The sequence below is a fragment of the Sulfitobacter sp. M13 genome, assembly GCF_053474885.1.
Window position 1 is genome coordinate 57,672 of record NZ_JBRKBN010000004.1, and the last position, 56,937, is coordinate 114,608.

Annotated in this window: 54 protein-coding genes and 2 pseudogenes (2 of these 56 running past the window's edge); 40 read left to right on the top strand and 16 right to left on the bottom strand. The window is 56.5% G+C overall.

Translation table 11 applies throughout. The annotated features are described in order from the left end of the window. The 3 genes from ACVBAU_RS17445 to ACVBAU_RS17455 all read left to right on the top strand — a co-directional run. A protein-coding gene (locus ACVBAU_RS17445; RefSeq protein WP_448329576.1) for an arsenate reductase (azurin) large subunit crosses the window boundary here: on the top strand, nt 1-24 show its final stretch. 2,430 nt of this gene lie to the left of the window's left edge; the window shows 24 of its 2,454 coding nt (coding positions 2,431-2,454); its start codon lies off the left edge, out of view; its stop codon occupies nt 22-24. Nucleotides 25-89: 65 nt separating this feature from the next. Continuing rightward, nucleotides 90-677, top strand: coding sequence for a nitroreductase family protein (locus ACVBAU_RS17450; protein WP_448329579.1), 588 nt, complete (start codon nt 90-92; stop codon nt 675-677). Beyond that, nucleotides 674-946: a hypothetical protein gene (locus tag ACVBAU_RS17455; protein ID WP_448329580.1), complete on the top strand. Its 273-nt coding sequence runs from the start codon at nt 674-676 to the stop codon at nt 944-946. The genes ACVBAU_RS17450 and ACVBAU_RS17455 overlap by 4 nt, the downstream gene beginning before the upstream one ends. On the opposite strand, the gene ACVBAU_RS17460 is transcribed toward ACVBAU_RS17455, so the two are convergent. Next, nucleotides 904-2,241 (bottom strand): MFS transporter, encoded by a 1,338-nt coding sequence (locus ACVBAU_RS17460; protein ID WP_448329582.1) that lies wholly within the window; start codon nt 2,239-2,241, stop codon nt 904-906. The two genes, ACVBAU_RS17455 and ACVBAU_RS17460, sit on opposite strands and share 43 nt — an antisense overlap. A 10-nt stretch (nt 2,242-2,251) precedes the next feature. Beyond that, entirely contained in the window at nt 2,252-2,524 is a 273-nt protein-coding gene (locus ACVBAU_RS17465; protein ID WP_448329584.1) for a metal-sensing transcriptional repressor, read from the bottom strand. 63 nt (nt 2,525-2,587) lie between these two features. Between ACVBAU_RS17465 and ACVBAU_RS17470 the strand changes: the two genes are divergently transcribed. The 13 genes from ACVBAU_RS17470 (at nt 2,588) to ACVBAU_RS17530 (ending at nt 16,758) form a co-directional block, all read left to right on the top strand. Further along, nucleotides 2,588-2,947, top strand: coding sequence for a hypothetical protein (locus ACVBAU_RS17470; RefSeq protein WP_448329586.1), 360 nt, complete (start codon nt 2,588-2,590; stop codon nt 2,945-2,947). Nucleotides 2,948-3,067: 120 nt separating this feature from the next. Further along, entirely contained in the window at nt 3,068-3,736 is a 669-nt protein-coding gene (locus ACVBAU_RS17475; protein WP_448329607.1) for a HupE/UreJ family protein, read from the top strand. Between the two features lie 20 nt (nt 3,737-3,756). Next, a complete protein-coding gene (locus tag ACVBAU_RS17480; RefSeq protein WP_448329588.1) occupies nt 3,757-4,392 on the top strand; it encodes a transmembrane anchor protein in 636 nt (211 codons plus the stop codon). 460 nt (nt 4,393-4,852) lie between these two features. Further along, entirely contained in the window at nt 4,853-5,659 is an 807-nt protein-coding gene (locus tag ACVBAU_RS17485; RefSeq protein WP_448329590.1) for a ParB/RepB/Spo0J family partition protein, read from the top strand. Continuing rightward, the gene (locus ACVBAU_RS17490; RefSeq protein WP_448329592.1) at nt 5,634-6,974 is read left to right on the top strand and encodes a hypothetical protein; all 1,341 of its coding nucleotides are present in this window, start codon (nt 5,634-5,636) and stop codon (nt 6,972-6,974) included. The genes ACVBAU_RS17485 and ACVBAU_RS17490 overlap by 26 nt, the downstream gene beginning before the upstream one ends. Nucleotides 6,975-7,100: 126 nt before the next feature. Beyond that, the gene (locus ACVBAU_RS17495) at nt 7,101-7,508 is read left to right on the top strand and encodes a DUF3768 domain-containing protein (RefSeq protein WP_448329593.1); all 408 of its coding nucleotides are present in this window, start codon (nt 7,101-7,103) and stop codon (nt 7,506-7,508) included. Between the two features lie 119 nt (nt 7,509-7,627). Beyond that, the gene (locus ACVBAU_RS17500) at nt 7,628-7,945 is read left to right on the top strand and encodes a hypothetical protein (protein ID WP_448329595.1); all 318 of its coding nucleotides are present in this window, start codon (nt 7,628-7,630) and stop codon (nt 7,943-7,945) included. Between the two features lie 87 nt (nt 7,946-8,032). Then, nucleotides 8,033-8,611: a hypothetical protein gene (locus ACVBAU_RS17505; protein WP_448329596.1), complete on the top strand. Its 579-nt coding sequence runs from the start codon at nt 8,033-8,035 to the stop codon at nt 8,609-8,611. A gap of 54 nt (nt 8,612-8,665) precedes the next feature. After that, complete coding sequence (locus tag ACVBAU_RS17510; RefSeq protein ID WP_448329598.1) at nt 8,666-10,405, top strand: hypothetical protein; 1,740 nt, start codon at nt 8,666-8,668, stop codon at nt 10,403-10,405. A gap of 193 nt (nt 10,406-10,598) precedes the next feature. Then, complete coding sequence (locus tag ACVBAU_RS17515) at nt 10,599-13,199, top strand: strawberry notch-like NTP hydrolase domain-containing protein (RefSeq protein WP_448329600.1); 2,601 nt, start codon at nt 10,599-10,601, stop codon at nt 13,197-13,199. 123 nt (nt 13,200-13,322) lie between these two features. Continuing rightward, complete coding sequence (locus tag ACVBAU_RS17520) at nt 13,323-14,849, top strand: tyrosine-type recombinase/integrase (RefSeq protein ID WP_448329601.1); 1,527 nt, start codon at nt 13,323-13,325, stop codon at nt 14,847-14,849. Beyond that, nucleotides 14,846-15,757, top strand: a complete 912-nt coding sequence (locus ACVBAU_RS17525; protein ID WP_448329397.1) for a tyrosine-type recombinase/integrase — start codon at nt 14,846-14,848, stop codon at nt 15,755-15,757. The genes ACVBAU_RS17520 and ACVBAU_RS17525 overlap by 4 nt, the downstream gene beginning before the upstream one ends. Then, nucleotides 15,754-16,758, top strand: a complete 1,005-nt coding sequence (locus tag ACVBAU_RS17530) for a tyrosine-type recombinase/integrase (RefSeq protein WP_087205770.1) — start codon at nt 15,754-15,756, stop codon at nt 16,756-16,758. The genes ACVBAU_RS17525 and ACVBAU_RS17530 overlap by 4 nt, the downstream gene beginning before the upstream one ends. Nucleotides 16,759-16,798: 40 nt before the next feature. Here the strand turns inward: ACVBAU_RS17530 and ACVBAU_RS17535 are convergent. Further along, nucleotides 16,799-19,242, bottom strand: a pseudogene (locus ACVBAU_RS17535) (TOTE conflict system archaeo-eukaryotic primase domain-containing protein). 246 nt (nt 19,243-19,488) lie between these two features. Between ACVBAU_RS17535 and ACVBAU_RS17540 the strand changes: the two are divergent. From ACVBAU_RS17540 to ACVBAU_RS17550, 3 genes and pseudogenes are all read left to right on the top strand, one after another. Further along, a pseudogene (locus ACVBAU_RS17540) lies at nt 19,489-21,288 on the top strand (strawberry notch C-terminal domain-containing protein); the annotation flags it as partial. Further along, the gene (locus ACVBAU_RS17545) at nt 21,285-22,343 is read left to right on the top strand and encodes a DUF7146 domain-containing protein (RefSeq protein WP_448329400.1); all 1,059 of its coding nucleotides are present in this window, start codon (nt 21,285-21,287) and stop codon (nt 22,341-22,343) included. The pseudogene ACVBAU_RS17540 and the gene ACVBAU_RS17545, both read left to right, overlap by 4 nt. 316 nt (nt 22,344-22,659) lie before the next feature. Beyond that, nucleotides 22,660-23,574 (top strand): DUF2493 domain-containing protein, encoded by a 915-nt coding sequence (locus tag ACVBAU_RS17550; protein ID WP_448329402.1) that lies wholly within the window; start codon nt 22,660-22,662, stop codon nt 23,572-23,574. Here ACVBAU_RS17550 and ACVBAU_RS17555 read toward each other — a convergent pair. After that, complete coding sequence (locus tag ACVBAU_RS17555; protein ID WP_448329403.1) at nt 23,571-23,759, bottom strand: hypothetical protein; 189 nt, start codon at nt 23,757-23,759, stop codon at nt 23,571-23,573. The genes ACVBAU_RS17550 and ACVBAU_RS17555 overlap by 4 nt on opposite strands. A gap of 122 nt (nt 23,760-23,881) precedes the next feature. Between ACVBAU_RS17555 and ACVBAU_RS17560 the strand changes: the two genes are divergently transcribed. From ACVBAU_RS17560 to ACVBAU_RS17580, 5 genes are all read left to right on the top strand, one after another. Next, nucleotides 23,882-24,391: a DotD/TraH family lipoprotein gene (locus ACVBAU_RS17560; RefSeq protein ID WP_448329405.1), complete on the top strand. Its 510-nt coding sequence runs from the start codon at nt 23,882-23,884 to the stop codon at nt 24,389-24,391. Beyond that, nucleotides 24,388-25,284, top strand: coding sequence for a type IV secretory system conjugative DNA transfer family protein (locus tag ACVBAU_RS17565; RefSeq protein ID WP_448329407.1), 897 nt, complete (start codon nt 24,388-24,390; stop codon nt 25,282-25,284). Before ACVBAU_RS17560 ends, ACVBAU_RS17565 begins: the two co-directional genes overlap by 4 nt. Further along, nucleotides 25,245-26,516 (top strand): type IV pilus twitching motility protein PilT, encoded by a 1,272-nt coding sequence (locus ACVBAU_RS17570; protein WP_448329409.1) that lies wholly within the window; start codon nt 25,245-25,247, stop codon nt 26,514-26,516. Before ACVBAU_RS17565 ends, ACVBAU_RS17570 begins: the two co-directional genes overlap by 40 nt. Before the next feature lie 94 nt (nt 26,517-26,610). Further along, nucleotides 26,611-27,297 (top strand): hypothetical protein, encoded by a 687-nt coding sequence (locus ACVBAU_RS17575; protein WP_448329411.1) that lies wholly within the window; start codon nt 26,611-26,613, stop codon nt 27,295-27,297. A 354-nt stretch (nt 27,298-27,651) separates the two neighbouring features. Next, nucleotides 27,652-28,029 carry a hypothetical protein gene (locus tag ACVBAU_RS17580; RefSeq protein WP_448329412.1) on the top strand — a complete coding sequence of 126 codons (378 nt, stop codon included), beginning with the start codon at nt 27,652-27,654 and terminating at the stop codon, nt 28,027-28,029. On the opposite strand, the gene ACVBAU_RS17585 is transcribed toward ACVBAU_RS17580, so the two are convergent. Genes ACVBAU_RS17585 through ACVBAU_RS17635 form a run of 11 tightly spaced genes read right to left on the bottom strand, consistent with a single transcriptional unit; the run spans nt 28,030 to nt 39,184 of the window. Beyond that, nucleotides 28,030-30,321, bottom strand: coding sequence for a DotA/TraY family protein (locus tag ACVBAU_RS17585; RefSeq protein WP_448329414.1), 2,292 nt, complete (start codon nt 30,319-30,321; stop codon nt 28,030-28,032). Then, nucleotides 30,318-30,848, bottom strand: a complete 531-nt coding sequence (locus ACVBAU_RS17590; RefSeq protein WP_448329416.1) for a hypothetical protein — start codon at nt 30,846-30,848, stop codon at nt 30,318-30,320. Before ACVBAU_RS17590 ends, ACVBAU_RS17585 begins: the two co-directional genes overlap by 4 nt. 17 nt (nt 30,849-30,865) lie before the next feature. Then, on the bottom strand, nt 30,866-32,008 hold the full coding sequence (locus ACVBAU_RS17595) for a hypothetical protein (RefSeq protein ID WP_448329418.1): 1,143 nt from the start codon (nt 32,006-32,008) through the stop codon (nt 30,866-30,868). After that, a complete protein-coding gene (locus ACVBAU_RS17600; protein ID WP_448329419.1) occupies nt 31,998-32,267 on the bottom strand; it encodes a hypothetical protein in 270 nt (89 codons plus the stop codon). Before ACVBAU_RS17600 ends, ACVBAU_RS17595 begins: the two co-directional genes overlap by 11 nt. Beyond that, nucleotides 32,257-32,862, bottom strand: a complete 606-nt coding sequence (locus tag ACVBAU_RS17605) for a hypothetical protein (RefSeq protein ID WP_448329421.1) — start codon at nt 32,860-32,862, stop codon at nt 32,257-32,259. Before ACVBAU_RS17605 ends, ACVBAU_RS17600 begins: the two co-directional genes overlap by 11 nt. After that, a complete protein-coding gene (locus ACVBAU_RS17610) occupies nt 32,859-33,593 on the bottom strand; it encodes a hypothetical protein (RefSeq protein WP_448329422.1) in 735 nt (244 codons plus the stop codon). The genes ACVBAU_RS17605 and ACVBAU_RS17610 overlap by 4 nt, the downstream gene beginning before the upstream one ends. Then, complete coding sequence (locus tag ACVBAU_RS17615; protein WP_448329424.1) at nt 33,590-34,489, bottom strand: hypothetical protein; 900 nt, start codon at nt 34,487-34,489, stop codon at nt 33,590-33,592. Before ACVBAU_RS17615 ends, ACVBAU_RS17610 begins: the two co-directional genes overlap by 4 nt. After that, entirely contained in the window at nt 34,486-37,506 is a 3,021-nt protein-coding gene (locus ACVBAU_RS17620) for an ATP-binding protein (protein ID WP_448329426.1), read from the bottom strand. The genes ACVBAU_RS17615 and ACVBAU_RS17620 overlap by 4 nt, the downstream gene beginning before the upstream one ends. Nucleotides 37,507-37,521: 15 nt before the next feature. Next, nucleotides 37,522-37,947, bottom strand: coding sequence for a hypothetical protein (locus tag ACVBAU_RS17625; protein WP_448329428.1), 426 nt, complete (start codon nt 37,945-37,947; stop codon nt 37,522-37,524). 16 nt (nt 37,948-37,963) lie between these two features. Continuing rightward, nucleotides 37,964-38,512, bottom strand: a complete 549-nt coding sequence (locus tag ACVBAU_RS17630) for a hypothetical protein (protein ID WP_448329430.1) — start codon at nt 38,510-38,512, stop codon at nt 37,964-37,966. 15 nt (nt 38,513-38,527) lie between these two features. Next, nucleotides 38,528-39,184 (bottom strand): hypothetical protein, encoded by a 657-nt coding sequence (locus tag ACVBAU_RS17635; protein ID WP_448329431.1) that lies wholly within the window; start codon nt 39,182-39,184, stop codon nt 38,528-38,530. A 155-nt stretch (nt 39,185-39,339) separates the two neighbouring features. On the opposite strand from ACVBAU_RS17635, the gene ACVBAU_RS17640 reads away from it, so the two are divergent. From ACVBAU_RS17640 to ACVBAU_RS17690, 11 genes are all read left to right on the top strand, one after another. Beyond that, entirely contained in the window at nt 39,340-39,906 is a 567-nt protein-coding gene (locus tag ACVBAU_RS17640; RefSeq protein WP_448329433.1) for a hypothetical protein, read from the top strand. Beyond that, nucleotides 39,903-40,538 carry a hypothetical protein gene (locus ACVBAU_RS17645; RefSeq protein WP_448329435.1) on the top strand — a complete coding sequence of 212 codons (636 nt, stop codon included), beginning with the start codon at nt 39,903-39,905 and terminating at the stop codon, nt 40,536-40,538. Before ACVBAU_RS17640 ends, ACVBAU_RS17645 begins: the two co-directional genes overlap by 4 nt. A 12-nt stretch (nt 40,539-40,550) precedes the next feature. After that, complete coding sequence (locus ACVBAU_RS17650; RefSeq protein ID WP_448329437.1) at nt 40,551-41,198, top strand: type IVB secretion system apparatus protein IcmL/DotI; 648 nt, start codon at nt 40,551-40,553, stop codon at nt 41,196-41,198. 62 nt (nt 41,199-41,260) lie between these two features. Further along, complete coding sequence (locus ACVBAU_RS17655; protein WP_448329438.1) at nt 41,261-42,409, top strand: DotH/IcmK family type IV secretion protein; 1,149 nt, start codon at nt 41,261-41,263, stop codon at nt 42,407-42,409. 122 nt (nt 42,410-42,531) lie between these two features. Then, nucleotides 42,532-43,701, top strand: a complete 1,170-nt coding sequence (locus ACVBAU_RS17660) for a DotG/IcmE/VirB10 family protein (RefSeq protein ID WP_448329440.1) — start codon at nt 42,532-42,534, stop codon at nt 43,699-43,701. 18 nt (nt 43,702-43,719) lie between these two features. Next, nucleotides 43,720-44,043, top strand: a complete 324-nt coding sequence (gene icmT / locus ACVBAU_RS17665) for an IcmT/TraK family protein (RefSeq protein WP_448329442.1) — start codon at nt 43,720-43,722, stop codon at nt 44,041-44,043. 364 nt (nt 44,044-44,407) lie between these two features. Next, nucleotides 44,408-45,763, top strand: a complete 1,356-nt coding sequence (locus ACVBAU_RS17670; RefSeq protein ID WP_448329444.1) for a ParA family protein — start codon at nt 44,408-44,410, stop codon at nt 45,761-45,763. After that, nucleotides 45,760-46,809 (top strand): replication protein, encoded by a 1,050-nt coding sequence (locus ACVBAU_RS17675; protein ID WP_448329445.1) that lies wholly within the window; start codon nt 45,760-45,762, stop codon nt 46,807-46,809. The genes ACVBAU_RS17670 and ACVBAU_RS17675 overlap by 4 nt, the downstream gene beginning before the upstream one ends. Before the next feature lie 240 nt (nt 46,810-47,049). Further along, nucleotides 47,050-48,363 carry a plasmid replication protein RepC gene (gene repC, locus ACVBAU_RS17680; protein WP_448329447.1) on the top strand — a complete coding sequence of 438 codons (1,314 nt, stop codon included), beginning with the start codon at nt 47,050-47,052 and terminating at the stop codon, nt 48,361-48,363. A gap of 61 nt (nt 48,364-48,424) precedes the next feature. Then, nucleotides 48,425-48,715 carry a type II toxin-antitoxin system RelE/ParE family toxin gene (locus ACVBAU_RS17685; protein WP_448329448.1) on the top strand — a complete coding sequence of 97 codons (291 nt, stop codon included), beginning with the start codon at nt 48,425-48,427 and terminating at the stop codon, nt 48,713-48,715. Then, entirely contained in the window at nt 48,705-49,007 is a 303-nt protein-coding gene (locus ACVBAU_RS17690; RefSeq protein WP_448329450.1) for a HigA family addiction module antitoxin, read from the top strand. The genes ACVBAU_RS17685 and ACVBAU_RS17690 overlap by 11 nt, the downstream gene beginning before the upstream one ends. A gap of 16 nt (nt 49,008-49,023) precedes the next feature. Here ACVBAU_RS17690 and ACVBAU_RS17695 read toward each other — a convergent pair whose 3' ends face one another. Then, nucleotides 49,024-50,139 (bottom strand): tyrosine-type recombinase/integrase, encoded by a 1,116-nt coding sequence (locus ACVBAU_RS17695; protein ID WP_448329451.1) that lies wholly within the window; start codon nt 50,137-50,139, stop codon nt 49,024-49,026. Between the two features lie 156 nt (nt 50,140-50,295). Here ACVBAU_RS17695 and ACVBAU_RS17700 point away from each other — a divergent pair, with 156 nt between their 5' ends. The 5 genes from ACVBAU_RS17700 to ACVBAU_RS17720 all read left to right on the top strand — a co-directional run. Continuing rightward, entirely contained in the window at nt 50,296-51,234 is a 939-nt protein-coding gene (locus ACVBAU_RS17700) for a DUF1403 family protein (protein ID WP_448329453.1), read from the top strand. Nucleotides 51,235-51,236: 2 nt separating this feature from the next. Further along, nucleotides 51,237-51,821, top strand: a complete 585-nt coding sequence (gene scpB / locus ACVBAU_RS17705; protein ID WP_448329455.1) for an SMC-Scp complex subunit ScpB — start codon at nt 51,237-51,239, stop codon at nt 51,819-51,821. Nucleotides 51,822-51,985: 164 nt separating this feature from the next. Further along, complete coding sequence (locus ACVBAU_RS17710) at nt 51,986-53,272, top strand: ATP-binding protein (RefSeq protein WP_448329457.1); 1,287 nt, start codon at nt 51,986-51,988, stop codon at nt 53,270-53,272. A 164-nt stretch (nt 53,273-53,436) separates the two neighbouring features. Continuing rightward, nucleotides 53,437-55,956, top strand: a complete 2,520-nt coding sequence (locus ACVBAU_RS17715; protein ID WP_448329459.1) for a TerB N-terminal domain-containing protein — start codon at nt 53,437-53,439, stop codon at nt 55,954-55,956. Continuing rightward, nucleotides 55,949-56,937: the 5' portion of an ATP-binding protein gene (locus tag ACVBAU_RS17720; protein ID WP_448329460.1), read on the top strand. Its footprint extends 319 nt past the window's final position; the window shows 989 of its 1,308 coding nt (coding positions 1-989); it begins with the start codon at nt 55,949-55,951; its stop codon lies off the right edge, out of view. Before ACVBAU_RS17715 ends, ACVBAU_RS17720 begins: the two co-directional genes overlap by 8 nt.

Here is a 56,937-nt window from a genome sequence, read left to right on the forward strand (position 1 = left end):
AAGTCTAAGGAATACACTGCCTGAGTTGTTTAATAAGCCGAAAGAGATGGGCGGCAATCTTGCCGCCCTTTTCCTGTTGAGGGACCAATATGACGCTAGATGACATATTTCGCCGCCGATCCGTGTCCCCACGACGGCTTATCGAGCCTGGCCCGAGTCTTGAGCAAGTGAGGACAATGATTGACGCGGCTTGCGCAGCACCGGATCACCGCCGGTTGCGGCCATGGCGTTTCATTCTGATCAGAAATGATCAACGGACGTTGCTCGCAAACTTATTCGAAGCTGCTGCCTGCGAAACGCACAATACACTCAGCGAGGAGCAAACTGAGAGAGCCCGTGAAAAAGCCTTTAATGGAGCCTGTCTGATCGCCGTGGTTGGTGCGATCCGCGACAATGTTCCGGACACGCCGCCCCATGAGCAGTGGGTGTCAGTAGGGGCAGCGGTGCAGAACATCTTGCTGACCGCGACATCGTTTGGGTTTGGGTCGATGATTGTTAGCGGGGATAAGGTAAAGACCCGCGCACTTCAGAAAGGCCTTGGGCTCAGCGTCATAGAACAGCTTTTGGGATTTGTCGCGGTTGGCACTGTGTCACAACTTCTGCCAGTGCCAGAAAGGCCAATAGTGGAAAATGTCCTGTCGGTTTGGCCACCAGAAGAAACGGGTATGTTGACATGAAGAAAACCGGGGCAAAATCTGCAGTAGACTCATGTAGTGTGGACGAACGCACAGGGACACGAGAATTGATTTCCTTGGCCTTCGCGGTTGAACAGAGCCTAGCGCTTGCCAGTCCGGTGAACATTTCAGAACTCGTCGGATTGGAAGATGCCATTGGGCGGGTGCTGGCGGAGGACTTGGTGGCACCTTTTCCCCTTCCACCATTCGATAACTCTGCCATGGACGGTTATTGGCCCACTTCCGGTTCTCGCATCCTTGGCCAGTGCTGATGATAGTCGTCTATGACAATTGGATGGCTGTGGGTTCTGCCATCCTGCACATGCGGATGATCACTTGGAAGATCATCATGTGAATGCTGCACTGACCCGCTATCCTCTTGCGGCCACAAAGCAACCCCACTGACCAATCCAACACCCGCGAGCAATGCCAGAGCTGCAAATGCTGTCGTTGGCCCGGCTACGGTGATCAGCCACCCTGCCAGCGGATATGTGACAAGCCAGCAGGCATGTGACAGCGCAAACTGTGCGGCATAGACGGCGGGTCTGTCTTCAGCGTGTGCGGATCGTTTTAGCAGTCGCCCCGATGGGGTCAGCACGGCGGAATATCCGACCCCGATGATCAACCAACCTGCGAGAAGCGGGAGCCACTGTGTATTGTAAATGAGCGACATCAGAGACAGACACAAAAGAGCAACGACCAATACCACAGCTCCGCCGATCATCACGGGGCGATCAGGGCGATTATCCAGAAGACGGGGCAGCAGCAGAGCTGCAAGCATTGATCCGCCACCGAAAGCACCAAGGGCGATGGCCACCTGCGTGTCGCCAAAGCCAAGATCGGCGCGGACCAGAACCACAGTGTTCACCAACACCATCGCTCCCGCTGCCGCTGCGGCGAGGTTGAGCGACAAGAGCCCCCGCAGGCGCGGAGTGGCGAGGTATATACGCATCCCCCGTGTGGTGCGGTCATAGATACCCCTTGGCGCTGTAGGTTGCGGACTGGGCAGCAGGACCGAGACCACAAGCAAGGCCGACCCGAGAAAACCGATCACGGTGCCGACAAACAATGCGTGATAGCTGAGGAAGGTCAGCAAAATCGCGGCCAACATCGGGCTGATGATGTTTTCTAGGTCATAGGCCAGCCGCGAAAGTGACAAGGCGCGAGTGTATCGGTCTTCCTCTGGCAAGATGTCGGGGATTGTCGCCTGAAACGTCGGCGTAAACGCGGCAGAGGCGGATTGTAGCACGAAAATCAGAATGTAGGCCTGCCAGACCTCGGTCACAAAGGGCAGGCAAAGCGCCACTGCGGCCCGGATCAGATCGAGGCTGACCAGCATGGTCCTTCGTGGCCAGCGGTTGGCGAAAGCTCCGGCGATGGGGGCAATACCGACATAGGCCACCATCTTGATCGTGAAGATCGTGCCCAGAACAAGACCGGCGCGTTCGCCGGACAGTTCATACGCCAAAAGCCCCAGTGCAATGGTGGCCAGCCCCGTGCCAAGCAGTGCCACGATTTGCGCGAGGAACAAATGACGATAGGTGCGGTCAGTCAGGACGGAGAGCATGCGTTGTTCCTCACAGATATTTGGTGATCGCCTTGAACTCAGCGGCGACTGGGGAGTCGCTGGAGCCGGTCAGGGCGCTATCGAGGCAATGGTCGATATGGTCTTGAATCAACGTGCGTTTGGCCTGCTGGATCGCCTTCTCTACGGCATGCAATTGCTGCGCGATATCGGTGCAGGGCTGTGCGTCTTCAATCATCTTGATGACACTCAACAGATGCCCGTTGGCACGTTTCAGCCGCTTGACGATTTCGGGGTGGGTTGCATGAGCAGCATGTTTTGTCATATGAAAGATCTAATCCCCTAGGGGGGATGAAGCAAGTGGGCCAAGACCCTCAGAAACGAGCAGATGAGACGGCAGATAAAAAGCTATCTTGGAGTTATACTGACCATCGCTTTGGCGGTGGGCATGATCGCGTCGTTCAACTCCCGCATGGTTTCTCACGACATAACCAACCTTCCTCTGATTGTTGCAGACCAACATACTGAGATCGAGGAACATGGCCATGCGCACGACGAAGTAGTCAGTGTGATGGATGCTTATCATGGCCACGCCCATGATGTAGCAGACCACGATCATAACATCGCATTCCTGCAGCCTCGCACGCCATTGGGTATGGTGTTGCCGACGCGAACAAACTGGGCATTAGCCCATTATGCGATGCCGGATCGTAGGGCGTTCGATCTGGACCGACCTCCGCGCGTGTGATGCTGCGCCCTTCGGGCGCTGTCATCCCACACTTTCACAAAGCGGAAAATCATAATGGTACACAACCGATCCTACGGGTCGGGGGTCTGGTCGCATCCAATGCGGCAACCCCTGATCCTCATGGCAATGGTCCTGTTGGCGCTCGTCGCCTTTGCGACCACGGCCTATGCCCACGCCGTCACCGCAGGTGACAAGGGCTATATCCAGGAGATCAGCGGCATGAAGCTGATCCCCTTCATGTATCTGGGGGCCAAACACATGGTCACCGGCTACGACCATCTGCTGTTCCTGTTTGGCGTCGTCTTCTTCCTTTACAAGATGAAGCACGTCGGCATCTACGTCAGCTTGTTCGCCATCGGTCACTCCACGACGATGCTGGCCGGGGTCTACTTTGGCTGGAACTTCAGTTCCTATCTCATCGATGCCATCATCGGACTGTCGGTGGTCTACAAAGCGCTCGACAATCTTGGGGCCTATCAGCGCTGGTTTGGGGTCCAACCCGACACCAAGGCAGCGACCCTGATCTTTGGCTTCTTCCACGGATTGGGATTGGCGACCAAGCTGCTTGAATATGACATCGCACCGAATGGTTTGATCCCCAACCTGCTGGCTTTCAACGTCGGCGTCGAGATTGGTCAATTGATCGCTTTGGCGATGATCCTGATCGTCATGGGCTATTGGCGCAAGACAACCAGCTTCTGGAAACATGCCTACACCGCAAACGTCGTGATGATGTCTGCCGGGTTCATTCTGATTGGATATCAGATGACCGGCTACTTCGTCGCTTGAACATTTTGGAGAATAAAAAAATGCACAACGGAAACAAACCAAACCCCGACGAGCTGCCAACCTCAGCGCAGCTTATCAAATCTACGATCCTGGCTGCCGTCGCGGCGGTCGCGATCCTCGTCACGGTCGTCCTGCCCTCGGAATACGGGATTGATCCTACTGGCATAGGTCAGGCTGTTGGCCTGGCAGAGATGGGCGATATCAAAGTACAGCTTGCCGAAGAGGCCGAAGCCGACCGCCTGCTGGAGCTTCAGAACACCGGTGCCGTCGAAGAACAGTCAAGCCTTGGCGGCGGGTTCTTCAGCTTCTTTGTCGGGGCTGCCCATGCTCAGACTGCTGAACCAGAATGGACAGATCAATACAGCGTCACGCTGACCCCCGGCGAAGGGATCGAGGTCAAGCTGGTCATGGAAGAAGGCGCGGAGACCGAATTCCTCTGGGTTGCTGAAAATGGCGTGGTCAATTTTGACCTGCACGGGGATGGCGGTGGTAATAACATCAGCTATGCAAAAGGCCGTGCGGTTGAGGAAGAAGAGGGTGTCCTGACAGCAGCCTTCACTGGCAATCATGGCTGGTTCTGGCGGAATCGCGATGGGCAGGACGTTACCGTCACGCTCTATGTCAGGGGCGACTACAGCGAGATGAAGCTGCCATAAAATATGTCGATGGCCCCTGCGTAAGATCGTGGGGGCCACGGCCTTCTGTCGTTCCAGAGCAACTGCAAACTAGCGGTGAGCACAGAGGATCTGACAGTCTTAGCAAAGCATTGCATATCGCAAGATTGATTGTATTTTGCTTAAATTTAACATAAGTATCATTATCAGTATTTTATCAGGTGGTAAAATTTTACCAACACATTTGCTTCTTAGCCACCTCGCTATCATAGAACTGCTGCCGGATTCACGTCGCGTTATTCGTGATAAAAGCTCCCTGCCCCATCTAGAGCTCCTGCGAATTAGGTTTTGGGCCGCAAGCAAAGTACGAGACGCCGCACTCTGATGGATTGTTCCGCGCCGTGCCTGATGCTGCAGAGAGGAAGAGGAAGGTCAGCCCGGGTTGCCGGGCTTTGAAGGGAGAGAGAGGCTCTCCCGGTCCGGCTCCTAAAGGAGCTCTCCGATGACCAACCCTAAATCCAAGTCCAGGGCGGCTGGCGCTACCAGCTTGCCAGAGCTGGAACCGCAAATGATCCCGCTCAACAAGCTTGTGATCAGCCCAAAGAACGTCCGCAAGACACCAGCGACCGAAGACCAGGACGCCGAACTCTACGCCAGTATAAAAGAGACTGGCCTCAAACAGAACCTTCTCGTGCACAAAGTTGGCACGAAGTTTCATGTGCATGCCGGCGGCCGACGTTTGGCAGCCCTGAACAAGCTGGCTGAAGACAAAATCATCAAACCCAGCCATCCGATCGCATGCTCTGTGGAAGATCCAGATCAGGCCGAAGACACATCCGCTGCAGAAAACATGATCCGCGCCGCGATGCATGCCGCTGACCAATTCGAGGCTTTTGCGGCATTGCGCAAAAAGGGTCGCACCGAGGACGAGATTGCAAAACGGTTCGGGATTACCAACGATCTTGTGCGTCGGCGTCTCAAGCTCGCCTCGGTATCACCCGACCTGATGCGAATCTTTCGGGAAGGTGAGATGTCACTCGATTGCGTCATGGCGTTCACATTGACCGATGATCACGCGCGCCAAGTTGAAACGTGGGAGGTGGTCAAGCAGCACTACAATCCGTCCCCCCCATTCGATCCGGAACCAGCTAACCCAGAAATCCTATTCCGGCTCCTCCAAACTGGCTCTGTTCGTCGGTATCGACGCATACAAGCAAGCGGGCGGTTCCGTCATCGAGGACCTCTTCTCCGAGCGCGACGCGATGCATCTGGAGGATCCCGACTTGCTGGAGAAATTGGCGATGGATAAGCTACAGAGTCTGGCCGAGGAAGAGACCAAGACCTGGAAATGGGCGGAGGCCAGTCTGGACGTCGACTATGATAGCTTTCGTCCCTACGGTCGGGTGTATCCCCAACCGCTCGACCCCGATCCAAAACTCGTTGCCGAGAAAGCCAAACTGGAAGAACGTCACGCCGTCCTGGAAGCGGACTATGATGAACAGACGTGGACAGAGGAACGTCAGGAAGAAGAAGATCAGATCTGGGAACGCATCCGCGAAATCGACGAGATCGAGGAGGCCAACGTTGCCTACAGCGACGATGACTATAAAATCGCCGGATGTATCGTAAGCATCTCCCATAATGGCGAGCCGCGGCTGGAAACCGGGTTGGTGAAACCCGAGGACATTCCCAAACCGGCTGAGACTGATGTTGCAGATAACGCGAGAGGCGGATCATTTTCTAAAGGTAACAACACCCCTTCAGGACCTGCCATCGAGCTTCCTGCCTCAATGTCTCGACCTGACGTTCCCTTGAACGCAACGGATGCCGCGCGCAAGGAACAGGGCATCCCACGTTCACTGGCCGATGACCTACGGGCGACGCGGCATCAGATCCTGCGAGCGCACTTGGCGGCCGATTACACCACAGCCTATGACACCATGCTCTATGCGATGGTCACCTCGGTTTTTGGCAACTACCGCCGTGTGTCTCCTCTTGATCTGTCACTGCGTCCTGCGACGACAACGGCTTCACGGGAGACCCTGAAAGACACTGTTGCTGAACGCATGCTCGAAGCGCTCAATGACGGTCTCAACATTGCGTGGATGGAGGCTAAGGCACCTGAGGATTTAGCCCAAATGTCAGCGCTTCCCGAGCGTGATAAACAGGCGTTGTTTGCGTGGTGTGCGGCTTATGCGCTGAACCAACAGCTCTCCAACGATACTGGCGCAAGCGCCGTGATCGAGGCGATTGGATCACGTCTCAATGTCGATGTGGCCGCCTGCTGGCGCCCAACGGCCGATACCTATTGGGGTCGGGTGAAGAAAGACCATGCGCTTGATATGGCAAAGGCGTTGATTGATGATCGTTGGGCTGACGACAAGTCGGGTCTGCGCAAAGCCGAGATCGCAAAATCCATGGAGCAAGCCTTCTGCGACACGCCGCAAGAAGCCGCCGGGCTGACAGCACAGGCGGCTGCCAAGACATCTCGTTGGTTACCAGACGGGATGGCTGTTGGCGATGAGGCAGCTAATCAGGCGAAAACAGACCTGGTAGAAGTTGACGCAGTCTCCCCGGCTGACGACGCGGACGCCCTGCCCGCGTTCATGAGCGGCGCCGCTTAACTCCATAATTCATACGGTGCAGCATTTGGATCGTTCCCATCCCACCAAGGGATCGGGGGCGGTCCTATCCCGCTGTCGGGCAAACCAGTGCCGAATGGGTCGGCCATCCCGACATGGAGAAAGATCATGAACCAGGCAACACAATCTACCGCACCGCAAGATGAACAGGACGTCAACAATCCCGCGATAGCCGCGATCATTGCGAAACAAAACGATGCGTTCCGCACATCCTTGACCGCATCGCTCAAAGCACCCGGTGTCCCATCCGGCAAGCTCGTCATGACCGCAGGCATCGCCGCCCGAAGCGATGAATTCCGCGCAGCGCTGATCGAGGCGTTGATCGACTTTGATGCCTTCGACTCCGACAGCGATCCCTACGGATTGCACGAGATGGGCGTGCTCGAGATCGAAGGTGAACGGGTCTGGTTCAAATTCGATCTGTACGACGAAAACTACGAATACGGTGCGGAGACACCGACTGATCCCGAGCGAACCCGCCGTGTCCTGACGCTGCTGTTTCCGTCCGAATACTAAACTGCCAAAACGCTCATTGATATCTGGACCGTTCTCGTGATCGAGGACGGTCCTATCCGTCTGACGGGTTTCACAAGGGGCCGGATGATCCGGTCCCGCCCGTCACGGAGACCAGTCAAATGGCTAAACCCTGCGATTATAAAGTCACGCTCTACCCCGCCCATAAAGATGGCGGTTTCGTCGTCACCAAATACGACATTTTCGGTGGCACCTATCCCAGCAAAGAGTTTACCGCAGCCGGGATGGACGATCTCGTCGATCAGGTCACGCATTTCGCAATGGAACATGGCGAGGGCTGTAACGCGTCCGTGCGCTGCCTCGCGCCGCGCAAACCGCCCGGCTTCAAAAAAGCGACCGAAAACCTTTATTTTAACCTGTTGAGCAAAGAAGAGTTTGAGGCGGCCGAGGCCAAGAAGGCGGAGAGCGCCGCCGCCTGAACGATCCAAAACAACACTTTGACATCAAGGCTCGCCTGTTACGGCGGGCCTTTTTCGTTTGTGACATCACACATCAGGAGAAACACGATGCATACGCCAGTCCACGAAGAAACCTACCGGGACCACACCATCAAGATCATCCACGACCCCGATCCCGAAAGCCCACGCGAATATGACAATCTCGGCACGATGAATTGCTGGCACAGCAGCTACAATCTTGGCGATGAACACGACTATGGCGATCCCCGCGAACTGCTGATCGACCTCTCCGACCTTGATAGTGATACTGACCTGCCGATGAACGCCCTATTCGAGCGTGCCGAGAACCGCGCCGTCATCCTGCCGCTCTATCTCTATGATCACAGCGGCATCACCATCAACACGACCGGGTTTCACTGTCCGTGGGATTCCGGCCAGGTCGGCTACATCTACGTGACGCTGGATGATATCCGCAAAGACTACTGCGTCACTCGCGTTTCAAAGAACATGCGCGCCAAGGTCGCAGATTATCTGCGGCAAGAGGTCCAAACCTACGACCATTATCTGACCGGCAATTGCTATGGCTTCGTCGTTGAAAAGGATGAAGACGAAGTTGCGTCCTGCTGGGGGTTTCTGGGCGATTATGACGGCTATTGCCTCGCTGAAGCGAAATCTTCGGTGACCTGACACCGCCGCGCGTCTTGCTTGGCGGCGCGTCTGCCGGAAAGAGGCAGAGGCTGATTGGGGAAGGGCAAGCCTTCCCCCTCTGAGAGAGAGTTTCCGGGAGGGCGTCACCCCTCTTCAAGGAGCTTTCCGATGACCATCCCAACTTCATTTCACGCCTGCGTTGCTGATGACGCGATCTCGAAAGTATCACGTCTGTTCAACGCCACCCTCGACGATATCTTTGCTGAGCTCTTCCAAAACGCACGCCGCGCCGGAGCGACACAGATTTCGGTCAGCCAGATCGATTATCCCGACATCGGTCTAGTTATCTGCCTGATCGACGACGGCCCCGGTCTCAACGATCCCAGAGACCTTTTCACACTGGGACAGAGCGCGTGGGACGCCGACGTTCAATCACTGGAAGACGCTGCTGGCATGGGGTTTTTCTCTTTGGCTGGTCGAAGGGTCAGGATCATCGCCCAGAAACACGGGACATCACAGTCTTGGATGATCGATGCTGAGCCGGACAGTTTTGGCGGAGCGGTTCCGATCGCTTGCAATGACGGCCCCGCCAACCATGATGGCACCACGATCTTAATCGCCACCAAAGCCAACGAAAGCTATGCCGCTGCTGCAAACCACGCAGCGCGGTATTTGCCCGTTGCCGTCATGGTCGACGGCGTGCGCGTCGAGCGAAAAGATTTCCTCTCAGATGCCGAGCACATTGAAGAGTGGAACGGCATTCGGATCGGGATCTATGAACGCGGCCCGATCGGTTTCCGTAACAACGAGACCGTCAATTTCCACGGTGTGACCCTGTATGGCCGCTTGCCGAGCGTGGGCCAAGAATTCCATCGATCATACTACGCACGTCTGGATGTCATCCAGTGCACAGATATCAAGCTGGTTCTGCCCGCCCGTAAGGAAATCGTCGAGAACGCCTTCATGGACGAACTGCGCACCCATATCAGCACCATCTTTTATCGACTGATCAAAGCAGCTGGACCGCATTCTCTCTCCTATGACAATTTCAAACGCGCCGCCGATTTGGGCATCCATTTGCCACCGGCTGCGATGCAATTGCGTGTGTTCGAGCCGAGCCATGCTGATAGCGACCAAAACGGTTATGGCAAAGTTGAAACAATCAACGCCGATGATGTTGTCTATGTCTTCGACGGAGGCGCGATTGAGGAGCAAAACCTCGCCTTCGCGCTCTCAGCCCAGCGTGCTGAAACCAAGCTTTATGATCCTAAAGTCGGATTTGAAGGCTATGATTGGTATGACCAACTGGCACGGGTGTCGGTCAAAGGATACCGAATCGTTGGTGATACCGACACAACCTGCGTCGAGCCGGGCAACCGCCACACGATGACCGAGCGGCCAGATCAGTTGGAAATCCATTGCACCTTGTCAGATGCGACCCATACCGAGGAGTGGACCCTGGCGACGGACTGGCTGATCCTAGGAGAAGACGATTGGGGTCTCGATGAGGTTGATATCGCGGTCACGAAGTCATCCAAGGCGACCAGTGCCGATCTCGTCGATTTCCTTGAACGTGCACTGTTCGATCCCTCCGACGATGTCGATGCGGGGTCGTATGATCAGCAGCAACGCTGGTTTCGAGATGAGGCCGAGGATCTTGCCATCAACCTGCTCGAGACCAGCCACGAGGCGCAAATCAATGCGATCACCCGCGTTATTGATCGTGAACTCTATTGGCTGCGCCGACAGGATCAGATCATCACAGTCAATATTGGCAAGGGGCGGATCGTTGTCACCGGGTTGGCCACCCAACAAGTGAAGGTGGCTGAGTAAGATCAGCGACGGGATAGCTGTCGGCAATCCCGTCTCAGGAACAAGAATACGACCCTCACGCACTGCTAGGCGCGGTCCAGCATGGGTTTTCCGCAAAGAGGGAGAGGACAGTCCGGGGGAAGGGCAAGCCCTCCCCGGTGTCAGAGAGAGTTCTGCGGGGATGGGTGGCAACCCTTTGACCCGGAGATTTCCCATGACAGATATGCTTACTGCAGGCGCGCCGTCGCGTGCCGCCGCGCTGCTTCAGGCGGCTCATCAACTGCTTCCCTATTTCGAACAGGGCAAGGCGCTCGATAAGACTTGCGTTCGCGACGCTATGGAGACCGCTTTTGGTGGCTCTGACACCTCCGGGGCTTGGGTCTGGAAGGACGGATATGAAGCTGGCGAGTGCGCACAGATCCTGTTGCTGCTCAAATATGGCGCGCTGATGCGCCGCCAGTGCGACACGCCAGCAAAGTTCTTGGCAATGGTCGAAAAGATTGCTGGCTTCGCACTATCACACACGAGGCGCAGTGAGACGTCGCAAAAGCTGCAGCAGTTCTCGACGCCGCTGCCACTGTCGTCGATCGTTACCGAGGCGGCGCAGTGTCGGGCTGATGATGTCGTTCTGGAGCCGTCTGCCGGGACCGGTCTCTTGGCTATCTACGCCAAATTGGCGGGCGCAAAACTTCATCTCAATGAAATTGATGATGTCCGCGCGGATCTCCTAAGCCTACTTTTCCCTGACGCGTCTGTGAGCCGCCATGACGCCGGTTCTATTGATGATCGTCTTGATGCGGTGATTGATCCGACCCTCATCATCATGAATCCGCCGTTCTCCGCCGCACCCGGTGTCGAAGGCCGTTACAAGGCTGCCATGGGACAGCATGTTCTGTCGGCGCTTGATCGGCTGCAGCCCGATGGTCGATTGGTCGTAGTCTCCGGTGCCAATTTCTCGCCCTCCAACAACGCATTCCGGTCTGCTTTCAAACGCATCGGCGAGATCGCCTCGATCCGCTTTTCTGCGCCAATCGCGGGCCGTGTCTATGCACGCCACGGCACCACAACGGAAACCCGGCTGACGGTCATTGATAAGAAGCGCGATCTCACGCCGGATTTGACCGCCGCCTATCATGATCAGGCGGAAAGCTCGCAATCGCTTCTGGCCTTGGTGCAAGCCCATTGTCCGCCCCGCTTGATTGCTGGGCCAACTGAGCAGGCAGCAAACGCTTCAAGGTCCCCAGCCGTGCAGTCACCATCAATCCAATCTTTGCGGGACAAAGCGCGCAGCCAGGTGCGGGCGGTAGAGGCGGAGAAAGCACGGCATCCATTTGATCTGATTGAAGCGGAAGAGATCGGCTATTTACCCAAAGTCTGGGTCGAGAAATCAAGCCGTCTGACCGAGGCGCTTTATGAAGGCTATGAGGTTCAGTCGATCACCATCGAAGGGGCACATTCGCACCCGACCGCACTTGTGCAGTCAGCGGCCATGGCCTCGGTCGCGCCACCCCTTCCCTCCTACCGCCCTAAACTGCACGCAAACCTGATCACCGACGGCGCGTTGTCGGACGCACAGATCGAAAGCATCATCTACGCGGGGGAGGCCCACGAGCAGCATTTGAGCAGCTGGTTCCGCCACGATGAGGAGGATCAACGTCTTGTCGCGTGTGAAGTGGATGCCGAAGACGGGTTTCAATTGCGCAAAGGCTGGTTCCTCGGGGACGGTACGGGCTGCGGCAAGGGCCGACAGGTCGCTGGTGTCATCCTCGACAACTGGGTGCGTGGGCGCAACCGCGCGATCTGGGTCTCCAAATCTGACAAGCTGATTGAAGATGCTATTCGCGACTGGACTGCAATCGGGGGACGTGCCTCTGACATCGTGCCGCTGTCCCGGTTCAAACAGGGCTCCGACATTCGTCTCGCGCAAGGCATTCTGTTCGTCACTTATGCGACGCTGCGCACGGCCGAGCGTCAACATGGCGATATCCTCAAAGCCTCGCGGCTCGATCAGGTCACTGCATGGCTCGGCAAGGACTTTGACGGCGTGATCGCGTTCGATGAGGCCCATGCCATGGCGAACGCTGCGGGTGAGAAAGGCAAGGAGGGTGGGCGAGGTGATAAACAGGCATCACAACAGGGTCTGGCCGGATTGAAGCTGCAGAACCTCGTGCCCGATGCGCGGGTGCTTTATGTCTCAGCGACCGGTGCGACGATTGTCGGCAATCTCGCCTATGCTTCCCGTCTAGGGCTGTGGAGTACCGGAGATTCACCCTTCGCGACCCGCGAGCAGTTCATCGCGGATATGGAGGCGGGCGGAATTGCTGCGATGGAGATCATCTCGCGCGATCTTAAAGCGCTCGGTCTTTATCTGGCGCGGTCGCTATCTTACGAGGGCGTCGAATATGAGATGCTGGTCCATGATCTGACACCGCCACAGCGCGACATCTACGACAGCTACGCCGAAGCGTTTCAGGTCATTCATACAAACCTTGAAGCGGCACTTGAGGCTTCAGGCATCACTGCCGAGGGAGGCACGCTAAATGTGCAGGCCAAATCTGCGGCCCGGTCAGCGTTCGAGAGCAATAAGCAGCGTTTCTTCAACCATCTGATCACCGCGATGAAATGCCCCACCGTGATCAAATCCATCGAACACGATCTGGAGACCGGCGCATCGGCCGTGGTGCAGATTGTCTCGACCAGTGAGGCCTTGATGGAACGCCGGTTGGCACAGATCCCGGCATCGGAATGGCATGATCTGCATGTCGACATCACTCCCCGTGAATACGTGTTATCCGGAACTCCGGATAACACGTAATATGCCGCGTCACCGTTATGCGGAGTTCGGGATTTCAACCTGTTGTTCTGATGATTCATTTTCGGGTTTCCACTTTGGATAGTCATGATGCCTCTGCTCTCAACCGCAGAAGGAAATCCCCCCATGAACTCCCCCTCCAACTCTCCGCTCGGCGGCCGTGCCGGCGCCGACGACGTCGCTCTGGTCAGCGCCTATCTCGCAGACAATCCCCGGCTCTCGAAGGGCGCCGTGGGTGCCGCCCGGCATTTTCTGAAGTGGGCACGCGCCCGGAAGATCCCGACCAGAGACCTCGACGCATCGGCGGTGGATCGGTTCCTTCGCCATCGCTGCCGCTGCGGCCGCTACAGCCCTGCGCAACTGCGCAAGCCTGCCTACGCCACAGATACACGCAGATTCCTGAGCTATCTCGAAGCCACCGGGGTGGTCTTCATTGCAAATGAAGTCGCCCGGCTCGGGCAATATCTGGAGGCCCATGCAGAGAAGCTCTGCGCCACCGGATATAGCAAGGTGACGTACTCGACGCAGCTGACTCAGGCCCGCCATTTCGCGGAATGGGCGCTGCTGATGCGTGTTCCGGCCCACGGAATCGATGAGGCTACCATCGATCATTTCGCACGGCATAATTGCCGCTGTGGGGAGAAGACCAAACATGGCAAGGACATGCTGGGCTCGCGCCTCAAGAACCGCCGCCGTGGTGCGCGTGCTTTTGTCCGGTTCCTGAGGGATGAGGGTCTGATCCCGCCTGAAGCGCCTGACTGCGTTACCACCTGCGATCCGCGCCTGACCGAGTTCTCGGAATGGTTACGCCACGAACGTGGGGTGACGCACGAGACCGTACGGCGCTTCTTGTACGAAGCGAACCGCTGGCTGGATAGCCTCGGGGCAACCCCGAAGGACTACAACGCGGCGGCAATCCGCTCGATCGTTTTGAACCAGGGCGAAGAGCGCTCAAGATCTTCGGTGCGGATGACGGTGACCGTTCTGCGCGCTTTCTTGCGCTTCACGATTGTTCAGAACCAATGCGCCCCGTCGCTCCTGTATGCTGTGCCATCTGCCGTTTCGCGCAAGCTGTCAGCGGTACCACCGACGATCCATCGAACCAAAATTGAAGAGATAATAGCGTCCTGTGGAACCAAAACGCCTGTCGAGATACGGGACCGCGCCATACTCCTTCTGCTCGCGCGGCTGGCTTTGCGCGCCGGTGACATCTGGCAATTGCGGCTGTCAGACATTGATTGGCGTGCGAGTCGGTTGCGATTGCATGGCAAAGCCAGACGCGAAGTTTTGCTACCAATACCACAGGATGCTGGGGATGCGCTGCTGACCTATATCGAAGATGTGCGTCCGGTCGTCACAACGGACAGGGTCTTTCTGCGCATTCAGGCGCCATTCACTCCGTTTCGGTCCTCTGCTGAGATCGCCGGGATCGTTTCCCGTGTCCTTGCCCGGGGTGGTTTCACCGGTCTGCCGACGGGCGCGCACGTGTTTCGCCATTCACTGGCGTCGGCCTGGTTGCGCGGCGGCGCGGATCTTGATCAGATCGGTGTCGCGCTTCGCCACAGCTCGCGTGATACGACCGCGATCTATGCCAAGGTCGATATCGAGATGCTGGCAGGTGTGGCCCAGCCTTGGCCGGAGCGCGCATCATGATGCATTCCCATGTCGATCGCTTCGTTCAACTGAACCGCGCCCTTGGAAAGAAGTTTGCCGCGCAAGAGACGTCCTTGCGCTCTTTCGCGGATTTCGCTGCAGACCGATCAGCCAGCCACGTGACAACTACCCTGATATTGGAATGGGCTGGTGGCGCCTCGACGCCAGGTGCCGTGCAAATCCGGGTCGATCAAGCCCGGGCGTTAGCCGTATTCCTGCATGCGGAAGATGCGCATCACGAGATACCGCCGTTGAATCTGCTGGGCCGTTCACGACGGCGGCGGCCCGCCCCGTATATCATGACGCAGGGCCAGATCAGTCGGATCATGCGGGAAGCGCTTCTGGTGCCGGGCCTGACATCAATCAGCCCGCTGACTTACCACAATCTTATCGGTTTGCTTGCATCGACAGGTTTGCGGATTTCGGAGGCTTTGTCCCTCCGGTGCGACGACCTGACCGACGACGGCCTCATGATCCGGAAGGGCAAGTTCGGCAAGAGCCGCCTCGTGCCGATACATGCCTCGACCCGCGCCGCTCTGGAACGGTATCTCGAAGCCCGAGGCGTCGTGCGCAATCCCGGCGATGATCTTTTCGTACTCGGCCATGGCCGTGCCCCGACGGCGACCAGGGTCCACGTGGTCTTCGTCCGAATCGTCCGCAAGCTCGGATATCGCACTCCGACTGGTCCCGGACCCCGGCTGCACGATCTGCGCCATACATTCGCGGTGCGATCTCTGGAAGCTTGCGGGAACGATCCGCAGGCGGTCATGCGGCACATGAAGGCCCTGAGCACCTATCTCGGCCATGTCGATATCGCCAACACCTATTGGTACCTTGAGGCCACGCCAGTGCTGCTGGAGATGATCGCCTCGACCGCCGAAGAGACCTGGATCGGAGGTGCAGCATGACCCCGCTCGCTCCCGATCTTTCGGCCTTCATGCAAACCCATCTTCCGGGCGAGTGCGGTGCAAGCCGACATACCATCGCAGCCTATGCCCACGCGTTCACCCTCTTGCTGCGGTTTGCCGCTGGACGGCTCAAGCGCTCCCCTTCGGAACTCGCAATCGAAGACCTCGATGTTCAGATGATCAGGGCGTTTCTTGAGCACATCGAGGTAGGGCGCGCCAATTCCGTCCGGTCCCGCAACGCGCGGCTGGCGGCGATCAAATCGTTCTTCCGTTTCGTCGAACATCGCCACCCGGCCTGTCTCGAGCAGGCGCTGATGATCCGAGCCCTGCCCGTCAAGCGCACGGATACAAGGCTCATCGACTACCTGACCCGGGAAGAACTCCAGGCCCTGCTTGCCGCACCGAACCGCCATACGCTTGGGGGACTGCGTGACCGGGCGATGCTGCACCTGGCCTATGCTGCGGGCTTGAGGGCGTCCGAGCTGCTCGCAGTGCGAATGGGCGATTTTCCTGAAGGCTCGTTTTCCAGCGTGCGGATTCTTGGCAAGGGTCGGCGGGAGCGGATTCTGCCGCTCTGGAAAGAGACCCAGGCCGCCATTCGCGCGTGGCTGGCTGTCCGGCCAGGCGATGCGGGGCCGGAACTATTCCTGAACCGTGATGGTCGCCAGATGACACGGGACGGGTTCGCCTACAGGCTCCGGCAGCATGTGGTGACAGCTGAACGCTCGGCGCCGTCGATCGCCGCAAAGCACGTCACCCCGCATGTGCTACGACACAGCTGTGCGATGCATACACTTCAGGCAACCGGCGATGTCCGCAAGGTCGCGCTCTGGCTCGGTCATGCCAGCATCCAGACAACGGAGATGTATCTGCGCGCAGACCCGACCGAGAAGCTCGCGCTCTTGGATGCCCATCACGCACCGTTGATCAAACCGGGCAAGTTCCGGGAACCCTCGGACAAGCTGATGCAGATATTGGCGGCGGCCACGCAGCGTTCCTGACCGGACGCGTAACAACTGGCGTCCCGCGTCCGGCGGGGCGCTATTCCATCACATAGCCGAGCGCCCGATAGCCTGTTCGTCGCTTGGCCGCCATTCTGGACAGGACCGGAACCGAACTGTCGACATAGTCGACCACCAGGACGTCTTTCTTTCCGTCATGCTGCCGATGCAACCTGCCGACATATTGCGCCAGCGTGCCTTTCCAGGCGATCGGCATCGTCAGGAACAGGGTGTCTAGCCGCGCATCATCGAAGCCCTCACCGATGTAGCGCCCTGTCGCGAGGATCAGCCGTTCCTCATCGTCATCGACAGTCAGCCCCGCATGCGCTGCCTTCCGGTCCTTTGCGGACATGCCGCCGCGGAGCACGATAATGTTTTTCGCAAATCGGGAGAACCGGTCCTGAAGATACTGGAGGTGATCCTTCCGTTCGGTCAGCACGATCGGCGAGCGTTTGGCCTCCAGTGATTTCAGCACATCGTCGAAGATCAGATCGTTTCGAGCAGGGTCCTCCGCTAACGCGGCATAAATTGCAGGTATGGATGGGCGCTCCGCCATGGCGAGGGGCTCCGGCAAACGGAATCTCGTGTGACGTTCACGCGCCCGATGGTGAATGCCGCTTTCGGCGGCCTGCGATTTGGCGCTCACCTGATGGCGCACGGGGCCGCATTGCATGAAGATGATCGGATGATGTCCGTCTTTTCGGGCGACGGTCGCCGACAACCCGGTGACGTAGCGCGCCTTCGATCTGCGGGCGACCAGTTCAAAGCTTGACGCAGACAGATGATGGCATTCATCGACGATAAGGTGTCCGTAGTCGGCAACAATGTCGTCTACTTCGCCTTTGCGGACCAAGCTCTGGATCAGCGCCACGTCGATCACACCGGTAGGTTTGCGTTTGCCGCCGCCGATGGTGCCGATCAGCTTCGGGTCGATCTGCAGAAAGGACTTCAGCCGCTCGACCCATTGGTTTAGCAGTTCCCGGCGGTGAACCAGCACCAGTGTATTGCGTGCACGATGTGCGATCAGCGCCGCGGCCACGACCGTCTTGCCGAATGCGGTCGTGTGGCGGCAAGCACACCGGTATCATGTTCGGCCAGGGCGTCAAACGCGCGCGTTTGCGGCGGGCGAAGTTCGCCACGGAAGCGGACCGTCTCCGGCAAGCGGGTTCCGTCTGCACGTAAATCGTCCAGGTCGGCTGTCGCACCGTGATCGGACAGGAACCCGATCGCTTCGTCGAAGCAGCCGCGCGGCAGGGCGACGTGTCGGGGATGCAGTTCGGCACAGGACACAATTCGCGGCTTGCCGAATGTCGGCAGCCGCATCGCCTGGGCGCGATAGAATTCGGGGTTCTGGAACGCGGCCAGTCGGACCAGTTGGGCAATCATGGCCGAAGGCAGCTCTGACCGGTCGAGATAGATCTGGTCTGCGACTGTCACCTTGATGGTTTGCGGGATGGGCACATCCAGACGTCGTGGCGTGCTGTGGCGTGACGGAGACATCTTCCAGGGCTCATTCGCCTGTTCGTCATCCACCGGCATGCGCACGCCCAACACCCGCCCGGAAAGCTCCGCCGTTTCGACGAGGTCACTCACCGCTGACGCCGACATTCTCGGCAGGGAAGACAAAAAGGCCCACTGATCGTCAAATGGCCGCATTCCCGCGTCCACAAAGACGCTGTTGCCAGCCTTGCGCGCAGTGTTCTGAAGCGGCAGTGCGATCAGATTGCCGAAACCGCCGAGCGGCATGATATCCTGGTTTGGAAACAGCCGGTCATAGGAGGCAAAGCCAATCTCCGGCCGCCTTTCCATCGTTTCCGTGATCAAAACCGATCCGAGCTGGCGCGCCAGACGGGCGGACACGGGTTCTGAGAAGAAGATCCAGACATGACCGCCGTTGCCCGATCTCGACCGCTCCAGCGCTGCAGGGACTCCCTTTGCTCGGCAGGTTTCCAGCAGCGCATTGGCGTCTTCCGCCCAGGATGCCTTGTCAAAATCCGCAGCAAGAAACCAGCATGTATCACCCTGGAGCAGCGGGTAGACGCCCGCGACAAAATCCCCGCTGCGTCCATCATCACCGCGCAGGTGTTTTTCCATGATGCACTCATTCGGCGGGATGAACTTCTGATGTGGGCACTCGCCGCATTTGACCTTCGGCTTGCCGCAAATGCCTTTCACCCATTCGTTGGCACAAGCAGGCGAATATCCTGAGCGTTCGGTCTTCCTGTTTTCCCACCGCACAGGAAACACGTCAGGCCGACCGGCGAATAGACTTCGGAACAGATCGACCTTTTCATGCGACGGCGAACTGTTCGTCACCGGAGCGTCCTCGAAGGAAGGCTGTTTCACGGCTGGCGCGTGCTCAGCGGCGAGGCGAACCTCGAGGGACGCCATCTCGCGCTGAAGCTGCTGCCGTTCGGCATCCAGATTGGCTAGACGCGCTCGAACCCGCGCCATTTCCGCCTCGATGTTGCTCTTTTCTGCCACCGCGGTTTCCACCCAATCCTTTCCGTCCCGTCCAGCATAAAGCGGGAAAGCGGCTCGCGTAAGCAGGCTTTCTCGATCGTCAGCACGGCCGCCGAGCGGAGAGTTGGAGGGGGAGTTCATGGGGGATGTCCTTCTGCGGTTGAGAGCAGAGGCATCATGATTATCCAAAGTGGAAACCCGAAAATGAATCAGCAGAACAACAGGTTGAAATCCCGAACTCCGCATAACGGTGACGCGGCATATTATGTACTCGACTATTTGATGCATTCCTTCCCGACACAGCTTTTTGAGCCCTATACCGATGAGGATGGCAATCTTAAATCCCGTCCCGCTCTCGATGCAGACGGGAACCCGATTGAATGCCGCGAGGCCGCCCGCAAACGCGATGCCATGGTCGAACGGCTCGGCGCACTGGCCCCCGTGCAAGGCGCGCTCGATCAGATCCTCTGGCACTTTGGCAAAGACCAGGTCGCCGAGGTCACCGGGCGCTCCCGGCGCATTGTCCGCACCCGCGATCAGCGCCTGAAGGTCGAGAACCGGCCGGGGTCATCCAACATCGGGGAGACGCAGGCCTTCATGAACGATGCAAAACGCATCCTGATCTTCTCCGATGCGGGTGGCACGGGGAGGTCCTACCACGCCGATCTTGGCGTCAAAAACCAGAGATTGCGGGTGCATTATCTGTTGGAGCCGGGTTGGCGTGCAGATAATGCAATCCAGGGGTTGGGTCGCACAAACCGCACCAATCAGGCGCAACCGCCGTTGTTTCGTCCCTGCGCCACGAACGTCAAAGGTGAAAAACGGTTCCTGTCGACGATTGCACGGCGGCTCGACACGCTCGGGGCAATCACCAAGGGACAACGCGAGACCGGTGGCCAGAATATGTTCCGGGCCGAAGACAATCTCGAAAGCGCCTATGCCCGCAAGGCCCTGCGCAACTTCTTCTGGGATTTGACAAAGGGGCGGATCAGTGCCTGTTCGCAAACACGGTTCGAAGAGATGACCGGCCTGTCACTCATGGACAGTGACGGCACGCTGAAAGAGCAGCTGCCGCCGATCCAGCAATTCCTCAACCGCTGTCTGGCGCTGACCATCGATATGCAGGATGCGATCTTTGAATGCTTTGGGGGATTGCTCGAAGCCATCATCGGTGATGCGATCGCGGCGGGCACTTATGAGGTCGGTTTGGAAACGCTGCGCGCCGAAAAATTCGAGATCATCGACCGCAAGACGATCTTTGAGCACGCGGCGACCGGTGCGAAAGCGACGGCGCTGACGGTCGAACGAACTGACCGAAACCACCCACTGACTTTGGTGAAGGTCAAGGAGTTCTGTCTGAGCCAGCCCAATGCCCAACTGATGCTCAACCGCAAATCAGAACGGGCAGCGGTGCTCATCCCAACCTCCAGCCTGATGACGGACGAGGGCGAGCCCATCGCACGGGTTGAATTGATGCGGCCGATGGCGACAGACCGGATGCTGGAGCTTGAGCTGCCCGCGTCCCACTGGGAGGAAGTCAGCGATTTTGAGTTCGAAGGCGCCTGGACCAAGGAGGTCGACGCGGTGCCCGAAACCTCCGTCTCCAAACTCACGCTGATCTCGGGCCTTTTGCTGCCGATCTGGGACCGTCTCCCGACCGACAACATGCGCATCTACCGCTTGCAGACAGAAGACGGCGAACGCGCCATTGGGCGTATGGTGACACAGGATCAACTTGCCAACGTCTATGCGGCCCTTGGACTTGAATGCTCGGTCGAGCTCACCGCCGATGAAATATTCGACGCTGTCTTCACACGCGGCCAAAGTCTGCCACTGTCCGGTGGTCTTACCCTGCGCAGATCACGGGTGATGAGCGAATACCGGCTGGAACTCTCCGGTTACAATGCGGCCGCTTTGGAAAGCTACAAAGCGATGGGGTGCTTTACCGAGATTATCTCCTGGGCCACGCGACTGTTCATTCCGGCCCATGACACCCATGTCTTGGATCAGCTCATGGCACGCCACAAGATCACGGCAACCGGATCCGGAGAGAGGAGTGCTGCATGACCAATTGTGGCAGCAAGTTTGAAAGACTGGATCCGGGCGCTCTGGCCCGCGGTCTGGCGCGTCATGCCGAAGCGTTCTGTCGGCATTGGTTTCCCGAAGGACGCAAAGTCGGCAATTATTGGCAGATGGCAGATATCTCCGGTGCAAAAGGTCGGAGTTTAACAATCCGGCTCAACGCCCAGGGTAATAGCCAAGCTGGTAAGTGGACTGACCATCAGAATGGCGATCACGGCGACTTGCTCGACCTGTTGCACTATCGCCTGGAACCGGTGACCTATCCAGACCTGTTGCGGCAAGCCGCTGACTATCTCGGCGAGGCACCCGTGATACCAGATGACGGGACAAGCGATTATGAACCGGCCGTGGCCTCCAATCGTCAGGCAACATCGGGCCGCAAATTATTCTCCTATGGCAGGCCGATCAAAAACTCTGTGGCCGAGACCTATCTGCGCGGTCGCGGTATAGCTCGGTTCGGGCCGGCCTTGGCGTTTCATCCGAATGTCTATCTCAGGGCCGAGGATGGGACGCGTCTGGAAATCCCGGCACTTCTGGCGGCGATCACCGACAATGTGGGCATGGTCACTGGATGCTCGCGCGTCTTTCTCAATGCGCAGACAAGCGGTCTGGCCGACGTCGAGGCTCCGAAACGTGTGCTCGGTCGCCTACATGGCAACGCGATCCGGTTTGGTGAAACGAGCTCTTGCACCGATCTTCTTGCCGGCGAAGGTCTCGAAAACACTTTGTCCATCGGCACAGCACTTCCAAGAGCGGCTTTGGCCTCCTGCCTGACAGCAAACCATCTCGCTGCCTTCACCTATCCATCCTCGATCAAGCGTCTCTGGATCGCACGCGACAATGACGAGGCTGGCGCGCGCGCTGCAACCCGGCTCGCAGATCGCGCCGATGCTGACGGGATCGAACCGGTCGTGCTGACCCCGGAGCGAGACGACTTCAACCTGGACCTCACGACGGACGGCGTGACTGCCTTGCGTCGTCGGCTGGCGGCCTTCATCAACGCGCATGCATCTGAGCATGATCTCTGGCCCTCCGCGTAAGGGGGCCGGAAGGAAGCAAGGAACAGGCGCTGACCTTTTGGCGGTGGCGCTACGTCCTGTTCCGTTTGGATTCCTCGGTCGATGGACCGACAGGTCGGGCGCAAAGGCGCCCTCACCCCGGGCCGCAACGGCCAGGTCCCGTAAATTTCCCCTGCGCGCGTGCCGCGCCCATTCCTCGCGAGACAAATTTCCGCGCCCTGCCCGTCCTTCGCTGCGCTACGGCCCTTCGGGTGCGCCCGGGCTGCTGACGGTCCTTTTATCGCCCCATCCAAATCGGATCAGGACGAAACCCAAAGCCTCAAAAAAGGACCAGATCATGACCCTCGCATCCTCCACCTTCACCCCCGACGCAAGCGCCACAGCCAGCGTCCTCGACGATCTCGCCCTCTACGGCGCGACACCACCCGAAGACGAAATCGATCGTCGCCCACTGCCCGAAGAGGACCAGACTGAGATCGCCATCAGCTCCATGGTCGAGGCGAGCCACATGCTTCTCGCCGACACACAGCTCGAAGAGGATCTGCAGGAGATGCTCTGGTCCCTCACCAACATCTTTCATCGCCGCCTCAACCGATTAGAGCGCCAGCTCGACGAGAATGAATGCGAACAACGCGACCTCGTTCGATGCCAGGACGGATCAGAGGTCAAAAGCCTGGAGTTGGAACGCAAGATCGAGCGCGGACAAAAACTGGTCGAGCACCGGGATGCCTATGAGGCGATGCGGGATGCGTCAGCCGCCCATTTCCACACAGAGACCGGATCGATCTGGATGCCAAGATCAGGATCGCGGGTTTCGCACAAGAACCTCACAGCCTCGGTGGTCGACAGCCGCAACTTCCTCTCCGCAGAAAAACGAAAGAAGAACGAAATCCACTGTCCCGATGGCACCCGCATCGCCTTCACCGGCGGCGACTACCAGGATTACGATGCGATTTGGACCATCCTCGACGGCTCAAGAGAGAAATATCCGGACATGATCCTGCTGCATGGCGGTACACCGAACGGAGCCGAACACATCGCGAGCCTCTGGGCAGAGAACCGAGGCGTCACCCAAGTGGTCTTCCGTCCCGATTGGAAATCACACAACAAAGCGGCCCCCTTTAAGCGCAACGATAAACTCTTGAAGACCATGCCGAAGGGTATCATCGCCTGCCCCGGCTCCGGTATTCACGAAAACCTCGTTGATAAAGCTCGTAAGCTGGGCATTCCGGTCAAAAGGATTGGGGGCTAAAGCTCCCTCCCCTCTGGCGCGTGTTCATCAAGGATACGCGCCAGACAATCGATTTCATTCATCACATCGACAATATCTCGTGTCGTCGAAGAATTCAGAAAAGCCCGTAGCGCAAAACTGGTGTCGGGTTGTGCGGCAAGAACGGCAAGTTTTCGCGCAATATCCCCAAACTGGTCCGTCTTCATACCATTCACCTATGCAGCCGCCATCTCCTATGCTCTATATCATTATATATAACGATATAGAAGCATCAGTTTTGTGGATCAACATGACAACGAACTGAACGAACGATGGGATGTGGATGCGCTTGGCAAAGAACGTACTTTTGATTTTCGGGCTCTTGGGCTGTGTAGCTTGCGCGGTCGCGACCTCGCCTGAAACCACCAGTCTCTCCGCGCTCATAGAGGCGGAGACGTCCGTGGTGAATCGCGAGATTGCCGACGCAGGTCTCTACAATGGTGTGCTCGAGCCATATGCGACGGGCACAGCAACCGTCAAGAACCCGGACCATGTGACCGACGAATGTCTGATGACGGTCGTGCAATCCGCCTTCACCGGCCCCATCGAAGACTTCGTCTCCACAATGGCACTTGAAACTGGATACCGCGTGATCGCGCAAGGTGAGAAACCTGGTGCGCCGATCATGATCACACTCATTCAAAGAGACCTGCCCGCCATGGGCGCACTGCGCGAGGCGTTTTTTCAAGGCAAGGAACGCGCGACGCTGGTCGTTGATCAACGCGCGAAGACAATGATGATCGTCTATAGTCGACCCGAGGGTAGCCCGGTTCCCCATATCGAGGACGCGGAATTATGATGCACCATCTGCGCAGCCCCCTTCTGCCGTTGCTGGCCATTGTCATCTTAGCGGGGTGCGAAACCCTCCAGCTTGAAGAGTCTGGGGTCCAAGAGCCTGACCCAGTCCTCATCGGCGGTCCAGATCAGTTTCGCTCCGACAGGCCACCTGCCGACTTCGCCGAGTTCAGTGCCCGCACACGACGCGGGAATTACGAGACGTCGGTCGACGAAGATCGCTATGATCTGTTGCGGGAGGCTGCCGTGTCCTATGCCGCGCAGGCTGGCTATCAGCATCGTGTCTGGGAAGTCATGCGGCAGCTTGAACAAGACAGCGCCAAGCTTTCGCGCACGTTTGATTTTAACAGGGTTTCTTACCGCGCGCCCAGAGAGACGGGATATATCCTCCCGCCCGTCGTGAGCCGTGCCACGGCTGCCATCAATGTGGATGAGAGCGGACAGTCTGCTGTGGCAGCCGATGAATTCTACCGCCTCGAGATACCAGGGCGCATCGTCACGATCATACCGACCTGGCGCGACTATCTCGTTATTCCGCTTGAGGAGGCGAGTGAGCCCGACGATGATATTCTGCCGCAAAATAGAGAAGAGAAGCAGGTGTTCAATCGCTTTGCCGCGGAGGGGTGGCAGGCCGGTGTTGAACAGGCCGATGAGGCATTGGGCTTAAATTTTGCAAGGTTGAAGCGCGACTATCTGGGCATGGTTGAGTACCGCAGGATGGTGCAGGCCGGGTTGGTGAAAGAGCTTGTCCTCGCGTCCAGCGAGCGCCGATCCGCTGGTGATGGGGACGAACTCTTCATCGGCGAACGTCGGGTGCAAATCGTCAGCTCAGCACGGTTTGTCCGGGATCCCAGCCAGTGGACGCCTTTGCAGAGGCGCTATGCGGTGACGAAATGATCGATCTCGACAGGATCGATCTCACCCCACCCGATCCCAACGAACCTGAAATCACAATCCTGAAGGATGAACCCAACCGCTTTGACAGCGATCTGTCGGCCTTTGATCATTTCCTTGTAGGGGCTGCGATGAAGGGGGCGTCTGACATCAACATTAGTGCTGACCTGCGGATGCGTGTGCAGTTGCACGGCGACCAGAGGCTGGCCACGAAACGCCGCCTGCTGATCACCGAAGTGCAGGCGATGCTGGCGCATCTGTGGTCTGCCAACGATGCGATGTCCTTGGTCAGCGCGGGACGGCCTTTAGACTTTTCCTATGAGAAAAAGATCGACCGCAAGCGCAGCCAACGGTTCCGGGTGAATGCGACTGGCGAACAGCGGTTTGGCGCCAATGGGGTACAGATCACACTACGGGCCCTGCCCGATACGACACCGACCTTGGACGAGGTTGGGCTGGAAGACGAATTGCGTGATCATCTGGAACCTGCGAGCGGCATTATTGTTGTCGCCGGCGCGACGGGCCACGGAAAGTCGACAACCATGGCTGCGATGACCAGATCTCATCTAGAGAACCGGGATCGATCTCGCAAGATTATCGATCTACAGGCCCCTATTGAATACACGTTCCGTGACATCAACACGGACGCAGCCGATGTCGCATCCTTCATCAGCCAGTCCGAGATCGGTGTCGGTCGCAACATCCCCACTTTTGCGGAAGGTGTCCGCGCCGCGATGCGCCGGGCCCCGGCCGTGATCAATGTCGGCGAAAGCCGTGACCGGGAAAGCATGGAGGCCTGTATAGAGGCCTGTCTGACCGGGCACTTGGTGAACACCACCACCCACGCAGGGTCTATTGCTGAAGCGTTGCGTCGTATGGCTTTCCTCTTCCCACCGGAAGAGCAAGAAGCGCGTTCTTTTGATCTGATGACGTCTCTCAACCTAATCATCTGGCAGAGACTGGTCAAAACGGCAGACGGTGAAGGCCGCGTCGCACTGCGTGAATATCTCGTGTTCGATCAAGATGTGCGGGATCGGTTCTTGAGTGTCCCGCCGCTGGAATGGGTCAATGTCGTGAAGCAGGTTTTCTCGGACAGTTGTTCCAATCCAAACCTGATCGCGCGGACCATGACGCAATCCGCAGAACGATTGGTTCAACGCAAAACCGTCAGAGCCGAGGACGTCTCAGGAATTTTACAGACCGGCATCGGATTCTTGGGACAGATCAAGCTGTGATCGGACGAAATAGTGTTCAAGACCCGTCTGACAGACAGACATTTCAAGGAGCTCAGACCCAAACAAAATAAGGTTTAAAAAAAGGAGAGACGAAATGAATAATTGGATAGGCGTTCTATCGATCTTGACGGTCGTCACCTTTACCGGTGTTGCGCACGCACAGACAGAAGCGGGGCTGTACAGAGGCGAGGTTCTCCGCACCTTTCAAGACACGGACAGATTGGTGGCCAAGTTGGACGCTATGGGCGAATACGTCAGCGATCTAGAGAGCATTCTGGCCGAAACGGACATGACAGCGCATCAGGCTCGACGTGCTGCGCTGTCGCTTGAGACCCGAGTTGAAGGGTTGCAGAGAGCCACGGCAGCCTTGTCGCTTTTTAAAGTCAGGGCCAAGAAGCAGTTGTTGGCGCTCAACGTTACGGAAATCGGCGATTGTCAGTCTCAACGGGACTATGGATTGGCGCTTCGGATGGCCAAGAATGCGCTCGGGAAGATTTTAGTTGATTTTGATGATCAGCAAGACAGCCTGGGGTCGGCTATTTTGATGATTTCAGAACAGCGAACCGCACTTTCAGAGTTGCATGCAACGAATGACCTGCAGACAGTCATTGGTTCGGCTGACCTTGCATATTTAGATGCGCAGAGATTGCTCGTTGCTGTAGTTATCCAAATATCGCAACAAAGACGCGTTGTTGAGATCGCATATGAACAACTCGGGAAAACACTCTCTACATTTCGATCTGGGCGGACACCTTGCGATGGCGAATACGTAAAACCCTAGGCTAATTCCTTTAAGGTCCGAGGCTCCTTAGGAAACGTGGATTGGCACCATCGAAGATGCTGCGAATGATGGACCGTTGATTGTTCTCAAATGTAATTTGTACCGACGGGCCCCTCACTTTCTCGTAATTGATCTCATCCCGTTCGTCGATGCCCAAGGATCCAACGCACTTTCCACCTCAGGACAATATGGACCGCTGCCGGTTCGCAGACTGGGAAAAACCATCCCCATCTAAAATTGGTGCAACGTCAAACTTGGAGAGTGATTGGCGTTTAATGCAAATATCGTTAGGTATGACGATACATTTCAAAAAACCAATCTAGCCAAATACGACTTTTCGTGGCATAATGGTGAATGCTCAGTTGGTTCAAACAGACGCGGCAGACGCACAGCAAGACTGGTTATCTCGTACATTTTGGTGGCCAGTGGCTGGCTGTTGGCCTAATGATCTATTTCTGGCGCGCCATTCTGCATCTACTGGGGTATTTGGAGGCGTTCGCCGGCGGTTGGCAACGCAGTCACTCTGAGCATTTCGGTCTCGTCGATGGTGTTGTCGCGATGGGTGGTCATCTCGTCTCTGAGCCAGCCTACTGTCTCCAGATTCTTTGCATCTACGGTGTTCTTCATTTGACCGTAAATCGGGAAGGCTATGGAGATCCGATGTATGTGCCATACAAGCCGAACCACGGCGGCATCGCAATTTTTGCGGCCATGACGCTCTTCCGCCGGTAGTTATTTATCCTTCGAGGCCTTGTTCCCGATCTGACGCTGCTGACGACCCCTGCTATTGGCCAACCCAATATTTCCCGCAGATCCCAGCACGCCTGCAGTCGCAGCGCCGCCTTGGTATGATCCTGCAACTCCGGCCGCTTTTGCAGTTGTTGCGGTACCTGCTCCCAGATCATCGCCGATCCCGTCGATCCATTTGAAGACACGTGCTGGAAAGACATTGATCAAGCTAAACGACCAATCGATGATGACGACGTAAAGGACACCGACAAAAACTGTCAGAACAGCCATGGTCAGGAAACTGGACAGTGCACCAAACGCACCGGGATCAGCCGCCATCTGTGAACTGAGTGCCGCAAAGAGCATCCCGTTCAGCGAAAACGCCGCGATCCTAAACAAAACCATCCCAAGCAAAAAACCGAAGACCATCAGCAGGGGCGTCAAGAACAACATCAGGAGCAAAGACCAGCCTTTGCGAGAGACGTTCGAGGAGATGCCGTGCCCGTCCATCGACAGCATGGCGACCGCCCAAAGGGGGGCAGCAAAGACCGCCTCTATCACGAGTAGCATGAACGCCAAGATAGCGATCAGCCAAATGACCGCAGGCAAATACGGTAAGATGAACCCGACGAAGATGGCAGCAAAGATTCCGATCTGGAACAGTCCACTTGTTAGTGACGCGAGCGTTGCGGGAATAGAACCCACCAAGGGGACCGCTGACGCCACGGCCAAGATACCAATCACGGCGATAGCAAAAGTCAGAAACGTTGATGCGTAGGCCATCAGCCCAATCATCGGGTCCACGGTGATCGTATCGGGAGAAAGTAACTGAATGCCGGCGAGCAAATTTGTTGGCGGCGGTAAGAAGTTTTCCGGTGATGATGCATCGTCGCCCGCATAGGCACGCTCGGTGATAAACTCGCGAAGACCGGCAATGGCCGCGGCTTCGTTCCACGCTGATACGCTCGCATTGTAACTCGACCCGATACTGGCCAAGATCTTCTGAGCGTCACGATCTGCGTTGCTTTGAAACCAGTATTGCTGCCCCAGTTCTGAAGCAATCGTGTTCTGTACGCCGCCGCTCAACGTGGTCGAGATCAGCGTACCGGGCGTTGCGGTCGGGAACATGCTCGCGACGGCGTTGGCGTCGCCTGATATTTTGCTGATCAGCATGTAGTAAGATCCCGCCATCATCCAGCCACCGGTTTTTAGATCCCCAGCAATGGCCGTTGGTGCTGATAGCGCCCCGGACCCGTCGCTGCCGATGGACTGGATTTGCTGGCTGATTGGCGTCCCACTCTCAGATTGAACCAGTGTCGACAGTGCGTTCGGGTTCACGATTGGATTTACGATCGCAGAGTGTTGCTGGCGCAGAACGCGCATCATGGTGCCAAGGTCAGGAATGTCACCGGTCTGTATCGGATCACGCGCGGAGATCTTCGCGACGACCGTCTCTGCAGAGCCGCGCATCTCGGTGCGTAGAATATCAATCAGGTTGCGCATGCTGGTGTTGATCGTGTCCATATTTGTCGATGGGCTGATACGTTTCAGTGCAGCTGTCGCGGGCGGTAATGTGACAGACCCACAAGCACTCGTAATGGTCGGGGTCGAATAGGTCAGGATCTGTGGTGTGTATCCATCAATCAGATCTGTGGCAGGCGCCGGTGCGAGATTGGACCAGATACCGCCGCTCACGAGCTGCAGGTCACCGCCTTTGGACACCTCAAAGTTATAAGCAGCGCGGCAGAACTCCATGCGCCAGAGTTGCTGCAGGAAACGGGCATCCGACCCGACATAGTCGGTGCCCACGATTGGCACCTCGTCGGAGACAATGAGATCTGCCGTCTGGTTCCAGAAGAAAGATCCCGCGGCGGTGCCTGCGCGGACCACATAGGAGACGCCATGCTGGATGCCGTTGTAGCCATTATCCAGCGGGATCAGCAGAGCGAATGCGGTCAGGATGCGGATCGGGACCCAGATCGTTGATTTTTGGCCGAGCACGATCCCTTCATGGGCGGAATCCAATGTCCCCTGGAAGATGTTGTAAAGCAGGAAGAGTGCGCCAACCGCGAGAAACAGGATGTTGAAAGACAACATCAGGAGCGAAATGACGGTGCGGTTGTTTGCGGCTGGACCTGGAAAAAGGTCGCCAAAGATCAGGTTGAAGAAGGTGTTTGAGCGGTCATCACCTGTGCCGTTGAAGATATCGGGAACACTGATTTCCTGAGCTAGTCCGACGTCGGCGCATGACAAAAGCAGAACGGAACTGAGTGCTAAGGTATTTGCAATTCTCATTGATCACGTTTCCGGTTTGGGATGATGATCTGCATGTTTCGAGGTAGGCGCGAGGTCATGTAGTCATAAAACCCACCGAACCGGCCTTGTTCTAAGATCCAGGCAAAGAAGTCCGCGCGAACCGCTCGGAACATCGAGAACACAAAGAGCGCGACAAGGCTGATAACGAAAATGCGGCTGATACCCAGAAAGATCAGGCCGACCGGAATCGCCAGTGCTGCGATCAATCCGGCATATTGGAAACAGCTTCGTTGCGTCCGCCAGCCGTCATATTGGCGATCCAGTTCGGTTTCACTCATTGATTGTGCCATTTCCTGAAAGCGTTTGATGCCACCGTCGTCGTAGCGTCCGGTCAGGCCCTTCGGATCAAGCGCCTTTGGGCGGACACGGTCCGCCAGATCACCAATGAAATCTGCTCCTAGTTTGCTCGCCTCGAAGGCTTTGTCGACACGGCCGCGGCGCGCGAAGAACCCGGCTGCGCGTCGCGCACTGCCTTTCTTGGGTCCGTCGTTTTTGTCACGCGCCATGTTTCAGCTCTCGTCTGTTAGTTGCCGAGCGGTGCGCCGCCGCCTGCACCCTCGGTCCCGTCAATTGTCGAGGCCAGACTTGCTGCTTCAACCGCTGCGACGCGGCGCTCGAGACCAAAGCGCATCCAGTTGACGTGGAGATCGAGCGCTTGGGTCAACAAGAGTTCCCGCATCACCGCATCGGGGGACATCTTCGCGATGGATTGATGCCAGTCGGGGTTGGCAAACCGAGAGTGCACGAAGACGTCCACCGATTGGAGCGAAGAGACTTTGTCACCAATAGCGTTTGGATAGGCTGGACCGGCCGCATCGCGCGCCCAACTCGCAAGCTCGGTCCCGCCGGTCGGCGTGGCCATGTCACCCAAATAAGTGAACACCGCATGAGAAGCGGAGCGGCGTGTGGCGTCGATCTGCCGCGATGCTATCCGTGCAAGACCTGCCGGTGTCTTCGCCTCTTCGGTCGTGACCGGTTTTGGCGGTAGTGGATCGATCATGTTGTTGATCATACGCGCATAGGCTTGGGCCACTTCTTGGTCCGATGTATCGAGTGTGAACGCTTCGGTTAGAAGCCGCACATCTGAAGTGGGGTCAGCGAAGCCTCCGACGTTTCGCAAATTGTCGCGATCAAGTTTGATCTCTTGGGCGAGTGCCAGGCCACCGGAGCGGACTGGTGCTCCGACCGCACCGTTCCCGTAGGACCGGTTACGTGACAGGTTTGCGATGTCGATGCCGCCAACGCCTTGGCTGGTCTGGCCGCCACCAAAGTTCACCACACCGGACAAATCAATACAGGCCGACGTGGCCGGATCATACCGGCCTCCTTCGGCAGCAGCGCGGATCTTCTGCCGCTCCAACAGGACGGCGTTTTGGTCGCGCCCTTCTGCGATACGCGTTGCAGCTTCCGTCTCGCGTTTGGAGTAGGCCGACAGCTGTGCCACACCTTTGAGGATATTATCGACGATGTAATTGCCGACCTCAGTCGTGTGGTTGTTGACGTTGATACGTGCTGTGCGGACGATGTTTTGAACACCGCCACAGGAGCAAGCCGCAAGTGCGAACTGCGGTGATGCGATCGTGAGCAGGCCTGCCGTGGCGATCGCTGACAGTGAACTCCCCACCGCTTTGCGACCAAGAAACGTCTTTGGATGCTTATTCACCATTTTCGGTTTCCTCGCTTTGTGTGTTGTTACCGTTGCCACGGATGATGTCGTTCACTTCATCGAGGTTGTTGCGAGAATCCGTCGAACCCTGGAGCTGGATGCCGGGATGGACAGTCGGCTCTGGTTTTCCTTGGGTCACCGATCCGGGAACCTGAAACGACGTGAACTGGGTCAGCAAGGCGAACGCGACCACCGTCAAAACCACCGCGAACGCGATCCATTTTCCGAGTGTCATTTTTCCAAAGATATTAGCCGCCATTGCCGCCTCCATAGATAAGATCATAAACCGCATCGAGATTGTTGGGAGAAACAGTCGTCCCATTGACCGTCACCCCCTGCCCCAACTGACCGCCGCCAGTGTTAAGATCCACACCTCCAATCGACGTCGTTGAGTTGCCGGTCAGGCCACCGATTGGCAGGAAGTTGAAATTCGGCAGCTGCAAGAGGCTGGTGATTTGGGCGGTAAGCTCGTTCATCCTACTTTCGGCGAAAGAACAGACCTGCCCCTGCGCCTGACTGACCGCCGCTTGGAAGATGCCCTGCAGGTTCGGCACCTGGATTGCGATGTCGAGATTGACGTCGAACAGATTGTCCAGACATCCAAGCGCTGCGATGGAATGGGGCCTCTTCAGCGCCTCCTCGCCGCGCAAAACTTCTGCCTCGATGCCCGACCTAATGGCATTTGTGAGGTTTAGCTTCACCGTGTCGGTGCAGCCCTGGCCGCCGGAAGGGAAGAGTTGCAAGATCTGATCATTGGCTTGCGCCTGCGCATGTGGCGCACCCATCAGGGCCATGCCGACGATCAGCGCTGTGCCCAGAATATATCGGGCGTCATGTCTTGTTTCTCTGGTCATTGATTGCCTCCAAGGTTGATCCGTTCACCCTGGAACGGCGGTGTTTCGCGAATGAGAATGGGTCTTTTGGCGCCAAAGCCCGGAAAGCCCTCGGTCTGCTCGAAGGCTCCGCCGGTGCCAACACCGCCCGCATAACTCGTGCCCGACGCAGCCCCGATCCGGTTCATCAGATGCGATTGCAGTTCTGCGTAGGAACCAAAGCCGTTTGCGGTGAGATATTCCGGCGGAAACACGGTTGGATCGAACCCGCTCTGAACCCAATTGTTCAAGGCACCCGCACCAAGGAAATGCGCCGCCGTCAATAGACCGCTTTCGGTGAAGGCGACTCCGTTGACGGTTTGTCCTGCCAAGCCCCGCGTTTGAGAAGACAGAGCGGACCAATTACGTGTTGTCAGCGTGTTGAACGCCTGGTCCTGCAAGGAATGACCCGCCGACGAATTCAGGAACCCACTGAGCGAGGAGACGCCCTGACCCGTCGCCTGTGAGGTCCATTCATAGTTGCTCCAGCTGCCGCGCGATCCTCCTGTGTGACGAACATAGCCGAGGCTTGCCAGCGTACCTGCCGTGATCTGGTAGGCTCCTGCCGCAGTGCCCCCTTGTGTGTTCAGCGCCCCATAATTGCCGCCAGACTCCTGTGTGCGGATCAGATCGGCATATTCGTCCGCAAGTGCCACTGCCGCCCAAAAGACAAGCGTGATGGCGAGATATCGGATGTATCTCCGACGGATCATTTGACGGTCCCCGCGACTACAACGGGTTGGATTGGGATCGTCTCCATGGGCGCACCGGTCGACGGCGAGATCACGGTCACACCACCGCGGCTCAACGTCTCGATCCCGCGAAACCCGTTCTCATCGCGTAAGGTCTTCGAAATGCCGATCACGCCTTCAAGCGCCTGGGTCATGCGGTAAGACTGGCCGAGATTGTTGATCAGGAAGACCGGGCATGTCGATTGACCACAAAAGTAGGGCGAGTGGACAACGATGATTTTCTCGCCGCCGGTGAGTATATCAACCTCATAGACAAGGACCTCTGGTGGCCCGAAGGACGTGGCCGTCGTCTCATCGATGTTGGCACCCAGTTCCTTACTCACGAGGGCCAACTCTTCCTCGTTGGCTTCGCGCTCGACCATGCCCTCTTGATTGGGTTGCGGCGCGTAGGCCTGCCCATTCCAGGTCCAGACACGGCCCTCTTCGATGATCGAGCGCATACCCGTCGGTGTCACGGCTGATAGCCCGAGCGCGTCTACGGCCGGTCTGCGGTAAATCTCCAGCCACTGTTCATTGTGAAACAGTGCGACGTTAAAACACTCGGTCTCGCAGTTTCGACTTTTGCCGATCTTCAGGAACATCTGTTCGGGATCATCGTTGGGTGCTTCCAGCCAGACCCGAACCGCCTTCACATAGGTAAAGTCCCGGCCATACATTCGTCGTGCGATGCTCAGTGCTTGCGGGTCGTTGCGCGCGAACGAAAGTTGCTGAACCGCGATGTCGCCGCCCGGCTGATTATTTTCTTCAGTGTCCTGTGCGAAAGCCGCGATTGCCCCAAGGGTGATCAGCAGCGCGCCTATGTAGATCGGCAGTGGTGAGCGCGTTCGTTTGTGCGGAGATTGACGTGAAAATTTCATTGGAAAGCCCCTTTCACAAGATCGTCGGCCATGCGGGAAATGACGTTCGAGCGCGCGGATTCGTCGATCATCTTGCCGGACGACATCAACCCTTCGAGCTCCGCCTCGATCTCTGCTTTTGCCGATCCGGCCGGGAACCGCCGTGCCAGGATGCGCCGCGCTTCAGCACTGCCAAGCCGCTCGTAAAGGTTCGCGCGCAGCGCTGTATCTTCGGCAGTCGTCGACAGTGCCCAGAGTTCGATCGGACCGAGCTGGTTATAGAAATGCTGGACATAGGTCTGGGATTTGAGTTTGAAGATCGCGACGATTGGCGCGCCTTCGCCCGGCTCAGGACCGGTCAACCGGCTGATGACGGGCTTCAAGCTGGCGGGCAGATCATATGTATCCATGACCGTGCGCACGCTCTCGGCCGTTGGCACGTTGCACAGGAATATGTTGGTCGCGAGTTCACGGATTGCATGGTCAAAATCCCCAATCAACTGGCTGGCAAGCGAGATCTGCACCCCCGCTTTACGACCCACCCTCACATCGGCGACGACCTGGTCTCTGATGCCGAGCCCACCGGTCAGATGATACTCATCGATACAGATGCGTTTGGGCATTTGTCGGTTGTTTTGGAACCGCAGCAAATGATGGGCGCGGACATCTTTTGGCAGATCGGACCCTTTGATCTCATCCTCATCAAGCCAGAAATCTGACGTCAGTGTCTGACGCGCCATCATATACATCACAGCGGTCTGTTTGCGGCCACGCGTGCCTGTTGCTTCCGTCACACCCGCAAGATCGAAGGCCACGATGCGCGCATTGGAGACATCAAAGCGGGTGGGGTTTGACAGGATGACATATTGCTTGATCGCTGCCGTGATCTGACGCTGGAAAGCCCCGACCATCGGTTCTTGCGTTGAGTGCACGCGCATTTCGATGAACGGCTCACGCACCGTCTCGGCATTAGAGATCGGGATCAGATCGCCGAGGATCGGCACGGCCAACCGCTGCGCGAGGGCTGCCGGGTGATGCTCGTTCTTTTCAAAGAGAAAGTCGACGATCTCCCACCAGCTGGTCTCTTCATCCACTTCGAAGTGATGCTTTTTAAGCGCGTCATCAACCTTGAGATCCATTGTTGGCGAATAGCGCTTTGGGCTGACCTCGTCTGAATAGGTGCGATAGGCCTCATCCACACAGGCTTCGGCCAATTGAGAGACGCCATCGTAAGGCGCGTCCGCATCTTCCGGCGTGCAGATCAGGGAAATCAGATTGACGAGGAACGAGCGCTCATGGGCAAAAGGTCTGCGGCAGCAAAGCTGCGTGTCGAACGGATTGACAGCGTCCCTGTCCACCATCTTTAGTCGGTGGAACATCGCCTCATGACGCCGGTTCGGCGGCAAGGCGTCTCGGATCAAGCTGATCAAACCAGATGATGACGGTCCGATATCAATGATGGCAATACGCGGGAGGATCGCCTGATTGTTGCCGCCCCTGCCCGATTGAGGAGACAGCGCGACACCGAGATTGATCGCGTTCATCAGCACCGATTTGCCCGAGCCGGGCGTGCCGACCATGATGTCGACGCTGGCATTCTGTTTTGACGATCCAGGTTGATATGGGAAAGGCTTACCGTCCGCGGTCCGGAAGATGATCGATCCGCGTTCCCACGGACAGGCGGGCCGTACGATTGGCGCCATAGCAAGGACATCCAGAAGATCGGCAGCACAGCTCTCGGCGGTCGAAGCGGTCGATAGGCCCAGAGCGGATGACATCACGCAATCGAGTGGATCGCCGACCACCGCATTGGTGTGGCAATTGCCCCAAGACTTGACCATTTCTTGGAGCGATGAAACATGGGCACGCAATTGGCCAACCTCGTCGGCTGGTGCCCAAGCCGCGAACGAGGCACGCCAGCGGATGACTGTGTTGCCGTCGCCATCCGTCTGACGTAGCCGCTCGAAGCTCTCTTTGATGCGCCCATTATGGGTTGGAGCTGTCCAGGCCAGCAACCGTGCCAGCTGTTCGCGAAACACCTGCCCAGCAAAGCCGCCGCTTTCCATCAGGATCGAACAGCGCCATGAAATTTTGGTGCCGTTGGCGATCACACGCCGGATCAGCTCATTGAACTGTACGACGATCTCGGGCGGCAGGACGATGTTGAAGCCGGAAAACACCGTGTTGCCGATACGCACGATCTTGCCGTCGATCACCTCGGCATGGTCGGTAAAGAGCTGCTCGGAAAGCTTTGGCCAGACGAGGTTGGAGATATCCTTGCGCTTGATGTTACGCCCCAAACTCGGCAATCGCGCCTTCAGATAGTCGCCCGGCAATGTCGCCCGCCACGGATGGTTGAGACCCAAGGTGTCCGGAGCCACGATCTTGCGGATGGCGTTCAGGGCCTCATAATTGTCCAGCAGGTCGAGGGCGATGCCGGCGGAGTTGAACTCGCGGCCAAGTGCCGTGACAAAGCTGTCATGGCGGATTGCCAGCCCTTCGAGCGCGGTGTCAGGAATTTGACCGAGTGAGATCGGTGGCGCGGCGTTCAATACCTTCGTGCGTTGCTTCAGGCTGGCATTCCGGTCTTCTGCTGTCAGCAGGGATGGCCTTGACCACAGCGCCAGATAACACCGCTCGCCATAGAGTTTGGATGGAAGCAGTTTGCGGCGCTCATCCAGCAGATCATGCAGGTCGAGCGCATTGTCGCGGGCAACACGGGCGCTGTCATCAATGATGGTTTCGACCTCGCGGGCACCAAGATCCGGCGAGTGCCCGAACCAGAACTGCAGTGCCAGGCCAGGTTTGGAGAAGAACGGCGACAGGCCCACCCGCAATTGATCGCAGGTCTCGGTGACATCCTCTTCTCCCGGCAAGGATCTGAAGCCGTCGAGCCGGAAGAGTGACATCATGGATCCGTCGTCAGCTACAAGCGCTGTCTTGCCGTGGGCAGTTTCCAGACGGCAATAACCGTCCAGAGAGGCTTTCAGCGCTCCCCGGCCCAGATGGGCTGCAGCTTGATGCCAGAATGCGACCATCGTTCCATACGCCCCTTAGTTCAACGACCGCAGAGGGGCGTCTACCGACGATTGGTTCGCACCGGTGCCGAAGATCGAGGCGACGCCGACATTCAGGAAGGTCGGGATCGCCACCATGCAGGCGGCGGCAACGCTAAGCATGAGAATGCGGCCGGTTTCGACCGAGGAGTCGTTGGTGTTGCGCGAGCGCTTGATCATCGCCATCACGGCCATGATCGCGAAGACCACGCCGAGCACGAAAGAGATGGTGCCGAGGATGTCGGCAGCCGGTCCGAGCTGGCTGGAGCGCATCTCGGTGAAGATGTCGCCGAAAGTCTGGGCGAATGCCTGCGTTGCCGCGAGCGTTCCGAAGATCAGAGATAGAACGGACTGCGTGATTACTGTTCGCCACGATTTGGGGCGTGGTGACAGTTTTTGAGATTGGGACTGTTTTGTAGGCATGAAGAGGTTCCTTATTTCAGCCGAAGAAGAGGTTTTCGAAGAGACCGACGGTGCGTGGCAGGTCGACCGCCATGATCCCGGCGATCATGTGGATGAAGCCTTTGCCCATCAGGCCTTGGGCGGGCATGTCCGCTGATTTGACGCAAAGAAAAAGTCCGCGTACGACCGCCAGCAGTCCGATGAACTGCGCGACTCGCACAAGCGCGATCAAGATGGCTTCGCCGGGCGCGCCTGATACGGGCGATAGCATTTCTGGCGCGTAGGCCATGATCTCGCTGGCGGCACTTGCCGTGGTGTTGCTCGCTCCGTAAAGCGATGCGATCCAGGCAGAGAGTGTCAGGTCGAGGGAGATGATTAACAGACCGAACACGATGTACGTCAGCGCCTGATAGTAACCGTGGCGTCTGTGATGGGCGTGGGACCGTTCTTCCGCCGTGACCAGCATCATACGGCTGCCGATCATGACGAGGATAATGCCCAGTACGAAACAGAGCGCTGCCACGAACGCCTGCGCCGGTGGCAGGATGTCTGTCACCCGCATGAAAAAGGCGGTCAGCTCGTCCATAGAAAATTGCCTTCATCATTCACCTGCCCCACCCTCAGTGTTCGGCTGGACATCGGTTTCGGCTTCGGAGATCAGCACAACGCGTTTTGGGGTGTCGTCCTGCGATGCCACGACAGACGTGACTTGAACGGGGCGTCCGGTGCTCTCGTCTGAAGCGGCGGCGTCGGCGGCGGCGGCAGGTGGCATCGCAGTTCCGATAAGGCTCGTGGTGGAATAAAGTTGCTGGATCGCGTTGGCATGTGCTGCATTCACGCGGCGTTGGTCCTGCCATCTGATGACCAGCTTAGGCAGAACACCCCCCTGCCCCGTCAGCAGCGCCAGTTCAGCGCGCATCTCAACGCCCAGTTCTGTGAGCAGCGCAACCTCGGTCTGCAACGCGTCGAGTTCCACAGGCTGCTCTGGTGCGACCGACGCGACAACTAGCGGGGCGATCTCGCGCTGAGTTTCCATCTCATTGACGGCAAACACACTGCCAATCCCAACCAGGGCCAAGATGGCAATAACGAGAGAAAGTTTGAAGAAGCTGTTGATGAACTCGGTGAGTGGCCTCTCGGGTCGTACCAGGAATATCGTGCTTCTGTTTTGCGTGTCGCGCGGGGATTGGAAACGTTCGGCGAAACTGTCCGCATGCGAAATCGGCATCACATTCAATGCTCTGTCCGACTCTGACATTTACGATCCTTCCGGATGAGGCGTTTGGGCAAGAACTGTTAGCTCGGGGTGTCTCGCAATTACGCTATGGCTATAAAAACTATATCGTTATATATAACGATATAGACATTACAGTAAAGCACTTTGATAAACCTCCCTCGGAAACAAGGACTTCCATGATGATCAATGTAGAAAAGAGAACAAATCACCCATCCTGTGGCCCGGCAAAAGTAATCCGCACTGGCGCTAGAAGCCGAGCGAAGACCGCTTTAACGTTGATCATGCTGATGGGAACCGCATCGATCAGCCACGCGCAGGACTATAGTTGGAAGGAGGGATTTGCCGGATGCACGGGTACGTCTCCATTCATCGAAACAATGATCACCACAGCAGATCCCGACGTTCGCCCGCTCATGAAAATTGGTGAGATGCAGGCTTGGGCGATTAAAGATGAGAATGGAAATCCTGCGACGGCACTGACAACGGAAGATGGCCTGACAATTGTTGGGCGCATCATTGGGCCGCAAGGCGAAGACATCACGGCAGCGTTGCTGGCAACCGTGCCAGATCCAAATGGGAAGCTGCCGATTGCCACTGCATCATTGGCCCACACGTCGAACACGGCAGTTACGTCGCAAGCGAACGCTACGACACCAGAACAACGACCCAAGATGCGATTAAGCCCCCACCAAATTTGCAAACCACGGCAGCTGCACCCTCAGAGGCTAAATCACCTGCCTTGACTCAATTGCAATCAAACATGCAGGCAGAAGCGCCAGCCCAGGCCGCTCCGCTCTCTAATACTACGACCGCGGACACACCAACGGAGACAATCGCCTCAGCGCCGATTACGGCGGTCGAGCAACCCTCAGCCCAAGTTCAGGAGGGGATCGACACCATCTTCAAACAGGCAGGAGAAGAACGGATCTGGTTTTCCGCTGGAACACCGAACCCCGGTGCTCCTGTCGTCTACATGTTAGCCGATCCAGAATGTCCGCACTGTCAGTGGACAATCGATCAAATGCTGGGGCCAATTACATCTGGATCAATCGACTTGCGGATCATTCCCGCGCCAATCACTGGCGTTCAAGGCTTCAACAGCTCCCTGTCGATCCTGCATTCTCAAGATATCCCGCAGACGTTCATGGCGCATATGACCTCGCAGACACGCGGGACGGCCGCCGTGGCACAGATGGATGCCAACCAGGCCGACAAGGCAGTCGTCCAAGGGATCGTGGATAACATCAATTGGATGCGCGCCAACAAGATGCCGGGTGTCCCGTTCTTTCTCTATGAAACCGATCAAGGGGCGCAGTTCGCCTTCTCAGAGCTTCCCACCAATATTCTGAGTGTCGCCAAAGCCGCAAGCCAGTGATGGGATGCGCTGATGCTGCCAGATAATGAACATCTTGGCGCTGCTGAATCCATCCTGCGGTCGGCACGCACCTTTGAGATATCCTACAAGGTTATGGCCAAGATCGCGCTCGGTCTTGGTCTCTCTACAACCGTGCTGGCGGCATCCACCGCCTATCTCGCCGTCAACCGTCCCGAGCCGCGCTACTTTGCGACCACGACAGATGGCCAGCTTTTACCGCTTGTGCCTCTCGACAAGCCGCATCAATCAGCCGCTGAGGTGAGTAACTTCGCGGTCAAAGCAGTGACCTCCTCTCTGACCTATGACTTTGCGAACTACCGTGCCGACTTTAACAACGCGATGCAGTATTTCACCAAGCCGACCGGCTGGAACCAGTTCGTAGATGCCGTGCAGAAAAGTCAGATGCTCGATCTGGTGCAGACCCGCCGTCTCAACACGACGGCTGTCGCCAATAATGCAGTTATCGTTCGTGAGGGCATCAATGATCGCGGGGTCTACGAATGGATCGTGCAGATTCCACTGCGCGTGACCTACCAATCAGCTTCCGAGGTGACAGGTCAGAACTTCATGATCACCGTCAATATCGAACGGCTGCAAACCTATGAATCCCCTTATGCGATGGCAATCTCCCGCTTTATCGCCGCTCCCGGAGGTGCCTGATGCGACCTACATATAAATCTTTGAAGCGGCTTTGCCAATCGACGAGCCTTGGAGGCGCCCTTTTGCTTGGCTCGATGACGACACCGATCCAAGCACAACAGGTGCTCAGAGATGCCGATGGCAATGAGACCGTGCCGCCTGGAACTGAAGTTCAGACCCCCCTACCCCAGATCACAAGCCGCCCGGCAGCGACATTGCCGGGTGCCGACAATGGGACGACTGTTGTCACCATTGAGAATGGTGTAGAACAAGCTCCCGGTCAGCAGACATCGCCCACTGGCGCAGAGCCGCTCACACAGAACGAGATCAATCAGCGTCTCCAATCAAACCAACAACAGCAAACGACGCGACCGGGTGATTTCCCAATCGTGGGTGCCACAGAGCTGCTGCAAAGCTTGGATGATCTCGATCGTCCCCTGACGCCCGAAGAGATCACGGCCTATGGTGTGGCGCTTCAAAGCCAGTTCCCGATGACGCCCGAAATGATCCAGGACTATCGCCGCCGCGTTGATGAGAGCCAGAAGGCGGCTGCAACACCTCCGTCAGGTCAGTTCCCGCATGCTATTTCGGACACAAAGCGGCTCACCCTCGATTCTGCACAGGAGCCAGAGGTCCTGTTGACTGGTCCGGACACAGTGAGCGTCATGGCGTTCTACGACCAGACAGGTGCTGCATGGCCCGTCGCGTCTTATGTGATCGGCAAACCGAATAGCTTTCAGGTCTATGCAATGCAGGAAGGCTCTAACCAATTGGCGGTCACGCCGCTGGTCCCGCACGGGTTTTCCAACATCGTGGTGTCCCTCGTGGGTGAGAGCCGGCCGCTGGTCTTTGAAGTGCGCACGAACTCACTCAACACACACTATCGCCGCGACTTCACGGTGCATGGGTTGGGGCCAAATGCGGCTTCAAGGCCTCTCCAGACCCGTCAGAGCGAACCGGTCGCGCGGGCCTCCGACGATGTGATGATGGCGTTTGCGACGGGCGCGGATATTCCGGGCAATGCCGTGCGCCTGTCCACTGACAATGGAGCCGTTAAGGCATGGAGCTATGACGGCGCAATCTATCTGCAATCGGCAGATGCGATCATCTCGCCGCCTGCGTCCCGCATTTTAACCGGCCCGGGTCAAGTCAAAGCCTATCGGATCAGACCCACATCTGTGGCGCTGATCTCGTCGAATGGGCGCGTTTCGAAAGTGAGGATTTCCCAATGACTGATTCAAAAAAGCCGAATGAAAACAAAGATGAAGCAGAGACTAGCGCTGCGGTGAACCGAGCTGGAACCGCTGATCGAGCCGATGCAAGACGCGTCACGCGTAGACGCAAGAGTGGGCTTTTGTCGTTCAGAAACATTGCCTTACTCACCGTGTTGGTTGTTGGAGGAGCTGTTGGCTTCGAGGTTTGGAAGAACCCAGACCTCATTGGCCCAAGCCGCGTTGCGGGCACGCCGAACGTGGATGATACGCCAGCTGGAGATCAGCTGCGCACGTCAGAGCGCTATCAGGATAATCTGCGGCAACAAAACGAGGACGGTGCGCAAACCGCGCAAGACACTGATACCTCATTTATTGCGACACCCGATGAACCCCTGCGGCAGATTGATGAGAAACCACCTGCTATTACACCGAACCCGAACCGCCCCCTGCCCCCGGCAAACGCGCCTGTTGAAACTCAGCAGCCCAGGACCGTGGTCATTGACCGCCAACAGCCCGTGCGACAGCAGGCCCAGCCGATCCCAAACCAGCCTCAAGCACCCGACTACGCCCGTATCAACCAGCTCGCCCAATTGATGGCGACGCAGCAGCAAGGACTGCTTGGCGCATGGACTGCCCAGCCCTCAGCCGTGACCGTCGTAGTTGAAGAAGACCTTGTGCCCGTGGAAGACGTCGATGTGGCGGGTCAAACGAGCGAGGGTACTATTCGACAATCCAGCACCCCTGCCCTCTCAGAGCCTCTTATCCGTGCGGGCGATGTTGTACTCGCCACGACCATCATTACCAATGACAGCGACACACCGGGACCGGTGGTTGCACAAATTCGGAAAGGTCCGCTGACAGGCGCGCGTTTGATTGGTGGTTTCGAACCAAATCAGAACAACACCCATCTTATGGTCCAGTTTGAGTCTGCGGTGCTTGAGGACGGAACCGAGATCCCGATATCTGCCTATGCGGTTGATGCCCGTCAGAAGTCACTCGCCGTGCGAACGGATCTGGACCGTCGTTTGTTCGCACGATATGCGCCGCGCGTCGCTGCGGCTTTTGTATCAGGTGTGGGTGACGCCCTGTCGGACCCAGGGACATCGCTCATCGATCTCGGCGGTGTCACAGGTGTCACACGCCCGGCGGCCACTATCGAACAGGGGCTGTACAAGGGATTGGCAGAAGTTGGTAACGATCTGGCCGGAGAGTTTGTGCGGAGTGCACCCAACGGTCCGCTGATCACTCTGAGATCGCGTCAGATCATTGGCGTCCTGTTCACCAGCAATGTTGTGTGGCCGGACAGATGAGGGTGATGGAGCGAGGCAATGGCTGAAGACAGATACAACATCTATCGCTCAACGGTGCATTGGCGCTATGCGATGGCGCGGCCGCATTTGATGTTTTTCGATGCGCGGCTGATCTTCTTCATCATCTTGTTCGTCTTCCACATTCGGTGGTGGACGTTTGCGGCGCTGGTGTTTGCCATCGCGGGGTTCACGAGTGCGAACCACTTCAACTACTCGCTTGAGAACGTCTTGCGTTTATTTAGATCGAAACTCGTAGGACCGTTCCGCTCAGCTGTGGCGTATACGCGGCTTCGGCCAATGATAGATTATGGATCTGATGCGCTTAGAAGAGATGTGAGTTAGATATGTTTCTAAAGGAATACCCCAATAGCGCTATCGCAAATTTGAGATTCTTGCACGCGTGCAAGAGTTCGATAGCGCCGATTTGGCGTGCTCCAGTTCTATCGTTTGCCGGACCGTTTCGGCAGGTGTCATTGCCGTCTGATTTGAAGGGCGTGGAATAGTGCTTGGTGTCCTTCTGGAGGCGATATCATATCAGCGCCACCGCCCATCTTGCACGCGTGCAAGATGGGCGGTGGCGCCGTATACTAGCCCGAAACGTGCGCGAAAGTCTGATGTGCGTACGGTATCTATACAAAACATCAAAAAACGTGCTAGTTCATGTGTGAACCGAATCCACAAGAGAATCGGAAAAGCGGAATGCGACATGAGCGGTAATCTAGAACAGTTTTTGCAAGAGCTCTCCAGAGGGCTCGATAAGACCATGGTGTCTGTCAACAAAGAGCTCACGATGCGAGATCGCATTAAGCGTTCTTGGTCAATGCGCCAGTGCGCGCGGTTTCTCAATGTTAGTCATCAGCACCTCACAAAACTGGCGAAAGATCATGATGACTTTCCGGCAGGGCAGTACGTAGGTAGAGAGCGCGTCTTCACTCTTAAGGAGCTGATGCACATCCGCGCGCTATTGGCAGGTACGGGAAAACGTCCATACGAGTATCTCGCATGGCGCAAGCCCGAAGATCCTCTGCCGGTTATCTCTTTTGCCAGCCAAAAAGGTGGCACCGCGAAGTCACTATCAGCTGCGCACTTCGCACAATATCTCAGCCTGCACTACGGCATGCGCGTGGGTATCATGGATGCAGACCCCCAAAGTACAATCACACTGTATTTTGTTGGTGGCGAAGAGATGCCGACCATGCCGGATGAGAACACGCCTACTATGGTGGATTTTGCGGGTCTGTTTCAAACAACCGAAGACCTTCCCTTCACTGACTACGATGCACCGACGTTGGATACTTTCTTCAAGAAGACTTCGTGGCCTGGCATACGGTTGTTGCCTGCTCACGGTGAAACGTCTGAGGGCGAAATCCAGATCGCAAGAATTCTGCGGGCAGATATCCCGGGTAAACGGTTCTATCGTTTTCTGAAGGACGCAATTGATCGATGGCGTGATGGGCACGTCCCGGTCACTAAACCCAGCGAGCTATTGAGTGATGGGAAAGTAGATAAATCAAAGCTCGATGCAGCTCTGGTCGAGACGTTTGATTGCATCATCATTGACTATCAGCCTGCTCTTACTCTTTTCCAGCTCAACAACGTCATAGCTTCTTCTTCACTCATCATTCCTCAGACGATGAAGGGGTTCGACATCGCAACTCTTTCAACATTTGTCACGGGACTGCTGACTATGTTGCGTCACATTTTTGCGAATGAGCGGCTGGATATCGGCGCAGGTGCAAATATGTTGCTGCCAACCATAGTCCAACGAACAAATGAGCAGGATTTAAAGCAGGTAAGCAACCTGCTGGAAAACTGTCCGGACGAAGTGCTTCCCGTATTCTATTTGCGTTCAGATGCGATCTCTAACGCCTCTGACGTCTACCAGTCAGTTTATGAGTACGAGCCAGATACGCCTGGCAAGAAGAAAGGCATCAATCGTTTTATCGACAACGCTGATGCTGTGAACGATGCGATTGTCTCACGTCTGTGGCCCGGATTGGAAAGAGGTTATGCAGACGCCTGGATGGAAGATTTCTATGACTTTGGGGAGGATGCAGAATGAAGCGTTCGATCAGTAGCTCTGTTTTACGCAAGAAATCAGCTGAGACCGCTGACGCTCCACCCAAACCCAAAGACGTAGTAAGTGAGCCCGTTCAGGATGCAAGGGCCGCTGCACCTGAGCCCTCCACAGGTCTGAAACCTAGGATGGGCGGCTCAGGCAGCGCTTGGAAAGCGGGAGCCCTTAGTGACGCTCAAGTCCTTCTGAATGAGAAGCGTGCGGAGATCGTAGGACATATTCTACAAGGAAAGCATGAGCTGGAACTTGATCCTACCCAAATCAAAGATGAGATTGGAACGGATAGACGAGATGATTGGATTGATCAGGATGCTTTCAACTCCCTACTCGAAAGCATTGAACAAAATGGCCAAGACACACCGATTCAGGTCTGGCCGGTTGATCCGAGCTGGCAGCCCGATCCGCTAGATCTAGAGAACTGTGCTGGCGTTCCATTTTTTCTAATTACCGGTCGTAGACGGCATGCCATTGCTCAGAAGCTCGGTCGACCTGTCAGGGCCATTTTGGCGTCGCCGGAGAAGAGAGGGGTTTCAGACGATCAGTTTGAGATGCTGTTCATGCGCTTCAGAGAAAATGAAGAGCGCGAAAACCTCGGTGCTTTCGAGCGTCTTCTATCAGTTGGCCAGATGTTTGATCGCTATGAAACTTCCAACCCTGACAAGAAGGTAACTGCTGTTAGTTTTGCGAACATCATCGGTGTGCACGAAAGCCACGTTTCGAGGGGGAAGGCCGTGTTGAAGGCACGCGATGAGATCTTGCACGCGTGCAAGAATGTCTATGCGCTTAGCCATCGAGAGCTCGAGAAAGTTGTTGCTGATCTGGTAAAGGGTCCGGTTAAGGCGGCTAAAGGTACGGCCAAAACGAAGAAGTTAACAATCATACGCAAATTCGGGCGAGAGAAGCTTTCTGTTTCATCACAAGGTGGAAAGCTATCGGTCAGCGCTGCGGGAATAGATTTGGATAAGCAGAGCCTAGAGGGCTTAGGCGACATGATCGCAGCTTATCTACATGAACATGGGTCGAAGAAATGAAGCGCTCACCTGCAACGACAGGGAAGGGCGCTCGACCCCAATTGAGGCAAAGAGCAGAGAGGGACGTCACGTGATCTAACGGCAAAAGAAAAGCCCCCAAACCTCGCGGCCTGAGAGCTGATCTAATTTCTGTTGCAAGACTTAGATAACTCTCCCGCGAATCGAAGTCAACGAAACAACACCGATTTGGTGAACGGGATTCTTTTGCCTTCATTCAACTTATGGAGGTTTGAAACACTCATGACACATACAGGTTGGCGCAAGCCGACACCGGGCCTTGTGGTCGCTGAAAAGCACGCACAAGCTGGTGAACAGTTATCTATACCCAAGACACAGGCAATCGTTGCAGCTAAGAAGGTTGCGGCTGCGATCGGACTCAAGTCCCAAGATCTGTTGCTTCTGGATACGTTTGGCGCTGTTACGCAGCCAAAGGACTGGGAGCAGGGTAGGCGGCCCATTGTCTGGCCGTCCAACAACTTTCTGATGGAACAGACAGGCTTTTCCTTGACGACGCTGCGTGTACACGTCCGTCGCTTGTGTGAAGCCGGTATCATCTGGATCAAAGACAGCCCCAACGGGAAGCGATATGGTGCCCGTGATCAGGATGGATACATCGTTGAGGCCTATGGCTTCGATCTGGCACCTCTGGCGGCACGTGCAGAAGAGTTTGAGGCACTACATGCCCAGCTCCAGAAACAACGGCAATTCTGCAAGTCCTTGCGCAATTCAATTACCATCACACGGCGTGTGATCCGTGCAAAGATCGAGAAGGCGCTAGAGAGCGGCTTGAGAGGCCCGTGGCGTGACCTACAGGATGAGTTCGGCACATTGCTTGAGCAGCTTCCTAAGCGCACGACAGGCCCTGAGAAGCTACTTGACTTGGTCGACTGGTTCAAAGCCCTTCAGCAGCGCGTAGAAGAGACCTTTGAGGAAGCTTTCGACTGGCCAGATCAATCCGACGCAGACTCTTCTGTTGATAAGGCAGTAGGATTAGATCCTAGAGTGATCTCTCTTTATTCAAATACTAAACCCACGGGTGCTGAAAACGGTACCCACATACTAACTACAAACCAACCTAATCCTGTAATTAGTAATCGCTTTGAAACAAAGCACGCGGCGAGCGTTTTGCCAGAAAACCCACCCAAGGGGCAGGTTGAAAGACCTGAAGAAGTGGATCTGGAGGGCGAGTGGAATACCCAGACCAGAAAGCGACGGTCTGACATTGACGTGCCAATGCTAATGGCCACCTGCCCGGAGTTTGGTGAGATGGCCCGTGGTCTGGAAGGATATATTCGTGATTGGAACGGGGTTCACAGAGCCGCTGCGAGGATCAGACCGATGGTTGGGATTTCCGAACACGCCTGGAATGTGGCTCAAAAGGCCCTTGGACCGGAAGTTGCTGCCGCGGCGGTCGCATTGATTTACGACAAGCACTCCGCTGGAGAGGTTTCCTCGCCAGGCGGCTATCTCAGGGGCATGGTCCAGAAGGCGCAGACGGGCGAATTGCATCTCGATCGGAGCTTCTATGGTAGATTGAGCGAGCGGGCACTCTAGCGATACGCGTCGTGCGTCAAGTGACGCTTGACATATTACCAATTCTTCTGTAGGTACGGATATGAAAATTGAGAGTATTGGCCACAAAGGGCTTCGCCGGTTCTTCGAAATAGGAAACCCAAAAGGTCTGGTGGGCGACACGGGCAGGCTCCGCAAAATGCTGGCGTTCATCGATGCCGCAGCGGATTTGGAAGAGTTAGCGGCGCCGCCCAATTACGGCCTTCATCAGCTGACTGGAGATCGAAAAGGCACTTGGTCGATGACCGTGACGAAAAACTGGCGGCTGACGTTTCAGATAAATGAAGATGGCGCGCTGATAGATATGGAACTGGAGGACTATCATGGCTCTTAAGATGCATCCGTCTTTGACGGTTCATGTTGGCGATTGGCTCAAGACGGAGATCGTCGAGCCTGCGTCCATCAGCGTAAAGGATCTGGCCGATCATTTTGGCGTATCGCGTCAGGCCCTCAGCACTTTGCTCAATGGCAATGCTGGATTATCGGCGGAGATGGCGATCCGCTTCGAGAAAGCCTTTGGCGTCAGAGCCGACACGCTTTTGCGCATGCAGACAAGCTTTGAGCTGGCGCAGGCGCGGCAGCATGAGGACAACATCAAGGTCCAAAAGCTGCAGAACGTCGCCTGATAGGGCAGGGGAGGTCCTACAGTCCCGCCGCCTTAGTCAAATTGACCCGGAACCGGTCGCGACGACGTTGGTATTTGCGGGTCATTTCTGCTGAGGCATGGCCAAGGTGTTTCTGAACGTAGCGTTCGTCAACCTCGGCACTAGACGCGAGACCAGCCCGCAGGCTGTGACCAGAGAACAGTTGCAAGCGTTCTTTTTCAGGCAAGTCACTGCGGATGCCAGCGTCGAGAACAGTCTGCTTGATCAGACGTGCGACGTGTTTGTCACTGAGCCGCGCCTCCAGAGCCTTCGTGCCATCACGGGACGTGCGGACGAACAAAGGTCCAAAATCGATCTTGGCGAAATGCAGCCATTGCTCAATTGCATGCACAGGGCAGGTTTGAACGGTGGAACCGCGGCCAATCTCGACCTCGCGCCAGCCGGTCTTGGCGTTGAGCGTCAGAAGCGCGCCCTGGTCAAGAATATCAACCCATCCGCCCGCGTCCGGTGTGTCGTCCTTGCCGTGATCGAGGCTGACAATCTCGGACCGCCTGAGACCGCCCGCATATCCCAGTAGCAGGATTGCCCGATCCCGCAGCCCACGCAGGTCGTAGGGCAGGGTGGCGACCATAGCCAGAATGTCATCGCGTAGGATGGCTTCTTTCTGCACCGGCGGGCGGGCATGTTTGCGTTTGATCCCGGCTAGTACGGTTGCAATATGGCGATTCTTGCGATCCAGCGTAAACCCGCGCTGCTGGTACTGCCATGCAAGGCCAGAGAGGCGGCGCTCGATCGTACTCACGGACAGGGGTCGGGACGCCGACTGCGATGGGGTCTTGGTATCCGGTGTCGCGCAGTTGGCAATGTAGAGGCCGACCAGTTCCGGAGACGGGGGCAGGGGGTCGGCACCACGTCTGCGGCACCAGCTGGAGAAATGTGCCCAGTCCTTCTTATAGGCCTTGTTGGTGTTCTCGGACGTCGCTTGGCGGGCGTAATCCCGCGCGGTATAAACAAGGCGATCAAGCGCGCCTGAACCTGCGACATGTGCGGGCAGGGCGATGCCATCGCTTTTCTCTTGATCTATCTCGTCGTCCTGAGCATTATTAAATACACCAGAGTTTGATGAAGTGTGTTTCTCGTCCTCTGAGGCCATTTTCCTGAAAATCCACCGAGTAAATGAGACTATTCCGCAGTATACATTTCTACGTCCGATAAGGCAACATTATTGGACATAGAAACGATGTGCATGCTGCGGCGGTTATATCGCTATTCACTGGAGTTAAGCGCCGCATGGGTTTAGGCTTTCGGGATGAACACAGCCGCTAAACTCATTCTGAGCGATACCAAGACCATACAGCTTCTACCCCGCTGGATCACTCTCCGGCCGGACGAAACCCCTGAAACTGTTGCGTTTTTATCGGGCGCGGCACTGGCCACCCTAGATGTGGTGTTGCGCGATCCGGGAACCACATTTCCCGGTGCGTTATTGCGGGATCGATTGGCGCTAGATGCGGCAGTTGCTTGTTTAAAGTTGGAAGGGCGCAATGCAACAGCGTCGGATATCCGCGATGCGGTGTGTCTGGCACGGGCAGGGGATGCCTTGGGACCTGCGGGGGACATGTTTGTGGCGTGGCGCAGGTTGGCGCAGGTGAATTTGGCCGCCGGTGGGTGGAAAGACCGTGTTAGGAAGGTGTTGCCTGCAGCAGTTGCAGAAGCGTTGCCGGATTTTGGCGCAGCTGCAGGAACACCGGTTGCACGGGCTAGCCAGATTCTGTCGAACACGCTGCGACAGTTTCCACGCGAGGAAGCGGCGGCATTGATGGTGGCGGATCTTACGCTGGCCCGCGCGCTTGGGTGGGATCGGCCTGTGCCGCTGTTAGCGACCCATATGGCCCGTAGGGATATCCGTGCGATTGCGGATGGGGAGGACGATGTGTTGCCTCGTGTTCATCGCGCCATTCTTGCGGCTTGCGATGGGGTGATCCGTAAAGCGGCGGATTTGGATCGCCGCGCCGCCAGGTTGCGGATGATAGCGCCGAAACTGCGGGCGAAAGGATCGGACGAAGCACTGTCCTTGTTTCTGAGCCATGACGCGGTGTCGCCATCGGGGATGTTAAGCCCGGTGATACAAGGCACGTCGTTCCCGATGACCGACCGCGCGGCGCGGCGGTTGTGTGATCGGCTGGTGGGGTTGGGCGTTGTGCGTGAACTCACTGGGCGCGCGACGTTCCGGTTGTACGGGGTGTGAACATGGTAAAGGAAAAGCCTCCACTCGACATTGAATTGGAAGACTTGCCGCCAGAGTTGCGCTGGCGCGAATGGATGGGGCGCATCGAGGCGGTGATTTTTGCCAGTGCGGCACCGGTGCCACGCGCGGATCTGGCGCGTGTTGTCGGGCAGGGGGCTTCGGTTGATATATTGATCGAGGATATCCAAGCGGAACTGGCTGGTCGTCCTTATGAGTTGGTTGCCGTTGCTGATGGCTGGCTGATGCGGACGCGGGTGCGATTTGCCGACGCGATCCGGACGGCGGCGGATGTGAATGAACAGCTGGTAGACTTGAACGAATTTGAGGTCGCAGTGCTGGCCGCCATCGCCTATCACCAGCCGCTGACGCGCGACGGGTTGAAGGACATCTTCGGCAAGGACATCAGCCGCGATTTAATCGGGCGGCTGAGCGCGCAAAGGTTGATCACCACCGGACCGCGCAGCCCAAGGGCGGGGGCGCCCTATACCTATGTGACGACGTCGCAGTTCTTGCTGGTCTTCGGGATGGCAAGCCTCCGCGATTTGCCCGATCGCGACGAGCTAGAGGATGCTGGCTTGGCAAGTTGACACACAAAAGCCCATATAGTATGCAAATGGTGAGGTGCGTAATGAGCAAATGGTGGAGGTTCTAATAGACAAATGGTGGGCTCTCTAATAAGCAACCAGTGGTAAGTTGCCAGACCTCTCACAAAGTCTGCTTTCCGCAAGGCTCGAAAGGGAAACACCGGTCCATGAGTGATACAGAAGACTATCTGCCAAGACACCTCATTCCAGAGCTTGAAGACGCAATCGCATCAGCACGTGTGGTTAACCTCATTGGCCCGAGGCAGGTTGGCAAGACAACACTTGTAAGAGACTTGTTTGGCAATGGCCGTTTTATCACTTTGGATGACGCAGCAGTCTTGGCCGCCATTGAATCGGACCCAGAAGGGCAGCTCACCAGTCTGATGGAAGACTTAAACCACGCACCGCTTATCATTGATGAGGCTCAGCGGTCTAAAAAGCTGGCTCTGGCAATTAAGAGGGTGGTCGATACCAATCGGCGCAAGGGGCAATTTGTACTTACCGGATCCTCCAACGTATTTACGACCACTGACGTAGCTGACTCGCTTGCGGGCAGGATGCGCACACTTAAGCTCTGGCCCTTGTCCGTTGCCGAAGTCAAAAGAGCACCTCTCAGCCGCCTAATGGACTGGGCGATGCAAAAAGACCCGAAGCTAGGACAAGTGGCCAATCCAGAACCAATCAGCCGAAGTGATTACATTGATCTCATTCTGGAAGGCGGCTTTCCGGAAACCAGAACGCTGCCAGTCAGATCCCGTCAACGGCAGTATCGCGACTATATCGACGCGGTGGTTGAGCGTGATGTGGCAGATATCACGCCGGTCCGAAAGCCAGATGCCCTGCGTATCCTGATAGACCAGATGGCGGCGCGGTCGGCTCAAGAAATCAATGCGTCCGAACTTGCCAAACTGACCAAACTGCAACGCGTTACAGTCGAACAATATTTGGATATCCTGATACGCTTATCGATGCTCACCAAGCTGGGTGCCTGGACATCGGGCGAGGGCAAGCGGGAAATCAAGAACCCAAAATATCACTTCGCAGATTCAGGCATAGCCTGTGCCTTGCGCCGTTTCACTAAAGATACCTTCACCATCGACAACAATCCGCAAGCCCTCGGCGGTCTGCTTGAGAGTTTCGTTTTAAACGAGATCCAGCGAGCTATCCCAATGCAGGCCGCTGACTACCGGCTCTATCACTGGCGCAGTGCAGACCAGCGGGAGATTGACATCTTGGTCGACGGGGGCAGCCATCTTGTCTGCGTTGAGATCAAAGCTTCTGCATCAATCAGCGGTGATGACTTCAAACACCTCAAATGGTTCTCAAAAGACGGACCCGGTCGTAGTCGGGCATGTACCGGCATCGTGTTTTATTTAGGTCAGGAAAAACTCACCTTTGGTGACAGAAATTTTGCACTCCCCGTGAGCGCTCTGTGGAGTGACATCAATGTTTAAGCCTTTGCATCAAGCCTCCTTGGACCTGCCTTGGACTGCGCTCATCGTGACGCGGACCGAGAGCGTAGTTATTGAAAATCGCAGAGATTTGCGCTTCTACTTAAGCGATAGTGATTGCATCAAATATCCTTCAACCTAATGTAATTCGTAAGAGGGCTTTGTTAATGTCATCAATTCTAAAGTTATTTCGAGTTACCTTTTTCTACGCGCTTTATTTTTTGATGTGCATGGTCGTCGTAACCTTCGCGTTGCAAGGCTGGCCTGTTGGCGGACAGATGCTTTTTGCGTTTGGGGTGCCGATCTTTTTGGTCTGGTGGCAAGAGCGCAGAAGAGCACGCAAAGCGCTCAGCAGGTTGGATACGGTTGAAGAAAAAAAGCTGCGTGACGATTCATCCAGCACCGCGCCGCGTCTTTCTGATGAAAAAAACGTCCGCAAACCTCCGGTGAGTTCTGAGAAGCAAGTCGCCGTTCCGTCACTGCCGCCCAAACCACCAAAACAGAATTACGCTGAAATTGTGCGTGCTGGCCAGACTGCGGCACCAGCGCTATCCGCAATAGCCAAGCGGTACGAGAACGCGCGGCCAACAGCACACAAGCCGCAAACGAATTCTCGTAAAAGTGGCTGGATTCCTGCAACAGAGACAACGACCGTTGCTGGGCGAAATATTGGTGGAATGGTTTATGTCGGCACGCCGCCTTTGCTCAATCATCACGGCTATCGTGACAAATGCAGGGCCTACATTGACCCGTCACTTTCTGTCGCAAGGACAGGGGACGACAGGGCAGGGGAGGGTATGTCGTACTGGCCCGGATACTCTGATATTTCAGCGCGAAGCAGGGCGACCTATCTTGAATGGTTGGCAAGTGGCCGTTCTGACCCATCCTATGATCCGGGCTACATGTTCTTGTACTTCTACGGGCTGGAGCGGCGGCTTTTTATCGATCAATCCGATGCAGATGCAAAGGACATCGCTGCCGAAGTTCGTAGGCTTATTTCCATTTATCCTGAAAACCATTCGGTCAAAAGATACCTTGGCGAGTTTCTTGATATTGTAACGCTCAAAGAAGCCGAGTTTGAAGCGTTGGAACCGATTTTTGAGCATAGCGGATGGGAACTGCCTTTTGTACTTCGGTATGTCATTGGGGCACGTATTGCCCATGGTCAGACCCTCAGCGCGGATTGGATATTGAGTTGGTTGATTTGCCATCCAGAAAGCAATTTGCGCACGCCCGCTACGCGCTGCCGCGAAGAATTTCATGGTTTGTTCAAAATCAGGTTTGACAAACGTTTTCCTGATGGGCTGAAAGTTACCAAGCCACGCAAACACCTCAAAGCAACGTATCGCGCAGCCTCAAGCGAGTTTGAGGGAACGCTTAGCCCCATGGCGAACGGCAAACCCGTTCCTGATATCTCCGGATTGCGAAAGCCGGTCGAGATTGCGCAGGAAGTTGCAGATGAAGTCATAAACGACCTTGATAAGCTGAGCCGCTATCTTGGTCGGAACCCCGAGGGCAGGGGAAGCATCGAAGCGCACGCCCTTTTGCCACTAGATCTGTGGAACCTGTTCCCGTCGACACAAATGGAAGCGCTGAAAGAGTGGGCGAGGGGGATCATGCAGAGCGGCGGACTTATTCCGCTGGCCGACGTGATCGAAAAGCTTGAAGGACAGCGTAGCACGAAGATTGGCAAGCGACAGCTAACAGGGGCGGCAGATGCTTTGGCGCGTCTTGGATTTGGGCTCGCACCTGATCCACGCTTTGCACTGCGTTCACCGAAACCGGAAGAACCCGTAGTTCTGTTTGATCTTGGCGAGCAGATCGAAAAGCTGGAAGATGTTTCGGCAAGCTATCAGACAGCGTTGATGGAGTTGGCTCTTGCCTCGTTTGTTGCCCATGCAGACGGGCGTATCGCCGATGCTGAACGCAAAGCGTTGGAGGCTCAAATCGCATCTGTTGAGGGGCTGAATGAGCAAGAGCGGCACCGCCTTCAGGCAAATATGGTATGGTTCCTTGCCGTGCCGCCTGACATGACCCTGCTGCGCCGAAAACTCAAAGATGTTGGCGTGGAAGACCAAACGGCGATGCGTGCGGCCTTGGTGGGTGCGGCACACGCCGATGGTGTCATCCAATCCGAAGAAGTCGCCAGCATTGAAAAGGTGTACAAGGCATTGGGCCTTGATCCATCACTCGCCTATTCCGACCTTCACGCTGGAGAGATTGCAGACGCGCCACGCACTGTTCGTGCGGCCCAGCCGGGCAATTCTGGAGAGGCCATTCCTGAACTACAAAAGGCAACCGGGCCAGTGCTGGATGCATCACGGATTGCGGCCATCAGATCAGATACGGCGCGGGTGTCTTCTGTCCTTGGACAGATATTTGAGGCCGAGGAAGAAGCAGAAAATGGCAGAGACTCCAAGGGTGCAACGCTGTTTACAGGGCTAGATGCAAAACATGGGGCACTGCTGTTGGATTTGGTGGGTCACGAGAACTGGACCGAGGACGCATTCGAGCAGCTTTGTGGAAAGCATGGATTGATGTCGTCAGGTGCATTGGAGGCTATAAACGAGTGGGCCTTTGAGACCCATGATGAAGCCTTGCTGGACGAGTATGATGGATATGACGTGTCTCCCGAGATTGCGGATGCGGTAAAACAAAAATTAGAAGGAGAGGGGCGTCATGTCTAAATTGAAGCCACGTGAACGCGATGCAATTGTTCAGGCTTTGCGGGCGGGGGTCGTGCCAAAACTGGGCCTGCGTCATATTCAGGTAGGACGCGTTCGCGAGATCGAAGAACTTGTGAAGGACATGGAACGCATCGCGGACGGCGGCTCAGCCATCCGTTTCGTTATCGGGGAATATGGATCCGGCAAAACCTTCTTTATGAACCTGATCCGGTTGGTGGCTTTGGAAAAAGGGCTGGTGGTGATGTTCGCTGATCTTGCACCCGACCGGCGTATTCACGCGACAGGTGGGCAAGCGCGCGGCCTCTACGCAGAGATGGCGCGCAACCTGTCGACACGCACAAAACCCGATGGTGGAGCCTTGGCCAGTGTGGTTGAGCGGTTTGTCAGCCAAGCGCACCGAGACGCCGAGGAAAAAGATGTGCCTACGGGCACCATCATTCGCGAGCGCTTGGGCCATTTTGAAGAACTCACTGGCGGTTTTGAATTTGCAGAGGTCATTCGCCGTTATTGGGAAGGTCATGAAAACGGGGATGACGAACTTAAGTCGGCAGCACTTCGTTGGCTGAGGGGAGAATTCGCAACCCGCACAGATGCGCGCAAAGCACTTGGCGTGCGCACGATTGTCGATGATGCGAGCGTTTACGATCATCTCAAGCTGATGTCGGCATTTGTGTGCGAGGCGGGTTACAAAGGGCTACTTGTCGGCCTTGATGAAATGGTGAACCTGTTCAAGCTGACATCGTCCCAAGCGCGCAATGCGAACTACGAGCAGATTTTGCGCATTTTGAACGACGTACTTCAGGGCAGTGCCGAGAATCTTGGGTTTCTCATGGGAGGCACGCCAGAGTTTTTGATGAACACGCGCCGTGGGCTTTATAGCTATGAAGCCTTGCAATCGCGGCTAGCGGAAAACACCTTCGCCCGCGATGGGTTGGTTGATTTGTCGGGCCCTGTTGTGCGGCTGGCCAGCCTGACGCCGGA

What these genes read in the sequence shown, in the direction of transcription:
- ACVBAU_RS17595 (WP_448329418.1), bottom strand. Translation starts at nt 32,008, where the DNA reads ATGGTGAATAAGCATCCAAAGACGTTTCTTGGTCGCAAAGCGGTGGGG.
- ACVBAU_RS17475 (WP_448329607.1), top strand. Translation starts at nt 3,068, where the DNA reads ATGGCAATGGTCCTGTTGGCGCTCGTCGCCTTTGCGACCACGGCCTAT.
- ACVBAU_RS17515 (WP_448329600.1), top strand. Translation starts at nt 10,599, where the DNA reads ATGACAGATATGCTTACTGCAGGCGCGCCGTCGCGTGCCGCCGCGCTG.
- ACVBAU_RS17675 (WP_448329445.1), top strand. Translation starts at nt 45,760, where the DNA reads ATGAAGCGTTCGATCAGTAGCTCTGTTTTACGCAAGAAATCAGCTGAG.
- ACVBAU_RS17495 (WP_448329593.1), top strand. Translation starts at nt 7,101, where the DNA reads ATGAACCAGGCAACACAATCTACCGCACCGCAAGATGAACAGGACGTC.
- ACVBAU_RS17485 (WP_448329590.1), top strand. Translation starts at nt 4,853, where the DNA reads ATGACCAACCCTAAATCCAAGTCCAGGGCGGCTGGCGCTACCAGCTTG.
- ACVBAU_RS17650 (WP_448329437.1), top strand. Translation starts at nt 40,551, where the DNA reads ATGCTGCCAGATAATGAACATCTTGGCGCTGCTGAATCCATCCTGCGG.
- icmT (WP_448329442.1), top strand. Translation starts at nt 43,720, where the DNA reads ATGGCTGAAGACAGATACAACATCTATCGCTCAACGGTGCATTGGCGC.
- ACVBAU_RS17525 (WP_448329397.1), top strand. Translation starts at nt 14,846, where the DNA reads ATGATGCATTCCCATGTCGATCGCTTCGTTCAACTGAACCGCGCCCTT.
- ACVBAU_RS17685 (WP_448329448.1), top strand. Translation starts at nt 48,425, where the DNA reads ATGAAAATTGAGAGTATTGGCCACAAAGGGCTTCGCCGGTTCTTCGAA.
- ACVBAU_RS17520 (WP_448329601.1), top strand. Translation starts at nt 13,323, where the DNA reads ATGAACTCCCCCTCCAACTCTCCGCTCGGCGGCCGTGCCGGCGCCGAC.
- ACVBAU_RS17580 (WP_448329412.1), top strand. Translation starts at nt 27,652, where the DNA reads ATGCTCAGTTGGTTCAAACAGACGCGGCAGACGCACAGCAAGACTGGT.
- ACVBAU_RS17615 (WP_448329424.1), bottom strand. Translation starts at nt 34,489, where the DNA reads ATGAAATTTTCACGTCAATCTCCGCACAAACGAACGCGCTCACCACTG.
- ACVBAU_RS17530 (WP_087205770.1), top strand. Translation starts at nt 15,754, where the DNA reads ATGACCCCGCTCGCTCCCGATCTTTCGGCCTTCATGCAAACCCATCTT.
- ACVBAU_RS17465 (WP_448329584.1), bottom strand. Translation starts at nt 2,524, where the DNA reads ATGACAAAACATGCTGCTCATGCAACCCACCCCGAAATCGTCAAGCGG.
- ACVBAU_RS17545 (WP_448329400.1), top strand. Translation starts at nt 21,285, where the DNA reads ATGACCAATTGTGGCAGCAAGTTTGAAAGACTGGATCCGGGCGCTCTG.
- ACVBAU_RS17625 (WP_448329428.1), bottom strand. Translation starts at nt 37,947, where the DNA reads ATGCCTACAAAACAGTCCCAATCTCAAAAACTGTCACCACGCCCCAAA.
- ACVBAU_RS17610 (WP_448329422.1), bottom strand. Translation starts at nt 33,593, where the DNA reads ATGATCCGTCGGAGATACATCCGATATCTCGCCATCACGCTTGTCTTT.
- ACVBAU_RS17715 (WP_448329459.1), top strand. Translation starts at nt 53,437, where the DNA reads ATGTCATCAATTCTAAAGTTATTTCGAGTTACCTTTTTCTACGCGCTT.
- ACVBAU_RS17470 (WP_448329586.1), top strand. Translation starts at nt 2,588, where the DNA reads ATGAGACGGCAGATAAAAAGCTATCTTGGAGTTATACTGACCATCGCT.
- ACVBAU_RS17605 (WP_448329421.1), bottom strand. Translation starts at nt 32,862, where the DNA reads ATGACCAGAGAAACAAGACATGACGCCCGATATATTCTGGGCACAGCG.
- ACVBAU_RS17635 (WP_448329431.1), bottom strand. Translation starts at nt 39,184, where the DNA reads ATGTCAGAGTCGGACAGAGCATTGAATGTGATGCCGATTTCGCATGCG.
- ACVBAU_RS17700 (WP_448329453.1), top strand. Translation starts at nt 50,296, where the DNA reads ATGAACACAGCCGCTAAACTCATTCTGAGCGATACCAAGACCATACAG.
- ACVBAU_RS17710 (WP_448329457.1), top strand. Translation starts at nt 51,986, where the DNA reads ATGAGTGATACAGAAGACTATCTGCCAAGACACCTCATTCCAGAGCTT.
- ACVBAU_RS17620 (WP_448329426.1), bottom strand. Translation starts at nt 37,506, where the DNA reads ATGGTCGCATTCTGGCATCAAGCTGCAGCCCATCTGGGCCGGGGAGCG.
- ACVBAU_RS17550 (WP_448329402.1), top strand. Translation starts at nt 22,660, where the DNA reads ATGACCCTCGCATCCTCCACCTTCACCCCCGACGCAAGCGCCACAGCC.
- ACVBAU_RS17555 (WP_448329403.1), bottom strand. Translation starts at nt 23,759, where the DNA reads ATGAAGACGGACCAGTTTGGGGATATTGCGCGAAAACTTGCCGTTCTT.
- ACVBAU_RS17600 (WP_448329419.1), bottom strand. Translation starts at nt 32,267, where the DNA reads ATGGCGGCTAATATCTTTGGAAAAATGACACTCGGAAAATGGATCGCG.
- ACVBAU_RS17695 (WP_448329451.1), bottom strand. Translation starts at nt 50,139, where the DNA reads ATGGCCTCAGAGGACGAGAAACACACTTCATCAAACTCTGGTGTATTT.
- scpB (WP_448329455.1), top strand. Translation starts at nt 51,237, where the DNA reads ATGGTAAAGGAAAAGCCTCCACTCGACATTGAATTGGAAGACTTGCCG.
- ACVBAU_RS17565 (WP_448329407.1), top strand. Translation starts at nt 24,388, where the DNA reads ATGATGCACCATCTGCGCAGCCCCCTTCTGCCGTTGCTGGCCATTGTC.
- ACVBAU_RS17450 (WP_448329579.1), top strand. Translation starts at nt 90, where the DNA reads ATGACGCTAGATGACATATTTCGCCGCCGATCCGTGTCCCCACGACGG.
- ACVBAU_RS17500 (WP_448329595.1), top strand. Translation starts at nt 7,628, where the DNA reads ATGGCTAAACCCTGCGATTATAAAGTCACGCTCTACCCCGCCCATAAA.
- ACVBAU_RS17590 (WP_448329416.1), bottom strand. Translation starts at nt 30,848, where the DNA reads ATGGCGCGTGACAAAAACGACGGACCCAAGAAAGGCAGTGCGCGACGC.
- ACVBAU_RS17455 (WP_448329580.1), top strand. Translation starts at nt 674, where the DNA reads ATGAAGAAAACCGGGGCAAAATCTGCAGTAGACTCATGTAGTGTGGAC.
- ACVBAU_RS17640 (WP_448329433.1), top strand. Translation starts at nt 39,340, where the DNA reads ATGATGATCAATGTAGAAAAGAGAACAAATCACCCATCCTGTGGCCCG.
- ACVBAU_RS17670 (WP_448329444.1), top strand. Translation starts at nt 44,408, where the DNA reads ATGAGCGGTAATCTAGAACAGTTTTTGCAAGAGCTCTCCAGAGGGCTC.
- ACVBAU_RS17480 (WP_448329588.1), top strand. Translation starts at nt 3,757, where the DNA reads ATGCACAACGGAAACAAACCAAACCCCGACGAGCTGCCAACCTCAGCG.
- ACVBAU_RS17630 (WP_448329430.1), bottom strand. Translation starts at nt 38,512, where the DNA reads ATGGACGAGCTGACCGCCTTTTTCATGCGGGTGACAGACATCCTGCCA.
- ACVBAU_RS17505 (WP_448329596.1), top strand. Translation starts at nt 8,033, where the DNA reads ATGCATACGCCAGTCCACGAAGAAACCTACCGGGACCACACCATCAAG.
- ACVBAU_RS17585 (WP_448329414.1), bottom strand. Translation starts at nt 30,321, where the DNA reads ATGAGAATTGCAAATACCTTAGCACTCAGTTCCGTTCTGCTTTTGTCA.
- ACVBAU_RS17460 (WP_448329582.1), bottom strand. Translation starts at nt 2,241, where the DNA reads ATGCTCTCCGTCCTGACTGACCGCACCTATCGTCATTTGTTCCTCGCG.
- ACVBAU_RS17690 (WP_448329450.1), top strand. Translation starts at nt 48,705, where the DNA reads ATGGCTCTTAAGATGCATCCGTCTTTGACGGTTCATGTTGGCGATTGG.
- ACVBAU_RS17575 (WP_448329411.1), top strand. Translation starts at nt 26,611, where the DNA reads ATGAATAATTGGATAGGCGTTCTATCGATCTTGACGGTCGTCACCTTT.
- repC (WP_448329447.1), top strand. Translation starts at nt 47,050, where the DNA reads ATGACACATACAGGTTGGCGCAAGCCGACACCGGGCCTTGTGGTCGCT.